The 56,538-nt window shown below is 71.7% G+C and carries 52 protein-coding genes (2 of these 52 running past the window's edge); 23 read left to right on the top strand and 29 right to left on the bottom strand.

Translation table 11 applies throughout. From position 1 onward, the window contains the following. The 6 genes from N8K70_RS15245 to N8K70_RS15220 all read right to left on the bottom strand — a co-directional run. On the bottom strand, positions 1–56 hold the 5' end (the start) of the coding sequence (locus N8K70_RS15245; RefSeq protein ID WP_317139200.1) for a GntR family transcriptional regulator. It extends 703 nt beyond the left edge of the window; the window shows 56 of its 759 coding nt (coding positions 1–56); the start codon lies at positions 54–56; its stop codon lies off the left edge, out of view. Further along, the gene (locus N8K70_RS15240; protein WP_317139199.1) at positions 37–1,692 is read right to left on the bottom strand and encodes an ABC transporter ATP-binding protein; all 1,656 of its coding nucleotides are present in this window, start codon (positions 1,690–1,692) and stop codon (positions 37–39) included. Before N8K70_RS15240 ends, N8K70_RS15245 begins: the two co-directional genes overlap by 20 nt. Further along, positions 1,676–3,469: a gamma-glutamyltransferase family protein gene (locus N8K70_RS15235; protein WP_317141231.1), complete on the bottom strand. Its 1,794-nt coding sequence runs from the start codon at positions 3,467–3,469 to the stop codon at positions 1,676–1,678. Before N8K70_RS15235 ends, N8K70_RS15240 begins: the two co-directional genes overlap by 17 nt. Positions 3,470–3,543: 74 nt before the next feature. Continuing rightward, positions 3,544–4,422: an ABC transporter permease gene (locus N8K70_RS15230; protein ID WP_317139198.1), complete on the bottom strand. Its 879-nt coding sequence runs from the start codon at positions 4,420–4,422 to the stop codon at positions 3,544–3,546. Next, positions 4,419–5,372 carry an ABC transporter permease gene (locus tag N8K70_RS15225; RefSeq protein WP_317139197.1) on the bottom strand — a complete coding sequence of 318 codons (954 nt, stop codon included), beginning with the start codon at positions 5,370–5,372 and terminating at the stop codon, positions 4,419–4,421. Before N8K70_RS15225 ends, N8K70_RS15230 begins: the two co-directional genes overlap by 4 nt. 7 nt (positions 5,373–5,379) lie before the next feature. Continuing rightward, entirely contained in the window at positions 5,380–7,041 is a 1,662-nt protein-coding gene (locus N8K70_RS15220; protein ID WP_317139196.1) for an ABC transporter substrate-binding protein, read from the bottom strand. Positions 7,042–7,249: 208 nt separating this feature from the next. Between N8K70_RS15220 and N8K70_RS15215 the strand changes: the two genes are divergently transcribed. The 5 genes from N8K70_RS15215 (at position 7,250) to N8K70_RS15195 (ending at position 13,269) form a co-directional block, all read left to right on the top strand. After that, positions 7,250–8,521, top strand: a complete 1,272-nt coding sequence (locus tag N8K70_RS15215) for an ABC transporter substrate-binding protein (RefSeq protein ID WP_317139195.1) — start codon at positions 7,250–7,252, stop codon at positions 8,519–8,521. A 184-nt stretch (positions 8,522–8,705) separates the two neighbouring features. After that, complete coding sequence (locus N8K70_RS15210) at positions 8,706–9,749, top strand: carbohydrate ABC transporter permease (protein WP_317139194.1); 1,044 nt, start codon at positions 8,706–8,708, stop codon at positions 9,747–9,749. Beyond that, the gene (locus tag N8K70_RS15205) at positions 9,746–10,636 is read left to right on the top strand and encodes a carbohydrate ABC transporter permease (protein ID WP_317139193.1); all 891 of its coding nucleotides are present in this window, start codon (positions 9,746–9,748) and stop codon (positions 10,634–10,636) included. Before N8K70_RS15210 ends, N8K70_RS15205 begins: the two co-directional genes overlap by 4 nt. Then, positions 10,633–12,051, top strand: coding sequence for a GH1 family beta-glucosidase (locus N8K70_RS15200; protein ID WP_317139192.1), 1,419 nt, complete (start codon positions 10,633–10,635; stop codon positions 12,049–12,051). The genes N8K70_RS15205 and N8K70_RS15200 overlap by 4 nt, the downstream gene beginning before the upstream one ends. A 183-nt stretch (positions 12,052–12,234) precedes the next feature. Beyond that, positions 12,235–13,269, top strand: a complete 1,035-nt coding sequence (locus N8K70_RS15195) for a LacI family DNA-binding transcriptional regulator (RefSeq protein WP_317139191.1) — start codon at positions 12,235–12,237, stop codon at positions 13,267–13,269. A gap of 29 nt (positions 13,270–13,298) precedes the next feature. On the opposite strand, the gene N8K70_RS15190 is transcribed toward N8K70_RS15195, so the two are convergent. Next, positions 13,299–14,516, bottom strand: coding sequence for a helix-turn-helix domain-containing protein (locus N8K70_RS15190; protein WP_317139190.1), 1,218 nt, complete (start codon positions 14,514–14,516; stop codon positions 13,299–13,301). A gap of 212 nt (positions 14,517–14,728) precedes the next feature. On the opposite strand from N8K70_RS15190, the gene N8K70_RS15185 reads away from it, so the two are divergent. Next, entirely contained in the window at positions 14,729–16,060 is a 1,332-nt protein-coding gene (locus tag N8K70_RS15185; protein WP_317139189.1) for an MFS transporter, read from the top strand. A gap of 77 nt (positions 16,061–16,137) precedes the next feature. On the opposite strand, the gene N8K70_RS15180 is transcribed toward N8K70_RS15185, so the two are convergent. After that, positions 16,138–16,554 (bottom strand): VOC family protein, encoded by a 417-nt coding sequence (locus N8K70_RS15180; protein WP_317139188.1) that lies wholly within the window; start codon positions 16,552–16,554, stop codon positions 16,138–16,140. Between the two features lie 57 nt (positions 16,555–16,611). Here N8K70_RS15180 and N8K70_RS15175 point away from each other — a divergent pair, with 57 nt between their 5' ends. After that, complete coding sequence (locus tag N8K70_RS15175; RefSeq protein ID WP_317139187.1) at positions 16,612–17,052, top strand: GNAT family N-acetyltransferase; 441 nt, start codon at positions 16,612–16,614, stop codon at positions 17,050–17,052. Between the two features lie 111 nt (positions 17,053–17,163). Here N8K70_RS15175 and N8K70_RS15170 read toward each other — a convergent pair whose 3' ends face one another. After that, positions 17,164–18,540, bottom strand: coding sequence for an FAD-binding oxidoreductase (locus N8K70_RS15170; RefSeq protein WP_317139186.1), 1,377 nt, complete (start codon positions 18,538–18,540; stop codon positions 17,164–17,166). Between the two features lie 241 nt (positions 18,541–18,781). Here N8K70_RS15170 and N8K70_RS15165 point away from each other — a divergent pair, with 241 nt between their 5' ends. Next, a complete protein-coding gene (locus tag N8K70_RS15165; protein WP_317139185.1) occupies positions 18,782–19,732 on the top strand; it encodes a hypothetical protein in 951 nt (316 codons plus the stop codon). 151 nt (positions 19,733–19,883) lie between these two features. Here N8K70_RS15165 and N8K70_RS15160 read toward each other — a convergent pair whose 3' ends face one another. From N8K70_RS15160 to eccCb, 3 genes are all read right to left on the bottom strand, one after another. Continuing rightward, positions 19,884–21,266 (bottom strand): uracil-xanthine permease family protein, encoded by a 1,383-nt coding sequence (locus tag N8K70_RS15160; protein ID WP_317139184.1) that lies wholly within the window; start codon positions 21,264–21,266, stop codon positions 19,884–19,886. 158 nt (positions 21,267–21,424) lie between these two features. Further along, the gene (locus N8K70_RS15155) at positions 21,425–21,967 is read right to left on the bottom strand and encodes a hypothetical protein (RefSeq protein ID WP_317139183.1); all 543 of its coding nucleotides are present in this window, start codon (positions 21,965–21,967) and stop codon (positions 21,425–21,427) included. Continuing rightward, positions 21,964–23,739 (bottom strand): type VII secretion protein EccCb, encoded by a 1,776-nt coding sequence (gene eccCb / locus N8K70_RS15150; RefSeq protein ID WP_317139182.1) that lies wholly within the window; start codon positions 23,737–23,739, stop codon positions 21,964–21,966. The genes N8K70_RS15155 and eccCb overlap by 4 nt, the downstream gene beginning before the upstream one ends. A gap of 200 nt (positions 23,740–23,939) precedes the next feature. Here eccCb and N8K70_RS15145 point away from each other — a divergent pair. Further along, a protein-coding gene (locus N8K70_RS15145; protein WP_394357785.1) for an IS3 family transposase occupies positions 23,940–25,117 on the top strand; the annotation gives its coding sequence in 2 pieces (ribosomal slippage) (positions 23,940–24,206 and positions 24,209–25,117; 1,176 coding nt in all). Here N8K70_RS15145 and N8K70_RS15140 read toward each other — a convergent pair. From N8K70_RS15140 to N8K70_RS15105, 8 genes are all read right to left on the bottom strand, one after another. Further along, the gene (locus tag N8K70_RS15140) at positions 25,114–26,313 is read right to left on the bottom strand and encodes a hypothetical protein (protein WP_317139181.1); all 1,200 of its coding nucleotides are present in this window, start codon (positions 26,311–26,313) and stop codon (positions 25,114–25,116) included. The two genes, N8K70_RS15145 and N8K70_RS15140, sit on opposite strands and share 4 nt — an antisense overlap. Then, positions 26,313–26,681: a DUF6507 family protein gene (locus N8K70_RS15135; protein WP_317139180.1), complete on the bottom strand. Its 369-nt coding sequence runs from the start codon at positions 26,679–26,681 to the stop codon at positions 26,313–26,315. The genes N8K70_RS15140 and N8K70_RS15135 overlap by 1 nt, the downstream gene beginning before the upstream one ends. Positions 26,682–26,684: 3 nt before the next feature. Next, positions 26,685–27,017 carry a hypothetical protein gene (locus tag N8K70_RS15130; protein ID WP_317139179.1) on the bottom strand — a complete coding sequence of 111 codons (333 nt, stop codon included), beginning with the start codon at positions 27,015–27,017 and terminating at the stop codon, positions 26,685–26,687. Further along, entirely contained in the window at positions 27,017–28,081 is a 1,065-nt protein-coding gene (locus N8K70_RS15125) for a DUF6177 family protein (protein ID WP_317139178.1), read from the bottom strand. The genes N8K70_RS15130 and N8K70_RS15125 overlap by 1 nt, the downstream gene beginning before the upstream one ends. Continuing rightward, on the bottom strand, positions 28,081–28,389 hold the full coding sequence (locus tag N8K70_RS15120) for a hypothetical protein (protein WP_317139177.1): 309 nt from the start codon (positions 28,387–28,389) through the stop codon (positions 28,081–28,083). Before N8K70_RS15120 ends, N8K70_RS15125 begins: the two co-directional genes overlap by 1 nt. Positions 28,390–28,414: 25 nt before the next feature. After that, positions 28,415–28,750: a hypothetical protein gene (locus N8K70_RS15115; RefSeq protein WP_317139176.1), complete on the bottom strand. Its 336-nt coding sequence runs from the start codon at positions 28,748–28,750 to the stop codon at positions 28,415–28,417. Between the two features lie 146 nt (positions 28,751–28,896). After that, the gene (locus N8K70_RS15110) at positions 28,897–29,928 is read right to left on the bottom strand and encodes an ATPase (RefSeq protein WP_317139175.1); all 1,032 of its coding nucleotides are present in this window, start codon (positions 29,926–29,928) and stop codon (positions 28,897–28,899) included. Continuing rightward, on the bottom strand, positions 29,925–30,818 hold the full coding sequence (locus N8K70_RS15105; RefSeq protein WP_317139174.1) for a phosphoribosylaminoimidazolesuccinocarboxamide synthase: 894 nt from the start codon (positions 30,816–30,818) through the stop codon (positions 29,925–29,927). Before N8K70_RS15105 ends, N8K70_RS15110 begins: the two co-directional genes overlap by 4 nt. A 257-nt stretch (positions 30,819–31,075) precedes the next feature. Here N8K70_RS15105 and N8K70_RS15100 point away from each other — a divergent pair, with 257 nt between their 5' ends. Next, a complete protein-coding gene (locus N8K70_RS15100; RefSeq protein WP_317139173.1) occupies positions 31,076–32,848 on the top strand; it encodes a DEAD/DEAH box helicase in 1,773 nt (590 codons plus the stop codon). A 150-nt stretch (positions 32,849–32,998) separates the two neighbouring features. Here N8K70_RS15100 and N8K70_RS15095 read toward each other — a convergent pair whose 3' ends face one another. Together N8K70_RS15095 and N8K70_RS15090 are read right to left on the bottom strand one after the other, a co-directional pair. Further along, complete coding sequence (locus N8K70_RS15095) at positions 32,999–34,426, bottom strand: carboxylesterase family protein (RefSeq protein ID WP_317139172.1); 1,428 nt, start codon at positions 34,424–34,426, stop codon at positions 32,999–33,001. A gap of 10 nt (positions 34,427–34,436) precedes the next feature. Further along, positions 34,437–35,720, bottom strand: a complete 1,284-nt coding sequence (locus tag N8K70_RS15090) for an MFS transporter (RefSeq protein ID WP_317139171.1) — start codon at positions 35,718–35,720, stop codon at positions 34,437–34,439. A gap of 214 nt (positions 35,721–35,934) precedes the next feature. Here N8K70_RS15090 and N8K70_RS15085 point away from each other — a divergent pair, with 214 nt between their 5' ends. Next, positions 35,935–36,555 (top strand): GntR family transcriptional regulator, encoded by a 621-nt coding sequence (locus tag N8K70_RS15085; RefSeq protein WP_317139170.1) that lies wholly within the window; start codon positions 35,935–35,937, stop codon positions 36,553–36,555. 25 nt (positions 36,556–36,580) lie between these two features. Here N8K70_RS15085 and purD read toward each other — a convergent pair whose 3' ends face one another. Further along, positions 36,581–37,849 (bottom strand): phosphoribosylamine--glycine ligase, encoded by a 1,269-nt coding sequence (gene purD, locus N8K70_RS15080; RefSeq protein ID WP_317139169.1) that lies wholly within the window; start codon positions 37,847–37,849, stop codon positions 36,581–36,583. Between the two features lie 193 nt (positions 37,850–38,042). Between purD and N8K70_RS15075 the strand changes: the two genes are divergently transcribed. The 4 genes from N8K70_RS15075 to purF all read left to right on the top strand — a co-directional run bounded on the left by N8K70_RS15075 (position 38,043) and on the right by purF (position 41,455). After that, positions 38,043–38,411, top strand: coding sequence for a sterol carrier family protein (locus N8K70_RS15075; protein WP_317139168.1), 369 nt, complete (start codon positions 38,043–38,045; stop codon positions 38,409–38,411). A 66-nt stretch (positions 38,412–38,477) separates the two neighbouring features. Next, positions 38,478–38,801 (top strand): potassium transporter Trk, encoded by a 324-nt coding sequence (locus N8K70_RS15070; protein ID WP_317139167.1) that lies wholly within the window; start codon positions 38,478–38,480, stop codon positions 38,799–38,801. A 35-nt stretch (positions 38,802–38,836) separates the two neighbouring features. Further along, positions 38,837–39,976, top strand: a complete 1,140-nt coding sequence (gene purM / locus N8K70_RS15065) for a phosphoribosylformylglycinamidine cyclo-ligase (RefSeq protein WP_317139166.1) — start codon at positions 38,837–38,839, stop codon at positions 39,974–39,976. Between the two features lie 6 nt (positions 39,977–39,982). After that, positions 39,983–41,455, top strand: coding sequence for an amidophosphoribosyltransferase (gene purF / locus N8K70_RS15060; RefSeq protein WP_317139165.1), 1,473 nt, complete (start codon positions 39,983–39,985; stop codon positions 41,453–41,455). A 49-nt stretch (positions 41,456–41,504) separates the two neighbouring features. Here the strand turns inward: purF and N8K70_RS15055 are convergent, their stop codons facing one another. Together N8K70_RS15055 and N8K70_RS15050 are read right to left on the bottom strand one after the other, a co-directional pair. Beyond that, the gene (locus tag N8K70_RS15055; RefSeq protein WP_317139164.1) at positions 41,505–42,071 is read right to left on the bottom strand and encodes a pyridoxine/pyridoxamine 5'-phosphate oxidase; all 567 of its coding nucleotides are present in this window, start codon (positions 42,069–42,071) and stop codon (positions 41,505–41,507) included. Between the two features lie 9 nt (positions 42,072–42,080). Next, positions 42,081–42,662 (bottom strand): HdeD family acid-resistance protein, encoded by a 582-nt coding sequence (locus tag N8K70_RS15050; RefSeq protein ID WP_317139163.1) that lies wholly within the window; start codon positions 42,660–42,662, stop codon positions 42,081–42,083. A 170-nt stretch (positions 42,663–42,832) separates the two neighbouring features. Here N8K70_RS15050 and N8K70_RS15045 point away from each other — a divergent pair, with 170 nt between their 5' ends. Continuing rightward, complete coding sequence (locus tag N8K70_RS15045; RefSeq protein WP_317139162.1) at positions 42,833–43,720, top strand: DUF4097 family beta strand repeat-containing protein; 888 nt, start codon at positions 42,833–42,835, stop codon at positions 43,718–43,720. Continuing rightward, positions 43,720–44,328, top strand: a complete 609-nt coding sequence (locus N8K70_RS15040) for a PadR family transcriptional regulator (RefSeq protein ID WP_317139161.1) — start codon at positions 43,720–43,722, stop codon at positions 44,326–44,328. Before N8K70_RS15045 ends, N8K70_RS15040 begins: the two co-directional genes overlap by 1 nt. A 14-nt stretch (positions 44,329–44,342) precedes the next feature. On the opposite strand, the gene N8K70_RS15035 is transcribed toward N8K70_RS15040, so the two are convergent. Then, entirely contained in the window at positions 44,343–44,894 is a 552-nt protein-coding gene (locus tag N8K70_RS15035) for a universal stress protein (RefSeq protein WP_317139160.1), read from the bottom strand. Positions 44,895–45,045: 151 nt separating this feature from the next. Here N8K70_RS15035 and N8K70_RS15030 point away from each other — a divergent pair, with 151 nt between their 5' ends. From N8K70_RS15030 to N8K70_RS15005, 6 genes are all read left to right on the top strand, one after another. Then, positions 45,046–45,234 carry a DUF3073 domain-containing protein gene (locus N8K70_RS15030; RefSeq protein WP_317139159.1) on the top strand — a complete coding sequence of 63 codons (189 nt, stop codon included), beginning with the start codon at positions 45,046–45,048 and terminating at the stop codon, positions 45,232–45,234. A gap of 108 nt (positions 45,235–45,342) precedes the next feature. Next, positions 45,343–45,786, top strand: coding sequence for a fluoride efflux transporter FluC (locus N8K70_RS15025; protein ID WP_317141230.1), 444 nt, complete (start codon positions 45,343–45,345; stop codon positions 45,784–45,786). Continuing rightward, positions 45,783–46,154 (top strand): fluoride efflux transporter FluC, encoded by a 372-nt coding sequence (locus tag N8K70_RS15020; RefSeq protein WP_317139158.1) that lies wholly within the window; start codon positions 45,783–45,785, stop codon positions 46,152–46,154. The genes N8K70_RS15025 and N8K70_RS15020 overlap by 4 nt, the downstream gene beginning before the upstream one ends. Before the next feature lie 100 nt (positions 46,155–46,254). Then, positions 46,255–49,698, top strand: a complete 3,444-nt coding sequence (locus N8K70_RS15015) for an efflux RND transporter permease subunit (RefSeq protein WP_317139157.1) — start codon at positions 46,255–46,257, stop codon at positions 49,696–49,698. Between the two features lie 234 nt (positions 49,699–49,932). Continuing rightward, entirely contained in the window at positions 49,933–52,125 is a 2,193-nt protein-coding gene (locus N8K70_RS15010) for a DEAD/DEAH box helicase (protein WP_317139156.1), read from the top strand. 143 nt (positions 52,126–52,268) lie between these two features. After that, entirely contained in the window at positions 52,269–52,442 is a 174-nt protein-coding gene (locus tag N8K70_RS15005; RefSeq protein ID WP_317139155.1) for a hypothetical protein, read from the top strand. Positions 52,443–52,521: 79 nt separating this feature from the next. On the opposite strand, the gene N8K70_RS15000 is transcribed toward N8K70_RS15005, so the two are convergent. From N8K70_RS15000 to N8K70_RS14990, 3 genes are all read right to left on the bottom strand, one after another. Further along, the gene (locus N8K70_RS15000) at positions 52,522–53,970 is read right to left on the bottom strand and encodes a cellulase family glycosylhydrolase (protein ID WP_317139154.1); all 1,449 of its coding nucleotides are present in this window, start codon (positions 53,968–53,970) and stop codon (positions 52,522–52,524) included. Positions 53,971–54,074: 104 nt separating this feature from the next. Continuing rightward, complete coding sequence (locus N8K70_RS14995) at positions 54,075–56,282, bottom strand: MMPL family transporter (protein ID WP_317139153.1); 2,208 nt, start codon at positions 56,280–56,282, stop codon at positions 54,075–54,077. Positions 56,283–56,368: 86 nt separating this feature from the next. Continuing rightward, positions 56,369–56,538, bottom strand: the 3' end of a protein-coding gene (locus N8K70_RS14990) for an Rv2578c family radical SAM protein (protein WP_317139152.1). Its footprint extends 892 nt past the window's final position; 170 of the gene's 1,062 nt are visible here — the last part of the coding sequence; its start codon lies off the right edge, out of view; the stop codon is at positions 56,369–56,371.

Here is a 56,538-nt window from a genome sequence, read left to right as displayed (position 1 = left end):
TAGGAGGGGACGGCGGGAGGGCTCCCGTCGTCGGCGTCATCCGAGGAGGCTTGCACCGGGGATCGCTCCTAGCAGCTCGCGTGTGTACTCCGCCTGCGGCGAGAGGTACACGTCGTCGACGCTTCCGGCCTCCTCGATGCGTCCCTGCCGCAGGATGACCACGTTATCGGCGATCTCACGCACGACCGCCAGATCGTGCGTGATGAACAGGTACGAGACGCCGAGCCGCCGCTGCAGCCCGGCCATCAGCTCGAGCACCTGCTGCTGCACGAGCACGTCGAGCGCCGAGACGGCCTCGTCGCACACGAGCAGCGCGGGCTCGAGCGCGAGCGCACGCGCGATCGCGACGCGCTGGCGCTGGCCGCCCGAGAGCTCGGACGGCCGGCGGTGCGCCGTGTCGGCGGGGAGCGCCACCGCGTCGAGCAGCTCGGCGACCCGGCGCGCGCGGGACGCGCGGTCGCCGACGCGGAACACCCGCAGCGGCTCGTCGACGATCCGCTGCACGGTGTGCGTCGGGTCGAGCGACCCGTAGGGGTCCTGGAAGACCGGCTGCACGCGCCGCCGGGCGTCGCGTCGCTCCGCGCGCGTGCACGTCGCGAGATCCGTCCCGTCGACGAGAGCGGCGCCGGACGTGGGGCGCTCCAGCCCGAGCAGGATCCGCGAGATCGTCGTCTTGCCGGATCCCGATTCGCCGACGAGCGCCGTGGTGGTCCCGCGCGGCACGCGGAACGAGACCTCGTCGACGGCGCGCACCGTTCCGCGCTGTCCGCGCACGGAGAACTCCTTCACGAGGTCGCGCACCACGATGACGTCGGGCGAGCGGGCATCCGTCGTCTCGGCCGGCTCCGCGACGCCCGCGCGCGCCTCGGCGACGTGCACGCCGGGCGCGGCCTCGACGAGGCGACGGGTGTAGGGATGGGCGGGGCTGCGCAGCACCTGCCGAGGGGTGCCCTCCTCGACGATGCGCCCGTCGAGCATGACGACGATCCGGTCCGCGCGATCGGCGGCGATGCCGAGATCGTGCGTGACGAGGAGCAGCGTCGTGCCGTGGGAGTCCACGAGGGTCTGCAGATGGTCGAGGATGCGCTTCTGCACCGTGACGTCGAGCGCCGAGGTCGGCTCGTCGGCGACGAGCAGCTCGGGCTCGCGCGCGAGGGCGCGGGCGATGAGCACGCGCTGGCGCATCCCGCCCGAGAACTCGTGCGGATACTGGCGTGCGCGGCGCTCCGGCTCGGGCACGCCGGCCTCGTCGAGCAGCTCGACGAGGCCGCGGTGCAGGCGCTCGCCGCGGAGCCCGTCGCGTCGCAGCGCGTCCGCGACGTGATCGCCGATGCTCATCGTCGGGTTGAGGCTCGACGCCGGGTCCTGCGGCACGAGGCCGATGCGGCGCCCGCGCGCCGCGCGCACCCTCGACGCGTCGCCCAGCAGATCGTCCCCGTCGAGGTCGATGCTCCCCGCCGTGATCCGGCCTGCGCCCGGCAGCAGGCCGAACAGCGCGGACACGAGGGTCGACTTCCCCGATCCGGACTGCCCGACGATCGCCACCCGCTCGCCGCGCCGGACGTCGAGGTCCACGCCGTGGAGCACGGGGCGCTCGCCGTAGCTCACCTCGAGCCCGCGCACGCCGAGCAGCGGCGCGGACGATGACGCGGACGTCGGGGCGGATGCGGCGGTCTCAGCGGCCGGCGGCATATCCCTGCGCCCCTCTCGGGTTGGCGGCGGCGCCGAGCAGGCCGGTCCCGGGGTCGCGCGTCACGGCCGACAGCCGGCCGAGCGACCAGTCGCCCGACCGCGTGACGACGTGTCCCCTGGCCTCGAGCGCGCGGACGACGTCGTCGCCGAGACGGTCCTCCACGACGGCGCCGCCGGGCGTCCCCGTGCGCGGCCAGAAGGAGCCGGGGAACGACGTCGTGTGCAGCGCGGGGGCGTCGATCGCCTGCTGCGGGCTGTACCCGCCGACGAGCACGCGCAGCAGCATGAGCAGCTGCCACTGGTCCTGCTGATCGCCGCCGGGCGACCCGAGCGCCATGACCGGGAGGCCGTCGCGCAGCACGAGCGTGGGCGTGAGCGTCGTGCGCGGACGCCTGCCCGGCACGAGCGCCGACGGAGAGGACGCGTCGAGCCAGGTCATCTGGAGCCGCGTGCCCAGGCAGAAGCCGAGCGCGGGGATCGTCGGGGAGGACTGCAGCCATCCGCCCGATGGCGTCGCCGAGATGACGTTGCCCCAGCGGTCGACGACGTCGATGTGGCACGTGTCCCCGCGCGTCGCGCCTCCCGCGTCCGCGACCGGTTCGACGTGCTCCGCGCCGATGGGCACGACGGCGACGGTGGGCTCGCCGATCCCGGCGGCGTCCGCCGCGTCCTCGTCGGCGCGCAGCGGGGGCAGCGGAGACGGCACGCGACCGCCCGGCGAACCCGGTCGGACCTCGCGGGAGGCGTGCTCGCCGATGAGCGCGCGCCGCTGTGCGGCGTACTCGTCGGAGAGGAGATGCGCGAGCGACTCGGCGTCGAGCGGCCCGTCGGAGTCGCCGTACCAGGCCTCGCGGTCGGCGAGCGCGAGCTTGAGCGCCTCGAGCACGGTGTGGGCGCCGATCGCCGTCGACGGGTCGAGGCGCTCGTCGGGGAGTCCCTCGAGGATCTTGAGCGCCTGAAGCAGGATCGGGCCCTGGCCCCACGGGCCCGTCTTGGCGACCTCGTACCCGCGGAACCTCGCCACGACGGCGTCCTCGACATCCGCCGAGAACGCCTCCACATCGGCCGCCGTCATCACCCCGGCGTGTTCGGCGCCGTCGGAGTGGCGGTGGGGCGTGCGCACGAACTCCTCCACGGCGCGGCCGACGACGTCGCGCCATCGCGCGCGTGCCGCGTCCACCTGCGCCTCCCGTCCCGCCCCGGCCGCCGCGTCGGCCGCGGCCACGAGCCCTTCGAGGACGCCGGCGTAGACGGGGTTGGCGATGCGCTCGCCCGCGCGGGGGACCACGCCGTCCGGCAGCCACCGCTCCGCCGACGTCCGCCAGTGATCGCGGAAGAGCCCGGAGACGCTCGCGATCGTCTGGACCACGCGTTCGAGGACGGGATGCCCGTCGCGCGCGTAGCCGATCGCGAAGGCCAGCGCATCGGCGACCGACCAGGTGCCGTGATCGCGTAGCAGCAGCAGCCAGGCGTCCACGGCTCCGGGCACGGCGGCGGCGAGCGCACCGGATCCCGGCACCAGGTCGAGTCCCTCGGACCGGAAGCGGTCGATCGTCGCTCCCGCCGGCGCCGGCCCCTGCCCCATCAGCACGCGGGGACGGTCGGGGGCATCAGCGGTCGCGAACACGGCGGTCATGTCGCCGCCGGGCCCGTTGAGGTGCGGCTCGACGAGGTGCAGCACGAAGGCGGCCGCGACGGCGGCGTCGAAGGCGTTGCCGCCGCGTTCGAGCACGGCCTGCGCCGTCGCGGTCGCCGTCCAGTGGGTCGACGCGGTCATGCCGAACGTCCCGGAGAGGTCCGGGCGCGTCGTGAACGCGGGAGGGATGGTGAAGGAGGGATTGCTCAAAGGTGTCACCTGCTGTCGGAGGTCGGATCGAGGACGTCGCGGAGGCCGTCTCCGACGATGTTGAAGGCGAGGCAGATCGCGATGATCGCCAGGCCGGGGAACAGGGCCGGCCACGGGGTGCGCGAGAGGTACTGCTGCGCGTCGGAGAGCATGATGCCCAGGCTCGGGTCGGGCGGCTGGATCCCCAGGCCGAGGAACGACAGCACCGCCTCGCCGAGCACCGCGACGGGCATGATCACCGTGGCCTGGATGACGACCGCCGACGCGCAGTTGGGGAGGACGTGCTGCCACACGATCCGCGCCCCGGAGGCGTTCATGGTGATCGCTGCCTGCACGAACTCACTCTCCCGCAGCCGGAGCGTCTCGCCCCGCACGACGCGCAGCATGACGGGCACCTGCGCGACCCCGAGCGCGATCGCGGCGTTGGCGGGGCTGGGGCCCGCGATCGCCGCGAGCGCGATCGCGAGCACGAGGAACGGGAAGGCGAGCGCGACGTCGTTCAGGCGCGAGATGGGGGCGTCCAGCCAGCGCCAGTACCCGGCGGCGAGTCCGAGCGGCACGCCGGCGACGACGGCCAGGACGACCGAGATCGCGCCGATGAGCAGGGAGGTGCGGATGCCGTAGAGCATGCGCGAGAGGATGTCGCGGCCGAGGTCGTCGGTGCCCAGGAGGTAGCCGACGGTGCCGGGGAGCTGGAAGGGCGCCTCGAAGTTCACCCCCGCGGGCGGGTGCGGGGCGATGACCGGCGCGAGGGCGGCGGCGAGCACGACGACGGCCATCAGGGCGAGCCCGCACAGCGAGAGGGGAGTCCGGATCAGCCGGCGGAGGGCGCGGCCGCGGGGCGCCCGCGCGATCGCCGGCCCCGCCGTGACGAGCTGGGTCATCGGGCGCCGCCCACCCGGATGCGCGGGTTGATCACCGAGTACAGGATGTCGACGGCGAGGTTGACGACGACGTAGCCCGCCGTGGCGATGAGCACGACGGCCTGGACGACGGGGTAGTCGCGGGTGAAGACCGCGTCGAGCGTGAGCTTGCCGAATCCGGGCAGGGCGAAGATCTGCTCCGTGACGACGGCGCCGGAGATGAGCCCTCCCAGCTGCAGGCCGGCGATCGTCACGACGACGATGAGCGAGTTGCGCAGCCCGTAGCGGACGAGGACGCGCCAGCGTCCGAGCCCCGTCGCGCGCGCCGTCCTCACGTAGTCGGCGCGCATCGCCTCGATCATCGACGCGCGGGTCTGGCGCATGATGACGGCGGCGAGCCCCGTGCCGAGCACGACCGCGGGCAGGGTCAGGTGCAGCGCCCACCGGGCGGGGTCCTCCCGCACCGGCACGTATCCCGATGCCGGGAACAGCCCCCACCCGATGCACAGGACGAGGATCGCGATCATCCCGAGCCAGAAGTTCGGGATCGACAGGCTCACGAGCGCGACGGCGTTCGCCGCCCACTCCGGCCAGCGCCCGCGGAACCGCTCGGCGATCACGCCGAGCACGATCCCGGCGACGACGGCCACGACGATCGCGTACAGTGCCAGCCACAGGGTGACGGGGAGCGTCGAGGCGATCATCGAGGAGACCTCGGCGCCGGTGCGGGTGGACTCGCCCAGGTCGCCCGTGAGCACCTGCCCGGCGAACCGGGCGAACTGCACGGCGATCGGGTCGTCGAGGCCGAGCTCCGCGCGGACGGCGGCGATCCGCTCGGGCGTCGCCTCCTCTCCCGCCATGGCGAGGGCGGGGTCGCCCGGGAGCAGGCGGACGCCGAAGAAGATGACGACGCCCGCGAGCAGCAGTGTCACAGCCGACTGGCCCAGGCGGGAGAGGAGGAAGCGCGCCATCGCCCGTTCACTCCGTCTCGACGAACGCGGCCTGGCCGAGACGCACGACGCCGTCAGCGTACGTGCCGATGCCCGCCACGTCCGCCGTGTAGCCCGTGAGCGAACGGGTGCGGTAGAGGTAGACGACCGGGTTGTCCTGCTGCACCTGCGCGATCGCCTCGCCGTACAGCTCCGCGCGCTCGTCGGTGTCGAACGTCTCCGTCGCCCGCGTCAGCAGCTCGTCGACCTCGGCGTCGGAGTAGCCGGAGTAGTTGTTCCCCGCCCCCGTCGTGAGGAAGTTGAACGTGTTGCCGTGCGGGTCCACGCGCCCCGACCATCCCAGCTGGAGCAGATCGAAGTCGCCGGCGTTCTGCACGTCCAGCAGTGTCGAGTACTCGACGGGGACCAGCTCGAGCTCGAAGCCCGCGTCGGCGACCGAGGCCTGGATCGCCTGCGCGAGACGCAGCGTGTCGGGGTTGTTCGTCACCTTCATCTCGACGCGGTACGGGATCTCCGCGCCCGCCTCCTCGAGGAGGGCGCGCGCGCCCTCGGGGTCGTACTCGGCACACGCCTCGGACGCGTCGGAGCTGAAGGGGCTGGCGGGCGAGATCGGCGAGCACGCCGGGTCGTAGTAGCCGTTGAACACCGAGGCCACGAGCTGCTCGCGGTCGATGGACATCGACAGCGCCTCCCTCACGCGCGGATCGTTCGCGAGCGGGGTCCCGATGTCGCCGGGAGCGGCGCCCACGCCGTCGGTGTTGCCGACGTTGACGGTGATGGCCTGGTAGCCGAGGGACTCGACCTGCAGGATGCCCAGGCCGTCGTCGTCCTGCAGCTCGGACACGTCCTGCGTCGAGAGCGTGTCGGCGACCTGCACGTCGCCCGAGCGCAGGTTGGCCGCGCGGATGGAGGCGTCCGTGATGATGCGGTAGGTGATCGTGTCGAGGTGCACGGAGTCGGCGTCGTAGTACAGCGGGTCGCGCTCGACGGTGATGGACGTCTGCGGCACGCGCTCGACGAACCGGAAGGGCCCGACGCACACCGGCGCATCCCCGAAGTCGTCGCCCTCCTCGGCCAGCGCCTTCGGGGACATGATCATGCCGGCGCGGTCGGCGAGCACCGCGGCCAGCGGGGAGAACGGCGTGTCGAAGGCGATCTCGACGGTGTGCTCGTCGACGGCTTCCACGGCCGTCACGGGGCCGAGCTCGCTGCGGCGGGAGGAGTCCTCCTTCGCCAGATGACGGTCGAGCGTGGCCTTGACGGCCTCCGCGTCGAAGGGCTCGCCGTCGGCGAAGACGACGCCCTCCCGGAGGGGGATGGTGACGCTCAGGCCGTCGTCCGAGACCTCCGGCAGCTCGGTGGCGAGCATGGGCACGACCTCGCCGTCGGCGTCGATGTCGTAGAGCTTCTCGCACATCGTCTGCATGACGTAGCGCGTGTACAGCGAGGACGAGGTGGTGGGGTCGAGCCGATCGGGCTCCGCGGAGAGGGCCATGACGAGATCCCCGCCCTCGACGGTCGTCTTGCCGTCGAGGGAGACCTCGGTCGTGTCCTCCGCCTCCTCGGTGGGGGCCGAGGTGGTCTGGACGGCCTGGCACCCGGTGAGGGCGAGGGCTGCGACGATCATCGCCGCCGCGGCGCGCGGTGCGCGCGGGGACGGCGACGCCGACGGGATGGGGAAGGAACGCACGATGCCTCCAAGGACGGGTTGCAGGGACGGATTGAATGCAATCACGACTCTTGGGTCGTTCAGGTATGCAATCTGTTACTGAGTGGTTACGTTTCGCCCATCGGCGGCCCCCGCACGCCCTTGACGCGATGGGAGCGCTCCCATAAAGTTCCATGACAGGACGTGGGAGCGCTCCCATGCCCTGTCCACCCACCACAAAGGAGTGACAGTGAACACTCGTGCCATCCGCCGCGGCGCCGCTGCGGTCAGTGCCCTCGCCATCGGCGGCCTCGTGCTCGCCGGATGCTCGGGCTCCGGCGGCGACGCCGAGCCGGCAGATCCCGACGCCCCCCTCGAGCTCACGATCTCGACGTTCAACGACTTCGGCTACACCGACGAGCTCCTCCAGGAGTACACGGACGAGCACCCGAACGTCACCATCGTCCACAACAAGGCCGCGACGTCGAACGACGCGCGCGCGAACTTCTTCCAGAAGCTCGGCAACACCGGGCTCGCCGACATCGAGGCCGTCGAGGTCGACTGGTTCACCGAGATGATGCAGTACGCCGACCTGCTCGAGCCCGTCCCCGACGACCTCGAGGGCCGCTGGCTCGACTGGAAGGAGGCCGCCGCGACCGACGCCGACGGCAACCTCGTCGCGTACGGCACCGACATCGGGCCGCAGGCCGTGTGCTACCGCTCCGACCTGTTCGCGGAGGCGGGGCTGCCGAGCGACCGGGAGGAGGTCGCCGGCCTCTTCACCACGTGGGACGACCTCTTCGCCGTCGGCCAGGAGTACGTCGACACGACGGGGAAGCCGTTCCTCGACTCCGCCAACACCGTGCTGCAGGGCCTCATGAACCAGATCGAGGTCACCTACGAGGAGGCGGACGGCACGATCGTCGCGACGGAGAACCCCGACGTCCGCGAGGTGTACGACACGGTCGTCGAGAACGCCATCCCGATCTCCGCGTACGCCGGACAGTGGAGCGACGACTGGTACGCGTCGATGGCGAACGGCGAGTTCGCCGCGATGCTGTGCCCCGGCTGGATGCACGGCGTCATCTCGGGCGAGGCCCCCGACGTCGCGGGCTGGGACATCGCCGACGTCTTCCCCGGCGGCGGCGGCAACTGGGGCGGATCGTACCTCGTGATCCCCGCGAACGGCGCGAACGTCGCCGCCGCGCAGGAGCTCGCCGACTGGCTGACCTCGTCCGACACGCAGATCAAGGCGTTCGTGAACGCCGGGACGTTCCCGAGCCAGCCCGAGGCGTACGACAGCACCGACCTGACGGGCTTCGTGAACCCCTACTTCAACGACGCGCCCACGGGCGAGATCGGCATCGAGCGCGCCGAGGCCGTGACGGTGTCGCCGGTCAAGGGGCCGAAGTACTTCCAGTTCCACGACGCCCTGCAGAACGCCGTGACGCGCGTCTTCGACGGCATCGAGGACGAGGAGACCAGCTGGCAGACCTGGGTCACCGAGGTCTCGGCGTTCTGACGCGAGGCTTCACGGGCGGGCGCGCACAACGCAGGAGATCCGCGCACAGGAAGGGTGCCCGCCCGCCCGTTTCCGGCACATCCGGCGCGACCGGGCCACGGTCTTCCTGCATTGTGTCGCCCCCGCACCCCGCCATCCGCACACCCGCACCCCGCCATCCGCACACCCGCCCCGAGGGGAAGCCGTGACCGCCACCGCCATCCGTCCGCCGAGCGCCGACGCTCCGCCGGACCGGCCCGTCCGAGTGCTCTCGTTCTCGCAGCGGCTCAGCCGCTGGGACCTGAGGCTCTCGCCCTACCTCTACATCTCGCCGTTCTTCGTCCTGTTCGCGATCGTCGGGCTGTTCCCGATCGTCTACACGGGCGTGATCTCGTTCATGGACTGGGATCAGGTGCGCCGCTCGGGCGAGTTCATCGGGTTCGGCCAGTACGCCTGGATCCTCTCGCAGCCCAAGTTCTGGACCGCGCTCGGCAACACCTTCAGCATCTTCCTGCTCTCGAGCGTGCCGCAGCTCGTCCTCGCGCTCTTCATCGCCGCGATGCTCGACCGGCACATCCGCGCCAGGACGTTCTGGCGGATGAGCGCGCTGCTGCCCTACGTCGTCGCGCCCGTCGCCGTCGGCCTCATCTTCAACGCCCTGTTCGCCGACAAGTCGGGGGCCATCAACGGACTCCTCGAGGCGATCGGCATCGGCGCCATCCCGTGGCACGTCGAGCCGTTCTGGAGCCACGTGGCGATCGCGACGATGGTCAACTACCGGTGGACCGGCTACAACGCGCTCATCCTGCTCGCCGCGATGCAGGCCATCCCGCGCGACTACTACGAGGCCGCGACCGTCGACGGCGCGGGCGCCTTCCGGCAGTTCTGGAACATCACGCTGCCGTCGCTCCGGCCCACGCTCATCTTCGTCGTCATCACCTCGACGATCGGCGGCCTGCAGATCTTCGACGAGCCGCGGATGTTCGACCAGTTCGGGCGGGGCGGCTCGGCGCAGCAGTGGCTGACGATCACGCTCTACCTCTACGACGTCGGCTGGGGCGACTGGAACTTCGGCCGCGCGGCCGCGATGGCGTGGATCCTCTTCGTCATCATCCTCGCGATCGGCCTCGTCAACCTGCTCATCACCCGATCGCTCGTCCGCGACGAGGGGAGCCGCGGCGGGCAGCTGTCGCGCCGCGAACGACGCGCCCGGAGACGAGCCTTGAAGCGAGAGGAGGCCCGCCGATGACCGCCACATCGACGCTCGTCACGAAGGACGCCCCGAGGGCCGCGGGGCGCACGGTGCGCATCCGCGGGGCGCGACCCGGCTTCTGGGTCTACGCCGGGCTCGCGGTCGTGCTCGTCGCGAGCGTGTTCCCGCTCTACTTCTCGTTCCTCATCGGATCGGGCGACTCCACGACGCTGCGCGACCCGGGGCGTTCGTGGATCCCCGGCGGGAACTTCGTGGCCAACGCCATGAGCGTCGTGAACGACCCGGCGGTGAACTTCTGGCGCGCGCTGTGGAACTCCGTCTGGAGCTCGACGATCATCGCCGTGAGCGTCGTGGTCTTCTCCACCCTCGCCGGATGGGCGTTCGCGAAGCTGAGGTTCCGGGGCGGCAAGGTGCTGCTCTCGTTCGTCGTGGCGACGATGGCCGTGCCGCAGCAGCTGGGCGTCGTGCCGCTCTACATCCTCTTCAGCGAGATCGGATGGACGGGGCAGGTCGGCGCGGTCGTCGTCCCGGCGCTCACGAGCGCGTTCGGGGTGTTCTGGATGACGCAGTACCTGCAGCAGGCGGTGCCCGACGAGCTCATCGAGGCCGCCCGCGTGGACGGCGCGTCGATGATCCGCACCTTCTGGACCGTCGGCGTCACGGCCGCCCGCCCCGCGGCGGCCATGCTGTTCCTGTTCACGTTCGTGACCGCGTGGAACAACTTCTTCTGGCCGTTCATCGTGCTCGACCGACAGAACCCGACCCTGCCCGTGGCCCTCGCGCTCCTGCAGTCGAACCACTTCGTCGACTACTCGATCGTGCTCGCCGGCGTCGTGCTCGCCACCCTGCCGCTGCTGCTCCTCTTCGTCGTGGCGGGACGTCAGCTCGTCAGTGGCATCATGGCGGGAGCGGTGAAGGGATGACGCACGTGACCCGTTCTCTTCCGGAGCACTTCCTCTTCGGCGCCGCGACCGCGGCGTACCAGGTCGAGGGGGCGGCGTTCGAGGACGGCCGCACCGCCTCGATCTGGGACGCCTTCGCACGCGTGCCGGGGGCCGTGATCGACGGCGACACGGGGGACGTCGCATGCGATCATTACCATCGCTACGCCGACGACGTCGCGCTCATGAAGGGCCTGGGCCTGCAGGCGTACCGGTTCTCGACGTCGTGGTCGCGCGTGCGGCCCGACGGCGGCGCCGTCAACGGCAGGGGACTCGACTTCTACCGGCGGCTCGTCGACGAGCTGCTCGCGGCGGGCATCGTGCCCTGGCTCACGCTCTACCACTGGGACATGCCGCAGGCGCTGGAGGAGCGGGGCGGATGGACATCGCGCGACACCGTCGACCGGTTCGTCGAGTACGCGATCACGATGCACGACGCGCTCGGCGACCGCGTGACGCAGTGGACGACGTTCAACGAGCCGTGGTGCTCGTCGTTCCTCTCGTACACCGCGGGCGCGCACGCGCCGGGCCGTCAGAGCGTGCGCGACGGGCTCCTCGCCTCGCACCACCTGCTGCTGGCGCACGGCCGCGCCGTGCAGGAGCTGCGGGCGCGTGGCGCGCAGGACGTCGGCATCACGCTCAACCTCACGAACGCCGAGCCCGTCGACGCGTCGGACGAGGCCGACGCGGACGCTGCCCGGCGCATCGACGGGCAGTTCAACCGCTGGTTCCTCGACCCGGTCTTCCGCGCCGCGTACCCCGCCGACGTCGTCGAGGACGTCCGCGCCGTGGACGCCGCGGCCGTCGGCGCGTTCGAGACCGCCGTGCGGGACGGGGATCTCGCGACGATCTCCACTCCGCCCGACTTCCTCGGCGTGAACTACTACCACGGCGAGTACGTGTCGGGTCGCCCGTCGCCCGTCCCGGTCCCCGGCGGCGACGCGCCCACCGACCGCGTCATCCGCTCGCCGTTCCCCTCGCACGAGGGCATCTACTGGCACGAGCGCGGATACGAGCGCACGAACATGGGATGGGAGGTCGACCCCGCCGGCCTCACGGCGCTGCTCCGGCGGATCTCGGACGCGTACGCGACGGCGACGCCCCTGTACGTGACGGAGAACGGCGCGGCGGGCGACGACCGGCTGGACGACGGCCGCGTGGCGGACCGGCAGCGCTCGGCCTTCGTGCGCGACCACATCGCGGCCGTCCGCGACGCGCTGGACGAGGGCGTCGACGTGCGCGGGTACTTCTACTGGTCGCTGCTCGACAACTACGAGTGGGCGTGGGGCTACGCCAAGCGGTTCGGCATCGTCCACGTCGACTACGACACGCAGGTCCGCACCGTGAAGGACTCCGGCCGCGCGTACGCCTCGATCATCGCCGCCCGAGCGGTCTGAGGGAGGCGCCCGACACGATGCAGGAGATCTGCGGGCCGGCGGGCGGGCCTCCGGCGTGATCATGCGGGCGGCACCCCTTCGGGACGCCGTTCTTCCTGCGTTGTGCACCCTGGCCGGAACGCCGGAATGGCGGATGGGCGGTGCCCGGGAGATGATGTCATCGACGAGAGAGGGAGCCTCCGGATGAGCGCGGAAGCCGGCGCGGGGCGTACAGCGGCGACGCTGGAGCAGGTCGCCGCGCGCGCGGGCGTGTCGCGGTCGACCGTCTCGCGCGTCGTGAACGGCGGCGATCGGGTGAGCCCCGAGGCGCTCGCGGCGGTGCGGCGGGCGATCGCCGAGCTCGAGTACGTGCCCAACCGTGCGGCGCGGTCGCTCGCGAGCCGGCAGACGCAGGCGCTCGCCCTCGTCGTGCCCGAGGACACGACGCGCTTCTTCGGCGACCCGTTCTTCGCGGCCATCGTGACGGGCATCAACAACCGGCTGTCGCGCTCGGACCACATGCTGAACCTCATCATCGCGTCGGACGACCCGGGCGACAAGGCGACGACGTTCCTCGCAGGCGGCAACGTCGACGGCGCGCTCGTCGTCTCGCACCACACGAGCGACACCTACATCGACCGCATCTCCTCCTCGGTGCCGGTCGTCTTCGGCGGCCGGCCCGCGCGCGAGCGGGTCGACGACTACTTCGTCGACGTCGACAACGTGGCGGGCGGACGCGTCGCGACCGAGTACCTGCTGAGCCGCGGGCACCGCCGGATCGGCACGATCACGGGCCCGTCCGACATGCCGGCCGGAATCGACCGCCTCACGGGCTTCCGCGACGCGCTCGCGGAGGCGGGGCTCGACGCGGGCCCCGTCGACGACGGCGACTTCACCGTCGCAGGAGGGGCGGCCGCGATGCGGCGCATCCTCGCGCGCGTGGACGCGGGCGATGCCGAGTGGCCCGACGCGCTCTTCGTCGCGAGCGACCTCATGGCACGAGGCGCGATGGAGGTGCTCGCCACGGCGGGCAGGCGCGTGCCCCGCGACCTCGCGATCATCGGCTTCGACGACTCGCCCGTCGCGACGACCGGCGTCCCCGCGCTCACGACCATCCGCCAGCCCTCGCTCGAACAGGGCGAGGCGATGGCCGACGTCCTGCTCGCGCGTCTGGCGGGCCTGGATCCGCCGCGCGTGACCATCCTCCCCGCCGATCTCGTCGTCCGCGACAGCGCGTAGCCGCCGTCGGCGAGCCGGGAGCGGGCCGGTCATCCGCCGCGTCGGCGATCCGAGTCGTCCGACGGCGGGACGACCGACCACGCGAGGACGGCGATGGCGCTGTCGGCCGGAATCGTGAGGTCCAGGCCGGTGAGCGCGGTGAACCGCGCGATCCTGTTCAGGACGGTGTTCCGATGGCAGAACAACCGGGTCGCCGCGGCCTGGGTGCTCCCCGTCGAGAGGTACGCGACGACGGTGTCGCGGATGCGCTCCCGCTCCGCCTCGTCGCATTCCGCGAACCGGTCCTCGAGCATCCTCCTCACATCGACCTGATCGTTCAGGAGCGCTCGACGCGCGAGGAGCGGCAGCCCCGTATGCAGGTCGATCACCCTGCGCACGAGGGGGTCGGTCGCCTCCAAGACGCTACTCAGCGCACGCGCCGCCGCCGGGATGCTCGCCATCCCCCGCACGTCGGCGTCGTGCGCGCAGCGGAGGCCGGAGATGGACCGCCGCAGCTCGTCCGACGCGAGCGCGGCCGGCCAGAAGGCGACGGTGAGGCCGGCGGTCCGATGGACGAAGTACGGGAGCCGCCGCAGGCGGGCGTCGAGCCGGTGCAGCGTCTCCTGGTCGACGGCCTGGTCGGCGACGACGACCTCGAAGGTGCCGTCGGGGTCGCAATCCAGCTGGAACGCGACGTTCCGGGCGACCGCCTCGGAGCGCTGAGCCGTCCCGAAGAGACGGCCGACGATCGACTGCCGCACGTTCAGCCGCTCCTGGGTGACGACCGCCGTCTCGCGCGTGTAGGAGGCGATCACCTGGGCGGCGAAATGGTCGTTGATCCGCCACGTCGGCTCGACATGGGCAGCCAGCGTGACCGCCTCGCGAGGTCCGCACAGCTCGAGCAGCCGGCCCCAGATCACCCCGAAGTTGAGCTGCACGGCGGTGGCGAGCGCCTCGGAGGGGACGCTCTGACGGGCACGCCTCCTGCCGACCTCCTCGGCGATGCCGGTCAGCCTGCGCGTCGGCTCGCCGACACGGAGACACTCGACGAGCATGTCGATGCACTCGAGCGCCGTGTCGTGGAGCTCGCGATCGGGGATGTACGCCGCCGCCTCGTAGCCGGGGATCAGCTTGACGCGTCCGACGTAACGGCGGGCGAGCTCGTCGACCTCGCTCGACAGGTCGTCCAGCAGCTCGGTCCAGCTGTGTGCCGTGCCGGGCTGCGGGGCACCCTCGTCCGAGTGCCGGCCACCGTGTGCATCGCTCATGTCGCCGCCAGTTCGCCATTCGGTCGGAGACGTCCTCACCACACGCCTCGCGAGAGCGTCGGACACCGCGTCGAGCCTATCCACCGGCGCGGCATGCGGCATCTGTGCGGGCGCACAAATGTCCGCCGGAATCGGGGAAGGGCGCCCAATGACTCACGGGGCCGGACGCGGAAGGCTGACGTCGACGTCCCCTGCACCCCTGGAGGAACCGCATGGCTGAGAGAACCGCGCAATCGACGATCGAGTCGGACACCGCCGGGACGATCACGGTGCCCGAGGCGCGCAGGGTCGCGATCGGCGCGCTGGTCGGCACCGCGATGGAGTGGTACGACTTCTTCCTCTTCAACACGGCGGCGGCCCTCGTGTTCAACGTGCAGTACTTCGCGACCGACAACGTCGCGATCGCGACGATGGCGTCGTTCGCGACGCTCGCGATCGGGTTCGTCGTCCGTCCTCTCGGCGGGATCCTCTTCGGCAGCCTCGGCGACAAGATCGGGCGTCGCGCGGTCCTCCTCACGACGATCGTCGGCATCGGCATCGCGACCGCCCTCATCGGCGTCCTGCCGAACTATGCGTCGATCGGCGTGTGGGCGCCGATCGTCCTCATCCTCCTGCGGGTGCTCCAAGGGCTCTTCGTCGGCGGCGAGTGGTCGGGCGCCATGACGATCGCGGTCGAGAACGCGCCGTTGTCGATGCGCGCCCGCTTCGCTGCGCTGCCCCAGGTGGGGTCCCCGATCGGCACGGTGCTGTCGTCCGGCGCGTTCTTCTTCCTCACGCTGTGGCTCAGCCAGGACGACTTCGACGCCTGGGGCTGGCGCATCCCGTTCCTCGTCGCCATCCCCCTGCTGCTGATCGCGGTCTGGATCCGCGCGCGTCTGGAGGAGTCGCCCGTCTTCAAGGCGATCCAGGCGAGAGGCGAGAGCGAGAGGTCTCCCGTGAAGGCGGTCTTCGTGCAGTCGTGGCGTCAGGTCCTGGTCGGCGTCGGCGTCGCATTCCTGGGGGTCGGCGGCTTCTACCTCGTCACCACCTTCGTGGTGAGCTACGGCGTGCGTGCGCTCGGCCTCGAGCCGAACATGCTCCTCCTCGCCACCGTCATCGCGGCCCTCTTCGAGATCGCCGTGATCCTCCACGGCGGACGGCTCGGCGAGAAGCACGGTGCGAGCAGGGTGGTGATCTGGGGCGGGATCGTGACGGCCGTGATCGCGTTCCCCGCGTTCGTGCTGATCGGGACCGGGCTGCCCCTCCTCGTGATCGTCGGCATCACCGTGGCGGTGTGCTCGCTGTCGTACTGCTACGCCGCATCGGGCACCATCCTCACGGGGCTGTTCCCCCCTGCGACGAGGTACACGGGCGTGGCCCTGGCGCAGAACGGCGCGGGCGTCGTGTCCGGGATCGTCCCGTTGCTGGCGACGGCGTTCGTCGCCAGCGCGGGCGACGCCTGGTGGCCGGCCGCGGTCATGCTGGTCGTGATCGCCGTGGTCACCGCCGTCTGCGGGCGACTCGCCCCGTCGCTGAGCCAGCGCCTCGAAGGCTTCACCCACTGAGCGTCCGGGGCCGCGCGGCCCCGTCGCGAGCGTGGCGGACCCAGGCCGGCCGCGGGCGCCCGCGACGACGGCGCGGTTCACCGCTCCGGGGCGGTGCCGCTCTCCGACGGCGACGCGACGACCTCGGCCTTGAACCCCGTGGCGCTCTCGATCCAGCCGGCGTAGTGATCGGGTCCGCCGGCGTGCGGATAGCGGTCGGCGTAGAGAGGTCGCCACCCGCGAGCGGGGGCGGCCGCCATGATCGCGTCGACCTCCTCGCGGGATCCGCCGTGGAAGGCGAGGTGGTTGAGCCCCGGCCGGCGGCGGTCGTGCGCGTCGCCGACGACGTTCGGCGACTCCGCGAAGGCGAGAGAGACGCCGTCCGCGCGCCAGGAGAAGCCGCCGTCCCACGTGGCGTCGAGCCGCCATCCGAGCCGCTCGAGCAGCCATCCCCACTCCGCGCGGGCGCTCGCGGCATCCGCCACCCAGATCTCGACGTGGTGCAGTCCCGGCATGCCGCCATCCAAGCACGGGACACTCCGACCGCCGGTCGCTCTTGCGACACTGGGGGGATGGACGAGACGGCCTACGAGTTCTCCGCCGACGCCGCGCGCATCGACCGCGGCTGGGTGCACCGCACGCTGAGCGAGCACGCGTACTGGGCCATCGGCCGGTCGCGCGCGCTCCAGGACGCGGCGATCGACGGGTCGCGGTGCTTCGGCGTGTACCGGCGGGCCGACGGCCGCCAGGTCGCGTTCGCACGGCTCGTGACGGACGGCGCGACGTTCGGATGGCTCGCCGACGTGATCGTCGACCCCGCCCTGCGCGGCGAGGGCGTCGGCAAGGCGCTCGTGGCCGGCGTGGCCGCAGAGCTCGATGCCCTCGGTCTGAAACGCACCCTGCTCATGACCTCCGATGCCCACGGCCTCTATGCGCAGAACGGATGGGGGCCGGTCTCCTCGCCCGAGAACTGGCTCGTGCGCCCCGGGCCCGACGGGCGGGCGTCCTTCTGATCGGCACGGCCGCCGTCTGATCGCCGAGCCCGCGCTCGCTTCTCGGCCGATCGCCCGGTCTCCGAGCGGCGCCCCTGGTCGTCGCGGCGCCCGGGGCCTGACGTCTTCCGATCAGGCCGGGATCGCCTTCCCCGGGTTGAGGATGCCCTGCGGGTCGAGGGCGCGCTTGATCGCACGCTGCATGTCCTGCACGGTCTCGCCCTGCTCGGCGCGGGCTCCGGGGAGCTTCAGCAGTCCGACGCCGTGCTCGCCCGTGACCGTGCCGCCGAGGTCGCGGCATCCGTCGACGATCTCGTCGAACGCGCGCTTCGCGCGCTCCTTCGCGGCGTCGTCGCCGTCCGGGACAATGATGAGCGGATGGAGGTTGCCGTCGCCGGCGTGGGCGATGTTCGCGATGGTGACGTCCCACGTCGCGGCGATGCCCTCGATGCGGGCGAGCATCTCGGGCACGCGCGTGCGCGGCACGCAGATGTCCTCGGTGAGCACGGGGCCGAGGCGTTCGAGCGACGGATAGGCGAGCCGGCGGGCCAGGATGAGCCGGTCGACCTCGTCGGGGTCGTCCGCGCGTTCGACGCCCGTGGCGCCCGCCGCCTCGAAGCAGGCGGCGACGCGCGCGGCGAGCCGCTGACCCGTCTCGCCCGTCTCGTCGACCTTCGCCATGAGCATCGCGGATGCCGTCGAGGGGATGCCGAGGTCCTGCCAGGCGTTGACGGCGTCGATGCACGTCCTGTCGATGAGCTCCAGCGCCGACGGGACGATGCCGTCGCTCGCGACGGCCGCGACGGCGCGGCCCGCGGCGACGAGGTCGTCGAAGTAGCCCACGATCGCCCGCTCCTCGCGGCCCGCGAGCGGGAGGAGCGACAGCGTCGCGTCGACGACGATCGCGAGGGTCCCCTCCGACCCGACGACGAGCGACGTGAGGTCGTACCCCGTGACGCCCTTCGCCGTCGTGCGGCCGAGCCTCGCGACCCGGCCGTCGGCGAGCACGACCGTGAGCCCGATCACGTAGTCGGTCGTGACGCCGTACTTCACGCAGCAGATGCCGCCGGCGTTCGTGGCGACGTTGCCGCCGATCGTCGCGATCGACTGCGAGGCCGGGTCGGGCGGGTACCAGAGTCCGTGCTGCGCGACGTGCTGCCGCAGCACGTCGTTGACGACGCCCGCCTGCGCGATCGCATAGCGCTCGTCGACGTTGACCTCGGTGATCCCCGTCATCCGCTCGAGGCTCAGCACGATCGATCCGTCGACGCCGTTGGCTCCTCCGGAGAGGCCCGAGCCGGCGCCGCGCGGCACGATCGGCGTCGCGGTGTCGCGGGCGGCCGTCACGGTCGCGACGACGTCATCGAGCGTCTCGGCGAAGACGACCGCGAGAGGGGGTCGGTACGGCGCCCATTCGGCGTCGTCGTGGCTGTAGGCCTCGAGCGCCTCGGGGTCGGTTCGGATCTGGTCGTCGCGCAGCGCTGCGGCGAGGAGGGCGAGGATGCTCATCCCCTCCGACGCTACTCCTCCCCGCCCCGCCCCGCCCCGCGCGGCCATCCTCCCGGCCCGCCCCGCCCCCATCCTGCCGACCGTTCGAATGACGAATTCGACCCACTCTGCCGCGCAAACCGGGTCTTTTTCGTCATTCGAACCGTGTCTGGGGCGGTCGGGTGGTCCTCCGGTGCAGCCGGCCCGCCCCGCCTGTGGACAACCGCCGAGGCGCGTCCGCGTGATTTGGCACGGTAGGGGGATGGCGCGCAACGGTCCACTCCCCGAAGAGCTCTCGCAGAGCTTCCTCGTCGGAGACGCCCTCGCCGCGGGCGTGAGCGCGGGCAGACTGCGGGGGAGTGACCTGGAGAGACCGTTCCACGGCGTGCGGAGACTGCGCGAAGCGATGCCCGATGCTCCCGCGTCCGTGTGGGACGCCCGCCGTGCCGACCTGCTCCGGCGCGCGCACGCCTATGCGCCCAAGCTCGGCGCCGGTCAGTTCTTCAGCCACACGACGGCGGCCGTGATCTGGGGCGCACCCGTCCCGCTCGACGCGGAGCTCCACGTGAGCGTGATCGGGAACGGCAGCCTGCCGCGGACGAGGGGTGTCCGGGGGCGCCGCGTGCGGGCGGGGATGGCCGTGGCGGTGTTCCGCGACGGGCTGCCGGTCTCGTCGCCGGCGTCGACGTGGGCGATGCGGGGGGAGCTCTCCGTGCCCGACCTCGTCGCGCTGGGAGACTACTTCTGCCGGGTATGGCGTGAGGGGTTTCTCCGGCCGGATGCGGGAAGGCCGCCGCTCACGACGCCCCGGCTCCTCGACACGGCGCTTGCGGCCGGGAGGCGGCGCGGCGCCGAACGGCTGCGGGCCGCGCTCCCACTCATCCGTCTCGACTCCTGGTCGCCTCGCGAATCGCTGACCCGGGTCATCCTCGTCCAGGCGCGTCTGCCGGAACCGCAGCTCAACATCGACCTGTGGAGCGCACGCGGAAAGTTCCTCGGTTGCGTCGACATGTGCTTCCCGGAGTTCGGCGTCGTCGTGGAGTACCAGGGGCGTCTCCACGGTGATCGCCATGCGAAGGACGTCGAACGCATCGAGAGGCTCCGTGCCCACGGATGGGTCGTCATCCAGGTGACGTCCGAGCTCATCCGCAGGCCGGCCGAGCTGGCCGGGCGCGTGCGCACAGCCCTCCTCGCGGGCGGATGGAGGCCGTGAGCCCCGTCCCATCCCATCCCCGCCCCTGCGATTCGAATGACGAAAACGACCCACCTCGGGCAGAGAAGTGGGTCGTTTTCGTCATTCGAACGGGCCGGGCGAGGCGCGGCCGCGCGGCGGGATGCGCCGGGCCGGGCGACGCGCGCCCGGGTCAGGTCCGCCCGGCCTGCGCCTCCGGAGCGTCGTCGAGGGGGTCGCCGCCGAGGGGGCCGACCGCGGGGATGGGGCCGCCGTCGTCCGCGCCGGTGCGCCGTGCGCGGGCGATGAGGTTGCCGAGGTGATAGATCACGAGCGCCGCGACCGTGCCGAGCACGATGCCGCCGAAGGCGAAGTCGCCGAGCTGCATCGAGAAGCCCGCGATGCCGATGACGAGCGCCACGGCCGCCGTGTACTGGTTGACGGGGCGCGAGAAGTCGACGCGGTTGTCGACCCAGATCTTGATCCCGATGATGCCGATGAGCCCGTACAGCGCCGTCGTCACGCCGCCGAGCACGCCCGCCGGGATCGAGTTGAACACGGCGCCGACCTTCGGTGAGAACGCGAGCAGGATGGCCGCGAGCCCCGCGACCCAGTACACGGCCGTGGAGTAGACGCGCGTCGCGGCCATGACGCCGATGTTCTCGCCGTAGGTCGTCGTGCCCGAGCCGCCGAACCCGCCGGCGAGCGTCGTCGCGACGCCGTCGGCGATGAGCGCGCGGCCCGTGTGCGCGTTGACGGACGGGTCGGTCATCGTCGCGACGCCGCGCACGTGGCCGACGTTCTCGGCGATGAGGACGAGCACGACGGGGAGGAACATCGCGATCGTCGTCCACGTGCCGGGCTCGATGAAGTCGGGCAGGTGGAACTGCGGCAGGCCCGCCCAGGCGGCCTCGGAGATCGCCTCGGCCGGCGTCGTGCCCGTCGCGGGGTTCACGACGTCGAACGAGCCGTTCGCCGCGGCGAAGACGTAGCCGACGACGACGCCGAGGAAGATCGAGATGCGCCCGAGGAACCCGCGGAACAGCACGGCGAAGAGGATGACCGCGACGAGCGTGACGGTCGCCGTCACGGGGTCGGCCTCGAAGTTGCCCCACGCGGTCGGAGCGAGGTTGAAGCCGATGAGCGCGACGATCGCCCCCGCGACGACGGGCGGCATGAGCGCGTCGATCCAGCCGAGCCCGGCGACCTGCACGACGACGCCGACGAGCGCGAGCAGCACGCCCACCGCGACGACGCCCGCGAGCGCGGAGCCCATCCCGCCCGCGGCCACGGCGGCCGTGATCGGTGCGATGAACGCGAACGAGGAGCCCAGGTAGCTCGGCAGCCGGTTCTTCGTGATGACGAGGAAGAGGAGCGTCCCGAGACCGCTGAACAGCAGCGTCGTCGACACGGGGAAGCCGGTGAGCGTGGGCACGAGGAACGTCGCGCCGAACATCGCCACGACGTGCTGCACGCCCATCGCGACGGTCGCGGGCCATCCGAGGCGTTCGGTCGGGGCGACGACGGCGCCGGCGGCGACGGTGCGGCCGTCGCCGTGCACGGTCCACAGGGGCATGGGGTTCTCCTTCGGGGCGGGGTCCGGATGCTCGGGGGAGCGGACGGAGGGTGCCGGCGGATGCGCGGGCTCGGGTCGCGCGCGATGCGGCCCTACGAAACCGTAGCGCGTGCCGTGCGTCGCGGGATGACGGGCGGCGTGAGGGGAGCGAGCCGCGTTCAGCCGACGATGCGGTGGACGAGCTGCGACCATGCCGCGACGGCCGTGCGGGTGCGGCGGGAGAGCGATCCGCTCGCGGTCGTCACGTCGGGATGGTCGGCGAGCGCGCGGTCGAACGGGATGTCGAGGCGACGCGCCCAGGCGGGGAGGTCCGGGCGTCCGCGTGAGGGCCCGGTCGCCCCGTTGCGCACGATCACGAGGCGTTCGAGCGATGCCGTCCCGATCTCGGCCTTCGCCCGCCGGAGCAGCGCGGACGCATGGGCGTCTCCGAGGGGCGTGGCCGCGCTGACGAGGCAGAGGAACCCGTTCTCGAGCGTCTCGGAGGCGTCGGCGGGGGCGAACCGTCCTCCGTCGCCGACCTCGTGGGTGCTGTACCGGGGCGCGGTGATACGCGCCCCCAGGCGTGCCTCGAGCGCGGGACGGTCGACGGACATGACGACGGGCAGACGCGATCCGCGGGAGCCGAGCGCGTGCAGCGCGAGAGCGGCGACGGTCGTCGCGCCGACGCCGCCGGTCGCGCCGAGGATCGTGAGGGCGCTCATCGGTCGTCGTCCTTCGCCCGGCCGAGATGGGCGATCTGGATCACGCGAGGGCGCTCGCCTCGCCGGACGTACCGTCCTCGTCCGGGCGGGAACCGTTCGGGATAGAGGCGAGGGAGGATCTGGCCCTCCGCGCGGTCGCCGGAGAGGAGGAGCGTGGCGCCGCCGGTGTCGCGCAGCCCCTGCAGCAGGGCTCCGTAGAGGGCGCGGGCCGCGCCGGCGACGGGACGTGCCGCGACGATGTGGAGCTTCGTGTCGCGGGATGCCGGCAGCTGCTCGACGAGGGGCGCGAGGTGCTCGGCGCCGCCCGCGGAGACGATGTCGTGGTCGTCGACGAGCACGACGACGCGCGGAGAGCGCCGGTTCTCCTCCGGCGTGCGTCCCGGTCGTTGCGCGAGCTCGGACGCGATCGACGACGCGAGCCCTGCCGCCTGCCGTGCCGTCTTGGCGTGCGCGGCGAGGTAGTCCTCCGGGATCGCGTCCGCGACGTGTCCGCGCGGATCGACCACGGCGATCGCGAGCTCCTCGGGGGTGAACCGCTCGATCAGCCCGTGCGCGATGAGCCGGAGGGCGTTCGTCTTCCCGCTGCGCGCGTCGCCGAGGACGAGCAGATGCTGCTCGTCGCGGGTGAAGTCCCAGGTCGCCGGCCCCATCGTGTCCTGGCGGAGCCCCAGGGGGATGGCGTCGGGCTCGTCGACGGGGTCGGGGAGCTCGGCCGGATCGAGATCGGTGGGGAGCAGGCGGATGGGCGCGGCGAAGGGCCCGCTCCACGCCGCGGCCGAGCGCTCGGCGAGCTGCTCGAGCGCCGAGCCGATGTCGTCGGACTCGACGAGGTCGAGCACGGGGAGGGCGACCTGGGCGAGGGTCTTGGCATCGGTGAGCGCGCGACCCGGCGTCTCGGCGCTGATCGTCTGCGCGAGCTTGCGGTCGATCGCGGAGTCCGCCGGGTCGTTGAGCCGCAGCTCGATCCGGGTGCCGAAGAGCGACTGGTGCGCCATCCGCACCTCGCTCCAGCGCGTGAGGCCGAGGACGAGGTGCACGCCGAAGCTCGACGCGCGCAGCATGATGTCGGTGAACGCCGACTCGAGGTCGTCGAAGTCCTGGCGCAGCGCGCCGTAGCCGTCGACGAGCAGGAGGATGTCGGCGGCGGCGAGCTCGGGGAGCTGTCCCGCCCGGTGCAGCGCGCGCAGATGCGCGACGGAGTCGATGCCCCGCTCCTTGAACACGCGTTCGCGGTGCGCCAGCATCCCGCCGATCTCCTCCAGGAGACGCCCGAGGCGTCCCCTGTCGCCGCGCGTCGCCACGCCGCCGACGTGGGGGAAGCCCTCGATACGGCGCAGCCCGCCTCCCGTGAGGTCCATTCCGTAGACCGCGACCTCCGTGGGGGTCTTCGTCAGCGCGAGGGAGGCGCCGATCGTCCGCAGGAGCGTGCTGCGGCCCGACTGCGGGCTGCCGATGATGGCGACGTGTCCTCCGGCCTTCGTGAGATCGACGACCCACGGCTTCTGCTGCTGGTGGGCAGGGTCGTCCTCGAGACCGACGACGACGTCGAGGTCGCCCGCGGTCCGGTCGCGGTCGACGACGGGCTGGAGGCTCAGGCGCTCGGGGAGCGGCGGAAGCCAGACGGGGCGGACGGCGCGGGTGTCGTCGCGGAGCCGGTCGACGGCTTCGTCGATGAGGAGCCGCCCCGTCTCCGGGCGGCGCAGCGGAGGCGGGGCGTCGGACGCGGCGGAGTCCTCCTCCCCGATCCCGTTGTACAGCGGAAGCTCGAGCACGCGGGGAGCGTCGTCGGGCTCGGGCGGGCGGCGTTCGGCCGCGACGGGCGCGGAGACGTAGCCGGAACGGAACCGCTGGTAGAGGGAGGTGTCGACCTTGAGGATGCCGTAGCCCGGGACGGCGGGCAGACGGGCGTGAGGAACGAATCGGTGACAACTGATCGTTAGTGCCGGGAGGCGCTGACGGGGAGGATGTCATCATGCCTGGTCCTTATCCCAGAGAGTTCCGCGAGGACGTCGTCGCGGTCGCTCGTAGCCGCGAGAGTGGCGTCACCATCAAACAGATCGCCACCGACTTCGGCATCAGCGAAGCAACGCTGCAGAACTGGCTCCGCCAGGCCGATGTCGAAGACGGCAACCGTCCCGGTCAGACCGCCGCGGACGCCGCGGAGGCTCGCGAGTTGAAGAAGCGGATTCGTCTCCTCGAGCAGGAGAACGAGGTCCTCAGGCGAGCGGCGGCGTATCTGTCGCAAGCGAACCTGAAACTCGGTGGCTCCCCAAAATGACGTACCCGCTCGTTGCCGAGCTCGCCGACGCGGGGATCCCCGTAACGGTGTCGTGCCGGGTCCTCAAGCTCGCCCGCCAGCCCTACTACCGCTGGCGCAATGATCCCATCCGCGACGCAGACGTCCTCCGCGCGTATCGGACCAACGCGCTGCATGACGCGCACCACGACGACCTCACGTTCGGATACCGATACCTCGCCGATGAGGCGCGTCGTGCAGGGTGGCGGATGAGCCGCAGGACGGCGTGGAAGCTATGCTCTCAGGCCGCGATTCTCTCGTCGGCGCAACGCCGGCGGCGGGGCAAGGGCAAGAAGGCCGGCCCGCCCGTGTTCGATGATCACGTCCAGAGGGCGTTCCGCGCGGACGCGCCGAACCGGCTCTGGCTCACGGATATCACGGAACATTGGACGAGCGAAGGCAAGCTCTACTGCTGCGCGATCAAGGACGTGTTCTCGAACCGGATCGTCAGTTACTCGATCTCGAACCGGATGACCGCGAAGCTCGCCGTCGACGCGCTCCGCAACGCCGTCACTCGCCGGGGTGAGGTCGCCGGCTGCATTCTGCACGCCGACAGGGGCAGTCAATTTCGCAGCCGCGCGATGGTCCGCGAGCTGCGCCGTCATGACATGGTCGGATCGATGGGCAGAGTCGGCGCGGCTGGCGACAACGCGGCCATGGAGAGCTTCTGGTCCCTGCTGCAGACGAACGTGCTTAACCAACAGCGGTGGGCGACGCGGCAAGAGCTGCGGCTGGCCATCGTGGTCTGGATCGAGCGGAAGTACCACCGTCAGCGAGCCCAAGACACCCTCGGCGGGTTGACGCCCATCGAGTTCGAAGCCAAGCTAGCCGAGCCGCTCACACTCGCGGCCTAAACCGAACCTGTCACCACTTCGTTCCTCACGCCCCGGGCGAAGCCGGACCCGCCGAGGAACATGGTTCCGAGGCCCAGGCCGCTCTCGGTGAGCGTTGCCCAGCCGTCCTCCTCCCAGCGATGCCACCCGTTTTCGCCTTCGAGGGCGGCGAAGTGGTCGTAGCCGATGAGGCTGCTCCATCCGCCGAACCCGAGATTGAGGCGCTCCATGATCCACGCGTCATATTCCGTGCCGTGCCCGAGCATCTGGTTGCCCATCGAGCCGAGCCACAGCTGCGGGTTGAGCATGATGAGCGTGGACAGAAGGAAGTCGCCCGTGTTCGCCCAGTTCTGGCCGGCGTACTCCCAGGAGTGCTGCCAGTTCTCGTCGAAGCCGACAAGGCCCACGATGCCGTGGATCGTGTCGCCGACGAATGTCTGGAAGCCGTGCCCGACGGACTCGGTGCAGTTGCGGTCCTCCTCCATCGGCGCGCCGAACGGCATGGGGTCATCGGTCTGGAGGAAGACCTCGGCGTCGAATGGCACCACCGGGGCGACGCACATGTTCAGCTCGGCGTTGATGGTGTTCGCGCAGTTCGCCGCGGCGGTCGAGACGCGTTCGAGGATCTCGCCGTGCTCGGTCAGGAGCTCCTCGTTCTTGTCCCTCGCGGGGCCGTGCTCACGCCATCCGATCGTGGTCTTGCCCATCGGGTCGAGAGCGGTCCCCTGCGATTCGGCCTGGGCCAGCGGGCCCATGTCCGCCCACCCGAAGTAGGCGAACCAGCCGTGTGCCTCGTAGTTGTTCACCTCGTACCCGGCGAGGGCCTCGGCACGGAACGCCGCGGCGCGCTCTTCGAGATCTCGGAGGGCCGGCTGGATGGCGGCGAGCTCGTCGGCATAGGTGCTCAGCGCCTGCGACACGCGGCCGAGGCCGTCGCGGAAGGTCTGCGCCTCGTCGACCGCCGGCTGGATGAGCGTGTACACGGCGTCCTGCTCAGGCGCCTCGTACACTCCCGGGCTCTGCAGGCCGTTCCATGCCGTCTGGGTGTTCTCGACGGCCGCGAAGACGTTGTCGCCGATGCCCGAGACGGCCGCGGCCGACGCGAGGATCCGGTCCTGCGAGAAGTCGGCGGATCGGCAGGGGAACTGCGACGGGTCGATGAGGCCGTCGCCCGAGGCGCCGCCCGAGCCGCCGCCGTCCATCATCATGTGAGCCATCACGCGCCTCCCTGGCCGTGCTGCTCGAAGAACGTGAAGTCTCCCGTGTCCGCCGCGTGGTGCATCTGCTGCTGAACGGTCGCGGCCATGTCCTCCTGCCCCGCACGGTAGGCCATCGTCGCGTTGCCCACGCCGACCATCCCCGCGCTGATGCGGTTGCCGATCGCCTCGAGGTTCGTCTGGTACTGGGCCAGCACGGCATCCAGCGCCTGAGGGACGGGCTGCGTGAGCAGGGAGCCCCAGGTGAGGCCGTCGAAGGCCGTCGTCACCGCCTGCTCACTCACGCTCGACGACAGCTCCTCCTGGCTCGAGGAGACCTGCTGCAGAACCTGCTGCACCGACAGATGATCGATCCGCCATGTCGACATGGGTCACGCCCGCTCTCGCACCGTGCCGCCGAGCGCGGCGGCGATCTGATCTGCCAGATGTCGTCCCGGGCGCTCGTGCCCGTAGGGGACCGTCATCTCCGCCCACAGCGCGAACGCCTCGGGAGGATCCTTCAACGCGGCGGCTGCGGCTGCGTGCTCATGCACCGGCTTCGCGGGATGAACCGTGAGGATGGCCTGGTCGAGGCCGTTCGCGAACGACACGGCGCCGTCGCGGCAGAACGCGTGCTGCCCATCGGGGAAGACGCGTGCGGCCACCGCGACCATGCCATCCGGCGTGGGGGCGACCTCGCTCAGGAGAACCAGCTCGGTGGGCATCAGCGTCCTCCCTCGAACTCGACCGCCAGCGCGGCGCCGAGCCGCTCCTGATCCAGGTCGTATGCGAACGCCGCCAGCTGGCCCCACAGGCTGTTCCGGCCCGACATCCGCACGAGCAGGCTCGGCACCCGACCCGGGCCGAGCACGGTGACGTCGTGGCGCGACCGCAGATCGTCCACGTCGATGCGCAGATCGCGCACGCCACGAGGCCCGATGAGCACGGCGAGCGGCACATCCGGCCGCGTCGTGCCGACGCCGCGGACGACGCCGTGATCGGTGCGCGCGTACTCGCCGTACGAGATCATCGCGACGTTCGGGCGGAACCGATCGACGAGTCCCGCGAGCATCTCCGTCACCGCGGGGTGCAGCGCCGGGTTGACACCGTGCTCGATGCCGCGTGGCGACGCGTAGGCGCCCGCCGGCACGCCGCCCGCGACGTGCTCGAGCAGGCCCCGCCTCGTCCGGGCGACGGCCATGTTCGCCCACGCGTGGTCGGGCGTACCGAGGAGATAGCGGCCGCTCGCGGGCATCTCCGAGCGCGCGACGGCGGTGACGGCGTCGACGCTCCAGGTCCGCGCGAGGGGCTCCTCGCTGTCCCAGCGGTCGATCGCCCGACGACCGCCGAGCCCCGCGATGACATGCTCTGCGAGCGCGCCCACGCGCGTCTCCGCCACGGCCCGCTCCGACGCGTACACCTCGAAGAGGAAGACGCCCTCCGATCTCGCGGACGGGCTCCCGTAAGCCCCGTGTCGATCGTCGAACGACGACGGCCCCCGCCACAGCTCGGGGAACGATCCGATCCGGTAGCCCGACGACGCGTCGTAGTATCCGCCGCGCGCCCGGAACGCCCAGGAGCCGCCGCCGTCGGCGAGCGCCTTGACGAGATGCGGCGTCAGCGTCGCGGCCTCCTCCGTGACGAGCACCGGACGACGTTCCTTGTCGCGGCAGTCGTCGATGAAGCGCCTCAGGGGCAACGTGTACGTCACCCGCGACGCGGTCGCGGCGTATGCCTCGTACTCATCCGTCCACTCGTCGGAGAACGGATGCAGCAAACGGCGGCCCATCAGCCCGGGATGGACGCCCGAGCCTGCTGGAGCGCGCGGATGGCGATGTCGTCGTTCTGCTCGAGCGACCCGCGGATGGTCGAGATGATCGAGCGGACCTGCGCACCGGCGGCGTTCCACTGCTGCTCGAGAGCGGCGTACTCGTCCGACACCCCGTCGGCCTGGTACTCCGCGAGGGCCTGCTTGACGTCGGCGTCGCGACGGTCCAGCGCGGCCTCCAGCCGGGCAGCGACGGCCTCGAAGTTCGACTGTGCCGCCTGCGATGCGCCCACGCTGTAGTCGTTGCGATCGACGTTGTTCTCCACCATGATTCCCCCTTCTCCGTGCCGCAGCTCAGGCCTGCGGCGAGATGCGTGCGAGCAGCGACTGCGCGCTGAAGTCGGACGAGCCCTCCGCGTTCTCGTGGGCCGAGGCGCCGTCCTCGGCGGCCGTCACGAACGCCCGGTTCTGGCCCGAGATCGATCCGACGATGCCCACGAGCGCGTTGTTGAGCGCGGTCGCGATGTCGTCCGTGCGGACCTTGAAGTTGTTGAACCGTGCCTTCGCGGGCCCGTTGAAGGTGCCCGTCAGAGGCTCGGCGGCGTCGACCAGCTGACGCACGAGGGCGCCCAGGTCATCCGATTCGGTCTCCGACCGTTGACCCAGCCGGACCAGCGTCTGTGCTTCCATCGCGAACTTCATGATGCCCCCGCTTCTCGTCTGTCCGTCGTTCTCGCGTGACCTGGAGTGGAACGGGCAGAAGTTAACGGATCTCGGCGTGCATCTCAAGACCCGAGGATGGGGAGTCCTGCCCATCCTCTCCCGGAGAAGGTGCGTCAGAGGCCTCGCGCGACCGCCGCCGCGGCGGCGAGCCACGCCCGGCGGGTGCGCGGGGAGACGCGGTCGGAGCGCAGCGGTCCGTCGACGATCCCGCGGTCGAACGGGATGCGCACGACCGCGCGAGCGAGCGGCGAGTAGCCGTTCGCCACGCGCTCCACCTCCGCGGCGGACGCACGCGGATCCGCCTGCGACACCACGACGACGGCCCGCTCCGCGAGCCGCGCCGAACGGGCGTCGCGCTGGGCGAGCGCCTCGAGCAGCAGGGCGCCGGACTCGGCGTGATCCGACCTCGTGGTGGTCGTCACGACGAGCTGGTCGGCGTGGTCGATCATCCGCCGCCACACGGGATCCGACTCGTCGTCGCCGGAGTCCATCACGATGAGCCGGTAGAACTTCGTCGCGATCTCGTGGATCACGTCGACGTCGGCCGTCTCGATCCGCTGCTCGTCCGCGAGCCGGACGGGCTGGGCGCGGAGGACGTCGAACCGGTCGGCGGCCTGGTGGTGCACGTACCTCGACAGGTCGGCGGCGTGCGCATCCCCGTGGAGCAGGCGGTCGGCTTCCGGCAGGAGGTCGAGGACGGTCCGGTCGTGCTCCGCCTGCTCGGTGCGCCACCCGAGCGTGCCGCGGGTGTGGTTGTTGTCCCAGGCGAGCACGCCGACGCCCCCGAGGCGCGCGAACACCGATGACAGGAAGACTGTCGCGGGCGTCTTCCCCGTGCCGCCCTTCGCGTTGACCACGGCGATCTTCCGAGGCCCCGGCCAGTGCTGGCTCACGGCGTGCTCGTCGGCGCGGACGGCGAGCTCCGCCTCCGAGGGAGGCAGCTCGACGCCCGCCCGCCTGAGCAGCCCGCGCCACCCCGTCTGCGCGGGCTCCGTGCGCGCCGAGCCGTGGAGGAAGGAGGAACGGCCGGGAGCGGCGGGCTCGCCGCTCGCGGTGGGATGCTCGCCGTTCGGCGGCGTGGACGGGTCGGTCACGAGATCTCCGGGGATGAGGATGAGAGCGTCGCCGGTGCCGGCGGCATTCACGCCGTGAGGCGCTCCAGCAGCTCACGGTAGCGCGCGACCGTGCGGTCGACGACGTCCGCGGGAAGGGCGGGGGGCTCCCCCTCCTTGTCCCAGTGCGCCGCGAGCCAGTCCCGCACGATCTGCTTGTCGAAGCTCGCCATCCGCGCGGACGGCGTCGCGCCGGCGCGCCACGCCTCCGCGTCCCAGTAGCGCGAGGAGTCGCTCGTGAGCACCTCGTCCGCGAGGCGCAGCACGCCGGCGTCATCCGCGCCGAACTCGAACTTCGTGTCGGCGAGGACGAGCCCCCGCGCCTCGGCGGTCGCCGCCGCGCGGCGGTAGATCTCCAGCGAGCGGTCGCGCAGCTCGGCCGCGCGCTCGGCCCCGACGATCTCGACGGTCTTGTCGAAGGAGATGTTCTCGTCGTGCTCGCCGAGCGGCGCCTTGTACGCCGGGGTGAAGATCGGCTCCGGGAGCCGGTCTCCGTTCTCCAGGCCCTCCGGGAGCGGAATGCCGCAGACCGTGCCGCGCACGACGTACTCCGCCCATCCGGAGCCCGTGATGTAGCCGCGGACGACGCATTCCACGGGGAGCATATCGAGCGAGCGGACGGTCATCGCCCGCCCCGCGACCTCCGCGGGAAGGTCATCCGGTGTCAGATGATTCGGGACGGGCTCTCCGCCGTCGGCGCCGGCCAGCTGGTCGAACCACCACAGGCTGAGCGTCGTCAGCAGCTCGCCCTTGCCGGGGATGCCGGGGGAGAGCACGTGGTCGAAGGCGCTGACCCGGTCGCTCGCGACGACGAGCATCCGGTCCGCGTGCGCCCCCTCGGGCGTCACGTCCGGCACGTACAGGTCGCGGACCTTGCCGGAGTAGACGTGCTTCCAGCCGGAGACCTCGATGGCGTCGCTCACCCGACCATTATCGCGGCGCGGGGCGGATGCGCGCGCCGCCGCGGCGGCCTCGCCCGCTGCGCCGTCTTCGCGTGCTCCCTATGCCGAGGAGGGCGGATATGGGGGACCGTCCTCCCCCGGAGGGATTCTCCTCCCGCGAGGGGACGCCTTTCGCGCGCAGACGCTCATCCCGCGGCGGGGTCTTCCGAACACGCCCAGATCGCGCGCCGAGGGCGAGCGGGTCGGCGGAAACGCCTCCGGCGGCATACCGTTGCAGTATGGCATCTTCCGAATCCCCCGCCGCGCCGACCGAGGACGTCTCCGCGGAGACCGTCCCGACCTTCTCCGACCTGGGCCTCGGCGATGCCGTCCTCAAGGCGCTGAAGGACGTCGGCTACGAGACCCCCTCCGCGATCCAGGCCCAGACCATCCCCCCGCTGCTCGGGGGGCGCGACGTCCTCGGCGTCGCGCAGACGGGCACGGGCAAGACGGCCGCGTTCGCGCTGCCCATCCTCGACCAGCTCGACCCGGGGCAGAAGACGCCGCAGGCGCTCGTCCTCGCGCCCACGCGCGAGCTGGCCCTGCAGGTGTGCGAGGCGTTCGAGAAGTACGCCTCGCACCTGCGCGGCGTCCACGTGCTGCCCGTCTACGGCGGCCAGGGGTACGGCACGCAGCTGTCGGCGCTCCGTCGCGGCGTCCACATCGTCGTCGGCACGCCCGGCCGCATCCTCGACCACCTCGACAAGGGCACGCTCGACCTCTCCGCGCTGCGCTTCCTCGTGCTCGACGAGGCCGACGAGATGCTCAAGATGGGCTTCGCGGAGGACGTCGACACGATCCTCGCCGAGACGCCCGCGGAGAAGCAGATCGCGCTGTTCTCCGCGACGATGCCCGCCCAGATCCGCCGCATCTCGCAGCAGCACCTCCGCGACCCGGAGGAGATCACCGTCAAGGGCAAGACGACGACGTCGGCGAACATCACCCAGCGCTACCTCATGGTGTCGTATCCGCAGAAGGTCGACGCGCTCACGCGCATCCTCGAGGTCGAGAACTTCGAGGGGATGATCGTCTTCGTCCGCACGAAGAGCGAGACCGAGACGCTCGCGGAGAAGCTGCGCGCCCGCGGCTACACGGCCGCCGCGATCAGCGGCGACGTGGCGCAGGCGCAGCGCGAGCGCACGGTCGACCAGCTGAAGTCGGGCAAGCTCGACATCCTCGTCGCGACGGACGTCGCCGCGCGCGGCCTCGACGTCGACCGCATCACGCACGTCGTCAACTACGACATCCCGATCGACACGGAGTCGTACGTCCACCGCGTCGGCCGCACCGGTCGTGCGGGCCGTAGCGGCGCGGCCATCAGCTTCGTCACGCCGCGCGAGCGCCGTCTCCTCGGCGCGATCGAGAAGGCCACGCGCCAGCCCCTCACCGAGATGCGCATCCCCAGCGTGGAGGACGTCAACGTCACGCGGCTCAGCCGCTTCGACGACGCGATCACGGTCGCGCTGGCCGACCAGGAGAAGCTCGGCCAGTACCGCGACATCATCGCCCACTACGTCGAGCACCACGACGTCGTCGAGGCGGACGTCGCCGCCGCCCTCGCGATCGTGTCGCAGGGTGACACCCCGCTGCTGCTCGAGGAGGAGATCCGCCCTCCCCGCCGCGAGCGGCCCGAGCGCGAGCAGGGCGCCCGCGACGAGCGCCGCCCCCGCAGCGGCGCCCCGCTCTCGCCGTACCGGATTGAGGTCGGCAAGCGCCAGCGCGTCGAGCCGCGGCAGATCGTCGGTGCCCTCGCCAACGAGGGAGGCCTCAGCCGGCAGGACTTCGGGCGCATCGACATCCGGCCCGACTTCTCCATCGTCGAGCTCCCCGCCGACCTCCCGCGTGAGACGCTCGACCGGCTGAGGGACACCCGCATCGGCGGCAAGCCCATCGAGCTGCGCCCCGACCCCCGTCCGTTCCGCAGCACCCGCGGCCCGCGCGACGACCGGGACGGACGCGGCGGCCCGCGTGGGGACCGCGGCGACCGCCCGGCGCGGAAGCCGCGCTCGTAGGGCGGCGTCCGGCCGGTCCGGCGCTCGGGCTCATCGCCCCGAGGCGCTGCCCTCCCTCCGGGGAGGAGGCGAGCGCGCGGCGTCCCCGCGGCCGGGTCCGCGTCGCCCCGCCGCGATGGGCGCCGTCCGCCCGATGGCCGGGTCGGCCGGTCAGGGGCGGGGGATGCCCTCCCAGCGGCGGAGGACCTCTGCGAACGTGGCGCCCGGCGCTGCGCGCAGCTCTCCCGTGCCTCCTGCGGCGATCTCCCCGGCGGATGTGACGGACGGCCAGCCGAGCGGCGTCTCCGTGACGAAGGCGAGGACGGCCTCCGTGATCCTCCGGTCGCGTTCCTCGGCGGCCGGGGTGGCACCCGGCCAGTGCCGTCCGAGGAGGGCGGGGACGTCGCAGGCGTGGCCCGCGGGCTCCCCGTCCGCGCCGCCGACGAGCAGGAGATGCGCGCTGCCGCCGGCCCGGGCATGCGCCCGAGCGAGCCTCGCGGCGGCGAGACGGTAGATGTAGTCGGTCAGGACGCGTTCGCGGACCGCAGCGGGTCCGGCGTCGTCTCCGAGATCGTCGGCGTGGCCGGCGACGATCTCCTCTGCGCGCCCGGGCGGGGCGCCGAAGGAGACGAGCTCCTCCACCGTCTGCGCGAGGGAGGCGGGGACGAACGCGTCGCCGGCGATGGCCCGGAAGGGGGCGATCTCGTCCTGCGTCGCGGTCACGAGAAGCGGGACCCCCCGGACCCGGCCGGACGCCACGGCGTCGAACGGATGCCCCACGAGCACTCCCGCGAGGAGCGCGTGGTCGTCGACGACGCCGAGCGCGGCGGGCGCGGGGCCGTTCCGTGCGCCGATGTCGGTGCCGACGATGCGCGACTGGGCCGCGACGAGGTCCGCGACCGGACGATCGCGCAGCGTCGTCGGATCCTCCGTCGCGTCGAGGGACTGCAGGTATGCGTTCGCCATGGCGGCCGCATGGGGGAGGGGGAGGATCCGGGATGCTCCCGCCGAGTGGACCGCGAGACGCGCGTAGAGCCCGTCGGCGGAGGGCGCGGCGGCGAGGGCGGTCACGAGGAAGCCTCCGGCGCTCTCCCCTCCGACGGTGACGCGCGCGGGGTCGCCGCCGAAGTCGGCGATGTTCTCCCGGATCCAGGCCAGGGCCGCGATCACGTCGCGGAGCCCGAGGTTGCTCGCCTCCGGGAACGCGTCGGTCGCACCCGCCAGGGTGACGAACCCGAGCGCGCCGACGCGGTAGTTGAGGGACACGACGACGACCCGGCCCGTCGCGGCGAGGACCGAGCCGTCCATCGCCCAGTTGGAGGCCGACCCGTGCTCGAAGCCGCCGCCGTACACGGAGACGTACACCGGCAGGGACGAGCCCTCGGCGGCCTCGGGCGCCCAGACGTTGAGGAAGTGGCAGTCCTCCGCGGGCTCGGCGCCCAGGGGCTGGTTCGGGTCCTCGTCCTGGTAGGGAGCGGCGCCGTACGCGTCGTGAGGGGCGTCGCGGTCCCAGCCGTGCCGGACGACGGGCGCCTCGAAGCGCTCCGCCGTCGCGTAGCGGATGCCGAGCCAGGCCCGTACGGCCGTCCGAGTCGTCATCGTCTTCCCCTCACACCCGTGCGGCATCGGACTCGAGCGTCTCCTCATGCTTCTCCGGCGATGCACCGGGGAGCACCTTCCTGCGGATGGCGATGGCGAGGAGCCCGAAGGCGACGACGAACAGCACGACGTTCAGGACGAACGACACGGTGTATCCGCCGGTGCCGTCGACGATGAGGCCGTGCACGTAGACGCCGGCCGCGTTCGCGAGCGATCCCGCCATGAGGATGGGACCGAGGATCTTGCTGTACTCCAGCGAGCCGAAGGCGTTGCGCACGAGCACCACCACCGCGACCAGGTTGATGCCCTGGGCCACTCCGCTGGCGAAGCCCGCGGAGGTCAGCGCGGCCTCGCCGTCGAAGACGAGGAGGCCGCCCCATCCGAAGATCGCGACGAGGGTGAAGACGCCGATCGCGAGGAGCGGGCGGAGGAAGTCGATCGCGGCGCCCATGGCGAACTTGCCCACCGACGCGCCGAGGAGCAGGACGGAGAAGATGGCGGATGCCGTCGTGAGGGCGAGCCCTCCTGTGACGAGGTAGTTGGGGACGTGCTGGACGAGCGATCCCGCGAACTGGTATAGGACGCCCGCGAGGGCGAAGCACGCGAATGGGAGCGTGCGGTACGCGCGCTTCGCCGGGACGCCCGACAGCGCGACGGCGACCTGGGTGTCGGTGTCCTCCTCCGTGAAGCCGTACGGGCGCTGGTCCCCCGTCGGGCGCAGTTTCGTGACGAAGATCGTGAACGGCAGCAGCGTCACGAGCACGATCACGCCCGTCACGACGTAGGCGAACCGCCATCCCTGATCGGCGATGAGGGCGCCGACGAGCGGGCTGAAGACCGCTCCGCCCACGGCGGTCATGGCGCCGGCGATGCCGGTCACGAGCCCGAGGCGCTTCTGGAACCAGTTGCCGAGGAGGATGGGGACGGAGAGCATGATGGCCACGGCCTTGGTGATGCCGAGCACGATGTTCGCCGCGTACAGGACGTACACGTTGGTCGCGCCCGCGGAGGCGAAGTACGCGATCGCGGTGAGGACGACCATGACGGTGAGGAAGACCCGCAGGTTGAAGCGCTCGAAGAGCGGGGACGCCACCCCGAGCGCGATCGCTCCGGCCAGACCCGACACGGTGCTCATCAGCGTCACCGACGAGAGGTCGATCCCCAGGGTCTCCTGCACGGGGCCCCAGTAGATGCTGGCCGTGTTGACCGTGAGCCCGAATCCCACGAACGAGATCACGCACGCTGCGAGGAACACGAGCCACGCGAAGTGAAGCCGCTGTCGGCGAGCCATCATGACCATCTCTCCTTTGAAGCAGTTCGCGAGAGCCGTCAGCGGCTCGCACGCGCCGCGCCTCCTGCTCTGGGGGCGGCGACACCTGCAGTGTACACGCTGCGGACACTGCGGACAATGGCCGCAATCTCCGCGTCGCGGAGCTCGTCCCGCCGATTCGAGCGGGGGCGGTGGCTAGAATCGCGTTGCCCGCAGACCGCCGAGGAGATGGAGCGCCGTGACCCCAGATGGCATCGCCGACGGAATCGCGAGCGCGATCCGGGACGGCGTCTACGACGAGGGGGACCAGCTCGTCCAAGAGGATCTCGCGAAGCAGTTCGGGGTCAGCCGCAACCCCGTCCGCGAGGCGCTGAGGCTGCTCGAGGCGCGCGGGCTGATCACGATCCGCGACGGGGGCGGCGCGACCGTGCGGAGGCTCTCGCCGGACGACCTCGCCGAGGTCTACGCGCTGCGCGTCGCCGTCGAACCCACGATCGCGCGCCCCGTGATCGAAGGCGCGACGTCACGGGCGATCGCGCGGCTCCGCGCACTGGCCGAGCGCATGGCGCAGACCTCCGACACCGCGGAGTGGCTGCGCTCGAACTTCGAGTTCCACCAGCTGATCTACGAGCTCTCCGACCGCCCGCGGACGGTGTCCATCCTCACCTCCCTGCTCACCGCCGCGCAGCCCTATGCGCGGAAGAACGTCGAGGCGCTCGGCGGCCGTGCGCAGGCCGATGCGGATCACATCCGCATCATCGAGACGATCGTCGACGGAGACCCGGACGCGCTCGGCTCCGCGCTCGTCTCGCACATGACCCAGGCCGAGCACAGGGTCGAGTCGAGCTACGAGCGCTGAACGGCCCTCCGGTGCCGGGGCGTCGCTAGCCGGCGACCGCCGCGGCGATGTCGGTGCGGTGATGGGATCCTTCGAGGCCGATCATCGCGACCGCCTCGTACGCCCGCGCGCGCGCCTCGGGGAAGCCGGCGCCCGTCGCCACGACGTCGAGGACGCGACCGCCCGTCGAGACGAGCGCGCCGTCCGACACCCGCGTCGCCGCGTGGGCCACGTGCACGCCCTCGATCTTCTCGGCGTCGGCGACGCCCGAGATCCGGCGTCCGGTGACGGGCGCCTCCGGGTAGCCCTCGCTCGCGACGACGACGGTCACGGCGGCCTCGTCGGAGAACTCCGGGTCGCCCTCGTCCTCCAGCGTCCCCGTCGCCGCGGCGAGCAGCAGCCGCGAGAGCGGGGTGGCGAGACGCGGCAGCACGACCTGCGTCTCGGGGTCGCCGAAGCGGGCGTTGAACTCGATCACGCGCACGCCGGCGTCCGTGACGATGAGCCCCGCGTAGAGGAGGCCGATGAAAGGCGTCCCCTCCTCGTCGAGCCGCCGGACCACCGGCAGCGCGACCTCCTCCGTCACCTGGCGGACGAACGCCGCCTCGTCGCCGAAGCGCTCGGCGAGCCAGGGGAGCGGGGAGTACGCCCCCATGCCGCCGGTGTTCGGGCCCTCGTCCCCGTCGAAAGCCCGCTTGAAGTCCTGCGCGGGGCTGAGCGCGCGCACCGCGTCGCCGTCGCTGAGGAAGAAGAGCGAGACCTCCGGCCCCGAGAGGAACTCCTCCACGAGGACGGAGCCCGTGGGCAGGTACTCCGCCGCGTGATCGAGCGCCGCCTGCCGGTCGGACGTGACGATGACGCCCTTGCCCGCGGCGAGTCCGTCGGCCTTCACGACGTGCGGCGCCCCGAAGGCGTCGAGCGCGGACGCGACCTCCTCGATCGTGCGCGCGTGCACGGAGCGGCCCGTCGGCACGCCCGCCTCCGCCATGATCCGCTTCGCGAACGCCTTGGACCCCTCGAGCGCCGCAGCCGCCTTGCCGGGCCCGAACACGGGGACGCCGTGCGCCCGCAGCACGTCGGCGACGCCCGCGACGAGCGGCGCCTCCGGCCCGACGACGACCAGGCCCACGCCGTTCTCGTTCGCGAACGAGGTGACGGCCGACCCGTCGAGGATGTCGACGTCGACGATCCGCGCGTCGCGCGCGATGCCGGCGTTGCCGGGGGCGGCGAGCAGCTCGTGCCCGGCGTCCTCCGACGCGAGGGCGAGGACGATGGCGTGCTCGCGCGCGCCGGAGCCGAGGACGAGGATCTTCACACCCAGAAGCCTACCGAGACGGCATCCGGCCGAGCACGATGCAGGAATCCCGTGGTGCATGTCGGGCGCGAAGCGCGCGATGACGCGGGAGGAGATCGGCGAGGGCGAGAGAGCTCCTGCGTCGTGCGCGGCGGGCCGGGGGCGACTCCGCGACCACGCGCGAGCCGCTCCCGCGCCGGAATAGGCTGACGGGATGGCGCGGAGGATCGAGACGGGCGACGGCCGCGAGGCCATCGCGATCGTGAAGGATGCGCTCGCGCGTGCGGCGAGGCCCGCGCGTGCCGACCTGGCCACGGCCGTCCGGTACCTCCTGCAGCTGCTCGAGGAACGCGCCCCCGGCGGCAGCGTCGAGGTGCGCGTGCCCCCGTTCGGGGCCGTGCAGGTCATCGAGGGACCGCGGCATACGCGCGGCACCCCGCCCAACGTCGTCGAGCTCGCGCCGTCGACGTGGATCGCCGTCGCGACGGGCGACACGACGTGGGCGGACGAGGAGACGGCGGGCCGCATCGACGCGTCGGGCACCCGTGCCGACATCTCGATGCTGCTGCCCCTGCTGTACTGAGCCCTGCTCCCGACGTCGAAGCGCGACGGAGACGGCTCACAGGATCCCGGTGCGAGAATGACGACCATGCCCGACACCCCCGCAGCGCGCGATGACGCCGATGTGGCCAAGGTGCGTCGTGCCCCGAAGTACAGCGTGTTCGCCGCTCTCGGCGCCGCGGTCGGGCTCGTCGCCGCCCTCGTCCTCTCCACCGTCTTCGACGGCACCAGCGAGGCCAGCGTGCTCACGCAGGTCGAGTACTCGCCCTCGCAGACGTTCGGGTTCATCATGCTCTGGTGCGTGCCGGCGGGAGTGCTGCTCGGGATGCTCGTGGCGCTCCTCCTCGACTGGACGATCGGACGCAGGACGCGCGACGTGCGGGTCGCGCACGAGAGCGTCGACGAAGGCTGAGTCCGGGCACGGACTTCGGCCGCTACTCTGGAGACGTGGTCTTCGATCCCACGGCAGCTGCTGCTGAGTCCCCCTCGTCCACCTACACCGAAGCCGGCGTCGACACGGCCGCGGGCGACCTCGCCGTCGAGCTGATGAAGTCGTCCGTGCGCGCGACGCAGGGCCCCGAGGTGCTCGGCGGCGTCGGCGGGTTCGCCGGTCTCTTCGACGCGAGCGCACTGCGGGCCTACCGGCGGCCGCTCCTCGCGACGAGCACCGACGGCGTCGGCACGAAGGTCGCCATCGCGCAGGCCGTCGACAAGCACGACACGATCGGCCAGGACCTCGTCGGGATGGTCGTGGACGACATCGTGGTGGTCGGGGCGCGTCCGCTCTTCATGACCGACTACATCGCGTGCGGCAAGGTCTTCCCCGAGCGCATCGCCGACATCGTGCGCGGCATCGCCGAGGCGTGCACCGCGACCGGCACCGCGCTCGTGGGCGGCGAGACCGCCGAGCACCCCGGCCTCCTGGGCGTCGACGACTACGACGTGGCGGGAGCCGCGACGGGCGTCGTGGAGGCCGACCGCATCCTCGGCGCCGAGCGGGTGGAGCGCGGAGACGCGGTCATCGCCCTCGGGTCGAGCGGCCTGCACTCCAACGGATACTCCCTCGTGCGCCACATCCTCGCGAACGCGGGCATCGGGTACGGCGACCGTGCCGCCGACCTGGGCGCGACGTGGGGCGAGGCGCTGCTGGAGCCCACACGCCTCTACACCTCGCCCCTGCTGCGGCTGATCGCAGGACTCGGCGACGACGTGCACGCGCTCAGCCACGTGACGGGCGGCGGGATCGCGGCGAATCTCGCACGCGTGCTGCCGCAGGGCACGTGGGTCGAGGTGGACCGTTCGACCTGGTCCCCCGCGCCCGTCTTCCGCGTGCTGAGCGAGGTGGCCGGCACGTCGCTCGAGTCCAGCGAGGGCACCTGGAACCTCGGCATCGGCTTCGTCGCCGTCCTCGCGCCCGAGCGCGTCGACGACGCCGTCACCGCGCTCGCATCCGACGGCATCCCCGCCTGGCAGATCGGCACGGTCGGCACGGGCGCGCACCCCGCGGGCGACTTCGAGCAGGGCGCCAAGGGCGTGGACGGAGGCGCCGTCCGGCTCGTCGGCGCCTATTCGGACGGGGTGGGCTGACACCATATGTGCGGCATCGTCGGAGTGGTCGGGCGCGGCCCGGTCAACCAGGACATCTATGACGCGCTGCTCCTGCTGCAGCACCGCGGGCAGGACGCCACCGGCATCGCGACGGCCGAGCCCAGCGGCGTCATGCACATGAGCAAGGCGCGCGGGATGGTGCGCGAGGGCTTCCGCACGCGCGACATGCGATCGCTGCTCGGCAACGTCGGCCTCGGGCACGTGCGCTACGCGACGAAGGGCACGGCCTCCAGCGAGGAGGAGGCCCAGCCGTTCTACGTGAACTCGCCGTACGGCATCATCCTCATCCACAACGGCAACCTCACGAACACGCGCGAGCTGACGGCCGACATGGCCCACCGCGACCGCCGCCACCTCAACTCCTCGAGCGACACGGAGCTGCTGCTCAACGCGCTCGCGAACGAGCTCCAGGCGACGACGTCGCCGGTCGACCTCGACCCCGAGCGCATCTTCGAGGCCGTCGCCCGCACCCACAACCGCATCGAGGGCGCCTACGCGGTCATCGCGGTGATCGCGGGGTACGGCCTGCTCGCGTTCCGCGACCCGCACGGCATCCGCCCCCTCATCCTCGGCCGTCGTCCGGCGCAGGACGGCAGCGACGAGTGGGTCGTCGCGAGCGAGTCGCTCGTGCTCGAGAACGCCGACTACGAGGTCGTGCGGGACGTCGAGCCCGGCGAGGCGGTCTTCATCACGAACGAGGGCGCGCTGTTCTCGAAGCAGTGCGCGGAGCGGCCGAGGCTCGTCCCGTGCTCGTTCGAGTACGTCTACCTCGCCCGTCCGGATTCGATCATGAACGGCATCTCGGTCTACGAGGCGCGGCTGCGGATGGGCGCGAGGCTCGCCGCGACGATCGCCAAGCACGTGCCCGAGGGCGCGATCGACGTCGTCATGCCCATCCCCGACTCCTCGCGCCCTGCCGCGATGGAGGTCGCCCGCGTGCTCGGCATCGAGTACCGGGAGGGCTTCTACAAGAACCACTACATCGGGCGGACGTTCATCATGCCCGGCCAGGCGGTGCGCCGGAAGAGCGTGCGCCAGAAGCTCAACGCGATGTCGAGCGAGTTCACGGGCAAGAACGTCCTCCTCATCGACGACTCGATCGTCCGCGGCACGACGAGCAAGCAGATCATCGAGATGGCCCGCGACGCCGGTGCGCGTTCGGTGACCTTCGCCTCCGCGGCTCCGCCCGTGCGGTACCCGCACGTGTACGGCATCAACATGCCGTCGAGCCGGGAGCTCGTCGCGCACGGCCGGACGATCCCCGAGATCGCCGAGGAGCTGGGCTGCGACCACCTCGTGTATCAGGAGGTCGAGGACCTCAAGGCCGCGATCATCGAGGGCAGCACGGCCGGTCACGCGGTCACCGACCTCGACATGAGCTGCTTCGACGGGCGCTACGTCACCGGCACCGTCAGCGAGGAGTACCTCGGCTGGGTGGAGCGCACGCAGGGTTCCTGAGCCCGGCGGTCGCGACGGCGTGCTCCGGCGGCGGAAGCCACCGGCTCTCTCAGCGGACGGCCTCGCTCGCGCGGAGCGGCCGGTGGGTCCACGTCTCGCCGTCGCGCACGTACTCGACGCGGGTGTGGCGGCGGTCGTGCGTCGCCTGCAGGAACTCCGCCCGCGTCGGCGCGAGCGTCCACACCTGCCAGTCGGGGTTGTCGACGCCGTCGTAGCTCGGCCGCTCGCGCCAGTCCGCCGCCGACTCCTCTGCGGGCAGCGCCGTCACCGGGCCGGTGAGCTCGACCTGGCGACCGAGCTCTCGCCAGAAGAACAGCATCCCCGCCCAGGGACGCTCGGCGAGATGCGCGCCCTTCCGGGAGGAGCGCGAGCTCGAGACCTGGATGCCGCGCTCGTCGACGTCCTTCACGATGAGGGTCCGGTGGGATGCGCGACCGTTGTCGTCGATCGTCGTCACGGTCATCGCGTGGGGCTGGCGTTCCCCGGACGCGATGGCGTCGTCCAGCCAGCTGCGGAACAGCTCGAGCGGATCGCCCGGAACGGCGTCCGGGTCGAGGATCGCGAGGTCGCCGGGGAACGACGGCAGGTCGCGCAGCCGGTCGCGGAGGTCGGTCATGCTCCCACGCTAGCGCTCGAGCGTGGCGGCGCGCACGATCTGGATGACCCCGAAGACCACGAGCGAGACGCCGATGAAGATCCACAGCCAGACGGCCGTGAGGAGCGGCGAGAGCAGCACGAAGGCTCCCGCGAGGATGCTGACGATCGCGAAGGCGATCGTCCACCCCTTCGAGCGGGGCACGGGGCTGAACGCGTCCTTCGGGCCGCCGAGCGAGAAGAGCGAGACGACGCCCTCGACGATCCACGCGACGCCGAGGAACGTCGAGACGAAGACGGCGAGCAGCACCGTCGTCGACGACAGGTTCGCGAAGGCCACGATCGACGCGACGACGAAGACCACGCCGAGCAGCGCGGTGCCCGCGCGCAGCCATCCGCTGAGGCCCTTCGACCTGACGGCGAGCGTGACGTCGACGACGCCCGCAACGAGCGCGTAGATTGCCACGAGCACGGTGATCGCCACGGCCGACTTGAACGGCCAGACGAGGATGAGCGCCCCCGCGACGAGTGAGACGACGCCGGTCACGAGCGCGATGGTCCGCAGTGTGCGGGCGAGCCCGATCGGCTGATGCTGCGGCTGGGTGTCGGTCACGGTTCCTCCTGGAAGACGGGGATGCATCCACGACGCTACTCCGCGTCCCGCGGGGAGCGCATCATCCGCGGAGACGGGGCGTTGCAATTCGAGATATATCGTGTTTCACTCTCCTTAACGAGATATATCTCGAGTTTCGTGCCGGTGACCCGGTGGACAGGGAGCAGATCATGACAGACGAGAAATGGATCATCCACCCGGGTGAGACCCGCGTCATCGACGTCGAGGGCATTCGCCGGCTCAAGGCCGGGCTCGTCGGCGGGCAGATCGACATCATCGCGCACGAGGAGCCCCACGTGCGCATCGAGGTGCACGGCGTCTCGGTCAAGGACCTGCGCATCGACGTGTCGGGCGACGCGCTCGAGATCGACCATCCGCAGCTCCGCTGGGACAACTTCCTCGAGGTGTTCCGCAACTTCGGCTCCGGCGGCCCGCGCGCTGAGATCAGCGTGGCGGTGCCGAAGGCCGTCGCCCTCACGCTCGGGGTCGTGAGCGCCAACGCGCTCATCGCCGGTCTCGCCGACGACGCGCGTCTCAACACCGTGTCGGGCGACATCCTCGTCGACGGGCTGCGCGGAGACCTCGGCGCCAACGCCGTCTCCGGCGACGTGCAGGTGCGCGGCCTCGAGGGCGCGTTCGCGGCCAACACCGTCTCGGGCGACGTCGCGGTGACGGGAGCGCTGTCGAAGGTCGACGTCGACTCGGTCTCGGGCTCGACCTTCGTCGACGCCGAGGGCCCTGTCGCCCGCGTCTCGGTCAACGGCGTGAGCGGCGGGGTCACTCTGCGGCTCGACGACGACTACGCCGCGAACTACGTCGTGCGCTCGGCGAGCGGCCGCATCCGCATCGACGGCGTCACGCGCTCCGCGTCGGGACCGTCGAACTACACTGGCTCGACCGGCGAGCTCTCGAGCAGATTCGCCGACGTGCGCGCGAACACGGTGTCGGGGGACATCTCGGTCATCCGGCGCGGCGAGGCGGAGCCCGCGGCGTCGGAGGCGGACGACGAGGCGGAGTGGCCCGGCGCCGCGACGTCGCCCGAAGGCGAGGACCGCTGATGCCCGCCGTGTTCTCGCACGGCGACCTGCGCCTCTACCTGCTGAGCCTCCTCGACGAGACGCCGCGTCACGGATACGACATCATCCAGGCGCTCGCCGAGCGCACGGGCGGCACCTACACGCCCAGCGCCGGGACGATCTATCCGCGCCTGGCCAAGCTCGAGGAGGAGGGGCTCGTCACGAAGACGGTCGACGGCCGCAAGACGATCTACGCGATCACCGACGCGGGTCGCGCCGAGGTGCGCTCGCGCGCCGACGAGCTCGACGGCATCCAGGAGGGGCTCGCGGATTCCGTGCGCCTCATCGCGGACGGCGTGCGCGCCAGCGTGCGCGAGGCGATGAGGAGCCTCCGCGCCGACCTCGCGGCGGCGGCGAACGCTCCCGCGCAGGAGACGCCGCATCCGCGTCCGGGCGACGACCCGCGCGTGCGCTCGCGCGAACAGCTGCAGCGCGCCGAGGTGCTCGTGAACGAGTTCCGCGGCCGTGTCCGAGCCGACCTGCGCACGCATGTGGCGCGCGGCGGCGAGCTTCCCTCCGCGGTCGTCGACGAGCTCGGCGTGGCGCTCGACGCCGCGGCCGACGCCGTGAAGGCCCATCTCGGCCGCTGAGCGGCGAACCCGGGCTACTCCTCGATCGGCCAGTCCTCGTCGTCTTCCAGCGGCTCGCCGAGGGGGACGACGAGGATGCTCCGATGCTGGCGATGCGACAGGCGGGCGGCGACCGATCCGGTGAAGAACTCGCGGATCGAGTCCCCGATGCCCCGCTTGCGCGTGCCGACGACGATGAGACGGGCGTCGATCTTGTCGGCGAAGTGCTTGAGGGCGAGGGCCGGGTCTCCGACGAGCTGCCGGACGGCCCAGGTGACCTTCTGGCCGGCGAGGGCCTCCGACGCGACCTGTCTCACGGCGTCGAGCTCCTCGGCGCCCACGTCGACGTGGATGTCGATGGGCGCGGTCTGCACGAAGCCGTCGGGGTCCTCGTACGTGACGAATCTCGTGACGTCGACGTGCGTGACGACGAGCGGCGCGTGCAGCAGAGCGGCGTACTTGGCGGCCTCCCTCAGGACGCGGGGCGGCTGACCGGGGATGGCTCCGGCGACGACCGCGCCGCGAAGCGCCTCGTCGTCTCCGGGTGTGCTCGCCTCGTCGGCCGGGAAGACCTCGTCGTCGCTCATGGCGGCGTCTCCTCTCGATGCCGCAGCCCGGCCGGGTGCGAGGCCGCGTGGTATCCTGGATCCTACTCTTTCCCGGCATCTGCCGGCTGTCGGAAGTTACGCATTCGGGCTGGCGCATGAGCCCGGTGCTCAACATAAGGGGGTCTCGCGCATGGGCCGTGGCCGTCAGAAGGCGAAGCACACAAAGCTCGCCCGTGAACTCAAGTCGTTCAGCCCGACTGTCGATTATTCGGCGCTGGAGCGCGAACTGGGTCATCCTGACGATGATCAGTACGTCGACCGCTGGGCCGACCAGTACGCCGACGAGGACGAGGACGAAGACGAACTCGAGAAGGCGTAGACCTCCTCTCGACCCGATCGCGAAAGTCGCCGCGGACCGCCCTCCGCGGCGACTTTCGCGTCCCCGCGAGCCGAAGCATTCGCTTCGCGGCATAGGCTGGCCGCCGTGATGCGCCGAATCCGCTGGGAGCTGCTGACGTTCGTGTGCCTGGGCGGGGCGCTCGGGACCGGCGCCCGGTACGCGCTGACGCTCCCCGTCCGCGGGGACGACGCGGCGGGCTTCTGGGCGACCGCCGCCGTCAACGTCGCCGGATCGCTCCTCCTCGGCGTCGTCGTGGGAGCGCTGGGCGACCGGCATCCGCGCTGGCGGGCTCTCCTCGGCCCCGGGGTGCTCGGCGGCTTCACGACGTACAGCGCCTTCGCCGTGCAGGTCGGCTCGCTCGCGACGCCGTCCGGCCACGGCCCGATCGCACCCTTCGGCACCGAGCCGCTCGGATACGTCCTCATGCTGTCGGCGGCGCTCCTCGTGCTGTTCCTGGCCACGGCCTCGGCCGTCGCGGGGCTCGTCGTCGGCGGGCGCCTCGCCCGCGGAGCGACGGGAGGGGACGCGTGAGCATCGTGCTGCTGCTCGCCGTCGCCGTCGCCGGCGGCATCGGGTCGGGACTGCGCTGGACGGCTGACGCGCTCCTGTCGCGCGTCGTCGCCGCCGGCTTCCCGTGGGCGATCCTCGTCGTCAACGTCTCCGGATCGTTCGCGCTCGGGATGCTCACGGGCGCGTCGCTCGGGTCGCCGTGGCCGGCCGTGATCGGGACGGGGCTCCTCGGCGGGTACACGACCTTCAGCACGGTGTCGGCCGACAGCGCCGTCCTGTGGCGCGAGGGACGGGCGCGCGAGGCGCTGGCGAACGTGCTCGGCACCTTCGCGCTGTGCGTCCTCGCCGCGGCCGCGGGGCTCGCCGCGGGAGCCGTCCTCTCCGCCTGAGGCTGGCACGCCGTGGAACAATGAGGGCAGCGGATACAGAACCGTATCGGCGGGCTGCTCCCCCGCGACCGTGCAAGGCCGAATCGAACGAGAGAGATCTGTGTCGAAGCTCGCCATCCTCAGCTTGAAGAACCGCGCGCTCATCGCGCTCGTCACCATCTGCGCGGCCGTCTTCGGCGGGCTCTCGCTCACGAGCCTCAAGCAGGAGCTCATCCCGTCGATCGAGCTCCCCGCGCTGATCGTGATGACGACCTACCCCGGCGCCTCGCCCGAGGTCGTCGAGGCCGACGTCTCCACGCCCATCGAGACGGCCATCCAGTCCGTGCCCGACCTGGAGTCGAGCACGGCGACCTCGACGACGAACGCGTCGATCGTGCAGGCGACCTTCGCCTACGGCTCGAACCTCGCCACGGCCGAGCAGAAGATGCAGCAGGCGATCACCCGCATCTCGTCCCAGCTGCCCGACGACGTCGAGCCCCAGGTGCTGTCAGTGAGCATCGACGACCTGCCGGTCATCCAGGTGGCGGTCTCGGGAATCGGCGACGCCGACGCCGCGCAGGCACAGCTCGAGAACGTCGTCGTCCCGGACATCGAGGACGTCGACGGGGTGGGGGCTGCGGAGCTCGTCGGCGGCGTCGGACAGCGCATCACGATCACGCCCGACGCGGCCGCGCTCGCCGCGAACGGCCTCACGCAGCAGGCGATCTCGGATGCGCTGGAGCAGAACGGGACGCTCTTCCCCGGCGGCGAGATCACCGAGGACGGCAGCACGCTGACGGTGCAGACGGGCGAGAAGATCACCTCGGTCGACCAGCTGAGCGCGCTTCCGCTCGTCTCGAGCGCCTCGCCGACGCCCGATCCGACGACGGGCGAGGTCATCGTGCCGCCGGTCGTCACGATCGCCGACGTCGCCGACGTCGCGCAGACCGACGACCCCACGACCACGCTCTCGCGCGTGAACGGCGAGGACGCGATCTCGATCTCGATCACGAAGCTCCCGGCCGCGAACACCGTCGAGGTGTCGGACGGCGTCCAGGCCGTCCTCGCCGATCTGCGCGAGACCCTGCCCGACGCGGAGTTCACGGTCGTCTTCGATCAGGCCCCGTTCATCGTGCAGTCCATCGAGACGCTCGCGACCGAGGGGCTCCTGGGCCTCGTCTTCGCCGTGCTCGTGATCCTCGTGTTCCTGCTGTCGATCCGCTCGACGCTCGTGACGGCCATCTCCATCCCGACGAGCGTCCTCATCACCTTCATCGGGATGCAGGCCTTCGGGTACTCGCTCAACATGCTCACGCTCGGCGCGCTGACGATCTCGATCGGGCGCGTCGTCGACGACTCCATCGTCGTGATCGAGAACATCAAACGCCACTACGTCGGCGGCGCCGACAAGGGGGACGCCATCCGTCTCGCGGTGCGAGAGGTGGCTGGCGCCATCACGGCGTCGACGATCACGACCGTCGCCGTGTTCCTCCCGATCGTCTTCGTCGGCGACATGGTGGGCGAGCTGTTCCGGCCGTTCGCGCTGACCGTCTCGATCGCCATGGCGGCGTCGCTGCTCGTCGCCCTCACGATCGTGCCCGTGCTCGCGTACTGGTTCATGCGTCCCGGGAAGCCTCTTCTCGACGCCGAGGGCGCCCGGATCGACCCCGAGCACCCCGACGCGCCGCCGTCGAGGCTCCAGAGGTCGTATCTGCCGATCCTCCGGTGGACCCTGCGTCACTCGGTCGTCACGCTCCTGCTCGCGGTGCTCGTGCTGGGCGGCACGGTCGCCCTCGCGCCGTTCATGAAGGTGAACTTCCTCGGCGACACGGGGCAGAACACCCTGACGATCTCGCAGGACCTCGGCGACACCGCGAGCCTCGAGACGAAGGACGAGGCGGCCCAGCGCGTCGAGGAGGCGCTCGACGGCATCGACGGCATCGAGACGGTGCAGGTCTCGGTCGGGTCGAGCGGGTCGGCGCTCGCGGACGCGTTCTCGGGCGGCGCCGGCGTGACCTACTCGGTCATGACGGGCGACGGCGTCGACCAGGAGGCGCTGCGCGCCGAGGTGCAGGGCGAGCTCTCCGCGCTCGACGGCGTCGGCGACCTGACGGTCTCGGCCGCCGCCGGCTTCGGATCGACCGACATCGCCGTCTCCGTGGAGGCGCCGACCTCGGACGCCCTCGCGGCGGCGACGCAGGCCATCGTCGACGAGCTCGACGGACGCGACGGCATCGGCGCCGTGACCGACGACCTCGCCGCGTCGCTTCCGTACATCGCCGTCGAGGTCGACCGCGAGGCCGCCGCCGCGGCGGGGCTCTCGGAGGCCGCCGTCGGCGCGATCGTCTCGTCGAGCATGCAGCCGCAGCAGGCGGGCAGCATCGAGCTCGACGAGACGTCGCTCACGGTCTACATCGCGGCGGAGGACCCGCCTGCGACGGTGCAGGAGCTGCGCGAGCTGCAGATCCCCACGGCGACGGGCGTCGTCCCGCTGCAGGACCTCGCGGCGGTCGAGGAGACCGAGAGCCCCTCGTCGATCACGACCGTGCAGGGGCGCCGGACGGCGACCGTGACGGTGCCGCCGGCGACGGACGACCTCGCCGTCGCGACGGCATCGGCGAACGCGGCCGTCGCCGCGGCCGATCTCCCGGACGGCGCGACGGCGACCGTCGGCGGGGTCGCGGAGGACCAGGCCGACGCGTTCAGCCAGCTCGGGCTCGCGATGCTCGCCGCCATCCTCATCGTCTACGTCGTCATGGTGGCGACCTTCAAGTCGCTGCGTCAGCCCATCCTGCTCCTCGTGTCCGTCCCGTTCGCGGCGACCGGCGCCATCCTGCTGCAGGTCGCCTCCGGGGTGCCGCTGGGCGTGGCGTCGCTCATCGGCGTGCTCATGCTCATCGGCATCGTCGTGACGAACGCGATCGTGCTCATCGACCTCGTGAACCAGTACCGCGAGAGAGGGCTCTCCGCGCGCGACGCCACGCTCGCGGGGGCCTCCATGCGTCTGCGGCCGATCCTCATGACGGCGCTCGCGACGATCTTCGCGCTCACGCCCATGGCGCTGGGCATCACGGGTCACGGCGGGTTCATCTCGCAGCCGCTCGCGATCGTCGTCATCGGCGGCCTCGTCTCGTCGACCGTGCTCACGCTCATCGTGCTGCCGACGCTCTACAACCTCGTCGAAGGGGCGAAGGAGCGCCGTGCGGCCCGGCGTGCGGGTCACGGCGACGGGTCGGACGGCGGGACGGGACCGGACGGCCGTGAGCCCGGCGGTGCCGATCACGGGGCTGTCGCGGAGTCGCGCGTCGTCGTGCCCGCCGGGGCGGGCGTCGGGCCGTCGGGCGCCGGTGTGGTTTCGGCGGCGGGCGCGGATGCCGGTCCGGGTGCGAGCGCGGCATCGGGCGCCGAACCGCTTCTCGGCCGCCCGGCGGACGAGGACATCCCGCCGCTGCGTGCGGACGACCCGGCGCCGGTCTACATCCCGCCGGTGGTGACTGCGCGGTCGTCGTCCCCCACGTCCGGGGGCCTTCCCTCCGCGGCGCCGGTCCAGCATCGTCCTCGCTAGTCTCTGACGCCGAGCGGTTACCCAGGAGCATCCGCTATTGTTGTGCGGTCGGCTTCGGACGCCGCGATGTGCGCGGACGTGTTTCGAGGTTGTGAGTCCAGGGGCCGATGGTGAGCGTCGATCGACGCACATGACCATCACATGAATGGCCCCGGCCGCTGACAGCCCGGGTTGCCCGGGCGTGCGCGCCCTGGCGCTGTTCTCGTGCGAGAGAACCCGTAAGGACACACACCCATGCCCAAGAACAAGAAGCCCGCAGGCGGACGCCCCGCGCAGAACTTCGACCCCCGCTACGCCAAGAAGAGGACCGGCGGCCCGTTCCGCGGGAACGACTCCGGCTCGCGCGGCCCGCGTCGCGACGAGGCAGGACGCCCCGCGCGAGCGGACGACCGTTCCGGCGGCCCCCGTCGCGAGGGCGGATACGAGCGTCGCGAGGGCGGCTACGCCGGCCCCCGCCGCGAGAGCGCGGGATCGGGACGTTTCGACCGCGACGACCGTCGCCCTGCGCGCGATGACCGCGCGGGTCGCCCCGCGTTCAACCGGGACGACCGCGGCGGCCGTCCCCCGTACAACCGGGACGACCGTCGTCCTGCTCGCGATGACCGTCCGGCGTACAACCGCGACGATCGCGCGGGTCGTCCGGCGTTCAACCGTGATGACCGTGGTGGTCGTCCGGCGTTCAACCGGGATGACCGTCGTCCTGCTCGTGACGATCGTCCGGCGTACAACCGTGACGATCGCGCGGGTCGTCCGGCGTTCAACCGGGATGACCGTGGTGGTCGTCCGGCGTTCAACCGTGATGACCGTGGTGGTCGTCCGGCGTTCAACCGGGATGACCGTCGTCCTGCTCGCGATGACCGTCCGGCGTACAACCGTGATGACCGTGGTGGTCGCCCCGCGTTCAACCGGGATGACCGTGGTGGTCGTCCCGCGTTCAACCGTGACGACCGCGCCGGACGTCCCTCCTTCGACCGCGACGATCGCCGCCCCTCGGGCGCGGACCGTCCGCGTTTCTCCCGCGACGACCGTCCCGCCTCGAATCGCGGCGCGCGTCCTGCGTACGACCGCGACGCTCGTCCCGCCCGCGACTCCCGTCCGGCGTTCGCCCGTGACGACCGTCCGCGTCGCGACGACTTCCGCCGTGACGAGCGTCCTGCGCGCTCGGCTGCGCAGGAGCAGCAGATCGACGTCGTGCACGAGCGTCTCGAGGCCCAGGCCATACAGGCGACCGACGTCGCCGAGGTGAGCTTCGGCGACCTCGGCCTCGGCGACAACATCGAGCGCGCGTTGGCGGAGCTCGGCGCCCCGCGTCCGTTCCCGATCCAGGCCGCGACCATCCCGCCGATCATCGAGGGCCGCGACGTGCTCGCACGAGGCCGCACCGGATCCGGCAAGACGATCGCGTTCGGCGCGGCGCTCGTCGAGCGCGTGCTGCGGCAGAAGGCCGGGCAGAAGCGGGAGTTCGGCCGTTCGCCGGTCGCGCTCATCCTCGCGCCGACGCGCGAGCTGGCGCTGCAGATCGACCGCACCGTCCAGCCCATCGCCCGCAGCGTGGGCCTGTTCACGACGCAGATCTACGGCGGCGTGCCGCAGGGCCGCCAGGTGGGCGCGCTGAAGAAGGGCGTCGACATCGTCATCGGCACGCCCGGCCGCATCGAGGACCTGCAGGCGCAGGGAAAGCTCGACCTCTCGCAGATCGGCGTCGCGGTCCTCGACGAGGCCGACCACATGTGCGAGCTCGGCTTCCTCGAGCCGGTGCAGCGCATCCTGCGCCTGACGGCGGACGGATCGCAGCGGCTCCTCTTCTCGGCCACGCTCGACCGCGAGGTCGCCGCGCTCGTCGACGAGTTCCTCGTGAACCCCGCCGTCTACGAGGTCGCCGGCGAGACGCAGGAGACGAGCACGATCGAGCACCACGTGCTCGTCATCGACCAGCGCAGCAAGAGCGACATCCTCGACCAGCTCGTCGACCGCGAGGGGAAGACCCTCGTGTTCTCGCGCACCCGTGCCTACGCCGAGCAGCTCGCCGAGCAGTTCGAGGACGCAGGGCTCACGGCCGTCGCCCTTCACGGCGACCTCAACCAGGCCAAGCGCACCCGCAACATCGAGAAGTTCGCCAAGGGCCGCGCCCAGGTGCTCGTCGCGACGGACGTCGCCGCACGCGGCATCCATGTCGACGACATCGACCTCGTCGTGCAGGCCGACGCGCCCACGGAGTACAAGACGTACCTCCACCGCGCCGGCCGCACCGGCCGAGCGGGCCGAGAGGGCCGCGTCGTCACCCTCGTGACGCGTCAGCGTCAGCGGAAGATGGACGACCTGCTGCGCCGCGCCGAGATCGACGCGCCGTTCGACCAGGTGCGGCCCGGCGACGAGCTCATCTCCGAGCTCACGGGCGGCCCGACTGTCGCGGACCTCACCGCGTAGGCCATCCGCACGGCACAGCGCAGGAAGAACGCCTCGTCCCCTGGTGAGGCACCGCGGAATTTCGCGGTCGCTTCGGCTGGACATGCCCGAACTTCCTGCGTTGTGCTGCGTGCGCCCGGCGCATCGACCGCTACCGTGGTCGGATGGATGCGAACAGCTGGCTCGCCGGCGGCGGGGGATGGCTCACCCTGGCTCTCGTCAACGCGGGGCTCGCTGAGCAGAAGGACCGGTCCCGGCTGAACTGGTTCGTCCTCTCCCTCGTCCTCGGCCCGATCGCGACGCTCCTCATCGTCGTGTGGGCGCCGCCGCGCCGCTGACGGACGTCGTCCGGCACCGCGTGCGAGGTGCCGGCGCCTCGTGGAGCGCCGAGGCCTCGCGTCGGCCGAGAGGCCGCTCTCAGCCGTGCACGGCGAGCTCGTGCACCCGTGCGATCCCGGCCTCCGTCGTCGAGGCCGCCGGGTCGGTGATGACGAGCCGCAGCCCGTCGACGTCCGAGACGCCGACGGGGATCTCGCGCGCGGCCTGCGTGTTGCCCGTGATCGCGGCGACCTGCTGCCATCCGGCCGCGGTGCGCACCTCCAGCGTGAAGTCGACGAGCACGACCCCGGAGCCGCCGGCGTACCCGCTGTAGACGCCGACGGAGGAGACCTCCTGCGCCGCGGCCAGCTCGATGGTGGCGGTCGGGGTGGCGTCGCCGTCCGCGGAGAGCCACCGTCCGGCGTCGGAGCAGTCTCCGTCGGTCAGGTTGTCGCCGCCGTACGCGGCGCTCCGCGCCGACGACACCGTGACGCTCGTGCCCACCGCGTCGTGGTCTGCGCACGGGGAGACGTTCGGCGCGCCCGCGAGCCAGTCCCTCACGAACTGCCCCTGGTGCTCGCCGCCGAGGAGGTTCCAGTCGGCGTCGAACATCTGCGGCTTCCAGAAGTTGTCGAGGATCCAGGCCTGCCATCCGATCCACGGCCGTGCGTCGAGGTACGAGCGGAACGGGACACCCCAGTTCGTCGTCGTCCCCGCCGTGATGGAGTCGGAGTAGGCGCCCGGCGGGTTCCAGCCGAACTCCGTGACGACCACGGGGATCTCCTCGGCGGCGTCCCCGAACTTCGCGTCCAGCAGCGCCTCGGTGGGCGCTCCCTGGTTCGGATAGAGATGGTAGACGTAGGCGGTGTTGTCGTCGTCGATCGGGTCCGACAGCGCGCCGCCCAGCATCGTGCTCCACTGCGGCGAGCCCATGAGCAGCAGCGTGTCGGGCGCGCTGACGCGGATCGTGTCGACGACCGGCTGGATGTAGGCCTTCCAGGTGGCCCAGCTGGCCGGGTCGATCGGCTCGTTGAAGACCTCGAAGACGACGTTCGGGATGTCTCCGTAGCGGGGGGCGATGTACTCCCAGAACCGTTCCACGGTCGAGCGGGGCACGGCTCCGGCGGTATCGCCGTAGTCGCGGACGAGATGCAGGTCGACGATGACGTAGACGCCGAGGTCGACCGCCTGCTGCACGTAGGGCGCGATGTACTCGGCGTCGTAGGCCGCGAGATCCGTCGTCGCCCCGATCTCGGTCACGGGCAGGCGGACGACGTCCGAGCCCCACTCGGCGGCGAGCGCGACGAGCTCGGAGGTCGGCCGGGAGTTGCACGACGGGCAGACGTCGTTCTGCTCGGGGGCGAGCACCGACACACCCTGCAGCGGCTGATCGGCGCCCGTGGCGTCGACGACGCGGTTGCCCTCGACGTGCAGCGCGGGCAGGGGCGCCGTCTGGGCGCCGGCGGGCGCGCCCGCGAGCATCCCCGCGACGGCCATCGCCGTCGCGAGGGTCGCATATCGTCGCCGTGTCGTGCCCGTCCGCCGCATGGCCCCATCCTCGTCCCTCGTCCGGGGTCCGTCCACCGGGTCTTCGTCTCCGAGGCGGGTCGCCGCCCGCGCGCCGACGGAGACCCCCGAGGCGCCGCCGCGCCTCAGCGCTCGCCGCGCGAGAGCTTCGACGGCCACCAGATCGCGCGGCCGATGTCGTAGGTCAGCGCCGGGACGAGCAGCGATCGCACGATGAGCGTGTCGAGCAGCACCCCGAAGGCGACGATGAAGGCGAGCTGCACGAGGAACAGCACGGGGATGACCGAGAGCGCCGTGAACGTCGCCGCGAGCACGAGGCCCGCGGAGGTGATGACCCCTCCCGTGATCGTGAGCCCGCGGATGACGCCGTCGCGTGTCCCGTGCACGAGCGACTCCTCGCGGACGCGCGTCATGAGGAAGATGTTGTAGTCGATCCCGAGCGCGACGAGGAAGACGAATCCGTAGAGCGGCACGACCGGGTCGGCGCCGGGGAAGCCGAGCACCTCGTTGAAGACGAGTGCCGAGACGCCCATCGCCGTGCCGAACGACAGCACCGTGGTGAGGATGAGCAGCACGGGAGCGAGGAGCGACCTCAGCAGGAGGACGAGGATGACGAGGATGACGAGGAGGATCACCGGGATGATGAGGTTCCGGTCGTGGACGGCGGCATCGTTCGTGTCCACGTCGGTCGCCGTGACGCCGCCGACGAGCGCGCCGGGCGACGCGTCCTCGAGCTCGGCTCGCAGGTCGCGCACCGTCTCCTCCGCGGCGGCCGAGTCGGCCGCATCCGCGAGCGTGCCCTGCAACAGCACGTCGCCGTCCGCCACCGTGGGCTCCGGTGCCGGGGCGCCGGGCGCCCCGAAGCCGGTGATGCCGTCCTCGGTCACGGGGGCCGTGCCGCTGTCGGTGTCGGCCGAGACGGCGACGCCGTCGATCCCGTCGTCGGCGAGCAGCACGTCCGCGGCCGTCTGCAGCCGGTCCTCGGCGACGATCACGTAGACGGGGCTGCCCGAGCCGGCGGCGAAGTGCTCGCCGAGCACGTCCTGGCCGTCCCGCGCCTCGGAGGCGCCGAGGACGAGATCCGACTGCGAGACGCCGGACGCCTGGAGCTGGGTGACCCCCACTGCTCCGACCGCGAGGACGAGTGTCGTCGTGATCCAGATGACACGGGGCCGTCGGCGGATGGCTCGGGCCGCGCGGGCCCACACGCCGCGCGTCGGCGCCGCACCGGCCGTGTTCGGCGCGTAGACCGGGCGACGCGGCCAGAAGGACGCGCGACCGAACACGTACAGCAGCGCGGGCAGCAGCGTGAGCGCGGAGAGCATCGCGAAGACGATGCCGATCGCGGCGACGGGGCCGAGGGTGCTGTTGGACTTCAGGTCGCTCAGCAGCAGGCAGAGGAGGCCGGCGATGACGGTGCCGCCGGAGGCCGAGATCGGCTCGGCCGCGCCGCGCAGCGCCCTCGTCGACGCGGTCCAGCGTCTCTCGCTGCGGATGAGCTCGTCGCGGTAGCGCGAGACGTAGAGGAGCGAGTAGTCGGTCGCCGCTCCGATCACGAGGATGAAGAGGATCCCCTGCGTCTGCCCGCTGAGGAGCAGGATCCCGGCCTTCGCGAGCCACCACACCGTGAGGAGCGCGACGCACAGCGCGAACAGGCTGGTCGCGAGCACCGCGAGCGGCAGCAGCAGCGAGCGGTAGACGATCACGAGGATGACGAGGACGGCCGTGAGGGCGACGAGCAGGAGGATGCCGTCGATGCCCGCGAAGGCGTCGAGGAGGTCGTTCGAGAATCCCGCGGGACCCGTGATGTGCACCTCGACGCCCGCGGGCAGTCCGTCGCGCAGCGTCTCGCCGAGAGCCGCGATCGTGTCCCCGAGGTCGGCCTCCGAGGAGATCGGCACGAAGGACTGCACGGCGAGGCCGTCGTCGGAGGGGAGGGCGGGCGAGACCTCGTCGACGCCGTCGATGCCGGCCGCGGCGTCCACGCGCTCGCCGATCGCCGCGATCTGGTCGTCCGTCAGCACCGCCTCGGAGGAGAAGACGACGACGGCGGGGATGGCGTCGCCGTCGGTGAAGTCCGCCAGCCGTCCCTGCACGGCGGTGGCGTCGGCGCTCTCGGGCAGATACGCCGTCTGGTCGTTCGAGGAGACCTCTCCCACCTTGCCGAAGTACGGCCCGCCGACCGACGCCGCCGCGAGCCAGACGAGGATGAGCACGGCCGGCAGGACGATGCGCAGCCATCGGGGCGCACGGGGAGCGTCCGGGTCCGCCGGCCGTACCGTCTGCACCCGCTCCGCATGGGGGAGATCGGACAGCGCGTGGCGAGGGGGCATGGATGGGGCTCCAGACGTGAAGGGAGGTCGCTGGAGAGGCTAGCAAGCCGCGTGACGAGCCGCGTTCACGGCGGCGACGCCGGGGATCAGAACAGCATGGCGTCCGCGGCGCGCGCCCCTCGTGTCTCGACGATGCGCGCCGGTGCCGCGCGTGCCGGGCGACGCGCACGATCGCGCGCCGGCTCGTCCTCCGCGCGCCCGTCGAGGCGGTGCCGACGGATGAGGGGTCGGATCCTCTCGGCGAGCCAGGTCCGAT

It is taken from the genome of Microbacterium sp. AB (assembly GCF_032878875.1).
Taxonomy (GTDB): Bacteria; Actinomycetota; Actinomycetes; order Actinomycetales; family Microbacteriaceae; genus Microbacterium; species Microbacterium betulae.
This window is presented reverse-complemented; position numbering and strand designations above follow the sequence as displayed.

Bases quoted from the DNA above. Each gene is read 5' to 3' on its own strand.
- N8K70_RS15175 (WP_317139187.1), top strand. From the start codon at position 16,612: ATGGACGAGACGGCCTACGAGTTCTCCGCCGACGCCGCGCGCATCGAC.
- N8K70_RS15140 (WP_317139181.1), bottom strand. From the start codon at position 26,313: ATGGCTCACATGATGATGGACGGCGGCGGCTCGGGCGGCGCCTCGGGC.
- N8K70_RS15135 (WP_317139180.1), bottom strand. From the start codon at position 26,681: ATGTCGACATGGCGGATCGATCATCTGTCGGTGCAGCAGGTTCTGCAG.
- N8K70_RS15185 (WP_317139189.1), top strand. From the start codon at position 14,729: ATGGCTGAGAGAACCGCGCAATCGACGATCGAGTCGGACACCGCCGGG.
- purF (WP_317139165.1), top strand. From the start codon at position 39,983: ATGTGCGGCATCGTCGGAGTGGTCGGGCGCGGCCCGGTCAACCAGGAC.
- N8K70_RS15000 (WP_317139154.1), bottom strand. From the start codon at position 53,970: ATGCGGCGGACGGGCACGACACGGCGACGATATGCGACCCTCGCGACG.
- N8K70_RS15035 (WP_317139160.1), bottom strand. From the start codon at position 44,894: ATGAGCGACGACGAGGTCTTCCCGGCCGACGAGGCGAGCACACCCGGA.
- N8K70_RS15025 (WP_317141230.1), top strand. From the start codon at position 45,343: ATGCGCCGAATCCGCTGGGAGCTGCTGACGTTCGTGTGCCTGGGCGGG.
- N8K70_RS15120 (WP_317139177.1), bottom strand. From the start codon at position 28,389: ATGGTGGAGAACAACGTCGATCGCAACGACTACAGCGTGGGCGCATCG.
- N8K70_RS14995 (WP_317139153.1), bottom strand. From the start codon at position 56,282: ATGCCCCCTCGCCACGCGCTGTCCGATCTCCCCCATGCGGAGCGGGTG.
- N8K70_RS15160 (WP_317139184.1), bottom strand. From the start codon at position 21,266: ATGCCCCTGTGGACCGTGCACGGCGACGGCCGCACCGTCGCCGCCGGC.
- N8K70_RS15100 (WP_317139173.1), top strand. From the start codon at position 31,076: ATGGCATCTTCCGAATCCCCCGCCGCGCCGACCGAGGACGTCTCCGCG.
- N8K70_RS15155 (WP_317139183.1), bottom strand. From the start codon at position 21,967: ATGAGCGCCCTCACGATCCTCGGCGCGACCGGCGGCGTCGGCGCGACG.
- N8K70_RS15235 (WP_317141231.1), bottom strand. From the start codon at position 3,469: ATGACCGCGTCGACCCACTGGACGGCGACCGCGACGGCGCAGGCCGTG.
- N8K70_RS15040 (WP_317139161.1), top strand. From the start codon at position 43,720: ATGCCCGCCGTGTTCTCGCACGGCGACCTGCGCCTCTACCTGCTGAGC.
- N8K70_RS15070 (WP_317139167.1), top strand. From the start codon at position 38,478: ATGCCCGACACCCCCGCAGCGCGCGATGACGCCGATGTGGCCAAGGTG.
- N8K70_RS15005 (WP_317139155.1), top strand. From the start codon at position 52,269: ATGGATGCGAACAGCTGGCTCGCCGGCGGCGGGGGATGGCTCACCCTG.
- N8K70_RS15030 (WP_317139159.1), top strand. From the start codon at position 45,046: ATGGGCCGTGGCCGTCAGAAGGCGAAGCACACAAAGCTCGCCCGTGAA.
- N8K70_RS15130 (WP_317139179.1), bottom strand. From the start codon at position 27,017: ATGCCCACCGAGCTGGTTCTCCTGAGCGAGGTCGCCCCCACGCCGGAT.
- N8K70_RS15190 (WP_317139190.1), bottom strand. From the start codon at position 14,516: ATGAGCGATGCACACGGTGGCCGGCACTCGGACGAGGGTGCCCCGCAG.
- N8K70_RS15010 (WP_317139156.1), top strand. From the start codon at position 49,933: ATGCCCAAGAACAAGAAGCCCGCAGGCGGACGCCCCGCGCAGAACTTC.
- N8K70_RS15205 (WP_317139193.1), top strand. From the start codon at position 9,746: ATGACCGCCACATCGACGCTCGTCACGAAGGACGCCCCGAGGGCCGCG.
- N8K70_RS15165 (WP_317139185.1), top strand. From the start codon at position 18,782: ATGGCGCGCAACGGTCCACTCCCCGAAGAGCTCTCGCAGAGCTTCCTC.
- N8K70_RS15230 (WP_317139198.1), bottom strand. From the start codon at position 4,422: ATGACCCAGCTCGTCACGGCGGGGCCGGCGATCGCGCGGGCGCCCCGC.
- N8K70_RS15180 (WP_317139188.1), bottom strand. From the start codon at position 16,554: ATGCCGGGACTGCACCACGTCGAGATCTGGGTGGCGGATGCCGCGAGC.
- N8K70_RS15045 (WP_317139162.1), top strand. From the start codon at position 42,833: ATGACAGACGAGAAATGGATCATCCACCCGGGTGAGACCCGCGTCATC.
- N8K70_RS15195 (WP_317139191.1), top strand. From the start codon at position 12,235: ATGAGCGCGGAAGCCGGCGCGGGGCGTACAGCGGCGACGCTGGAGCAG.
- N8K70_RS15090 (WP_317139171.1), bottom strand. From the start codon at position 35,720: ATGATGGCTCGCCGACAGCGGCTTCACTTCGCGTGGCTCGTGTTCCTC.
- N8K70_RS15095 (WP_317139172.1), bottom strand. From the start codon at position 34,426: ATGACGACTCGGACGGCCGTACGGGCCTGGCTCGGCATCCGCTACGCG.
- N8K70_RS15200 (WP_317139192.1), top strand. From the start codon at position 10,633: ATGACGCACGTGACCCGTTCTCTTCCGGAGCACTTCCTCTTCGGCGCC.
- N8K70_RS15240 (WP_317139199.1), bottom strand. From the start codon at position 1,692: ATGCCGCCGGCCGCTGAGACCGCCGCATCCGCCCCGACGTCCGCGTCA.
- N8K70_RS15055 (WP_317139164.1), bottom strand. From the start codon at position 42,071: ATGACCGACCTCCGCGACCGGCTGCGCGACCTGCCGTCGTTCCCCGGC.
- N8K70_RS15170 (WP_317139186.1), bottom strand. From the start codon at position 18,540: ATGAGCATCCTCGCCCTCCTCGCCGCAGCGCTGCGCGACGACCAGATC.
- N8K70_RS15125 (WP_317139178.1), bottom strand. From the start codon at position 28,081: ATGGGCCGCCGTTTGCTGCATCCGTTCTCCGACGAGTGGACGGATGAG.
- N8K70_RS15075 (WP_317139168.1), top strand. From the start codon at position 38,043: ATGGCGCGGAGGATCGAGACGGGCGACGGCCGCGAGGCCATCGCGATC.
- N8K70_RS15225 (WP_317139197.1), bottom strand. From the start codon at position 5,372: ATGGCGCGCTTCCTCCTCTCCCGCCTGGGCCAGTCGGCTGTGACACTG.
- N8K70_RS15115 (WP_317139176.1), bottom strand. From the start codon at position 28,750: ATGGAAGCACAGACGCTGGTCCGGCTGGGTCAACGGTCGGAGACCGAA.